The organism is Rathayibacter sp. AY1B5, assembly GCF_002932795.1.
Taxonomy (GTDB): Bacteria; Actinomycetota; Actinomycetes; order Actinomycetales; family Microbacteriaceae; genus Rathayibacter.
The window spans coordinates 1-42,857 of sequence record NZ_PSWM01000032.1 but is presented as its reverse complement, the minus strand read 5'-3'; the positions used below and the strand labels follow the sequence as shown (position 1 = coordinate 42,857).

The window sequence follows — 42,857 nt, the reverse complement described above, 5'->3', positions numbered from 1 at the left end:
ACGGCCTCGGCGTAGTCCCGGAAGCGCTCGGCGGTGTCGCGGATCGCCCGCGCCGACCGGCTCGCCGTCCGCGACTGGCCCGCCGGCTTCCTCTGGGGCTCCGCGACAGCCGCCGCACAGATCGAGGGCGCCGGCCACGAGGGCGGCAAGGAGGACAGCATCTGGGACGCGTTCTCCCGCGTCCCCGGAGCGGTCGCGAAGGGCGACACCCCCGAGGTCGCGGTGGACCACTACCACCGGATGCCCGCGGACGTGCGGCTGATGAAGGAGCTGGGGCTCGGCTCCTACCGCTTCTCGGTCAGCTGGGCGCGCGTCAAGCCGGGCGACCGCGCGGTGAACCCCGAGGGCCTCGACTTCTACTCCCGTCTGGTCGACGAGCTGCTCGGCGCCGGCGTGCTGCCGTGGCTCACGCTCTACCACTGGGACCTCCCGCAGGCCGTCGAGGAGACCGGCGGCTGGGCGAACCGCGACACCGCCGAGCGCTTCCGGGACTACGCCGAGGCCGTCTACGAGAGCCTCGGCGACCGGGTGCAGCACTGGACGACGTTCAACGAGCCGTTCTGCTCGACCCTGCTCTCCTACGGCGCGGGCGTGCACGCCCCCGGCGTGATCTCGCAGCAGAAGGCTCTCGCCGCCGTGCACCACACGCACCTCGCCCACGGGCTGGCCGTCTCGACGCTCCGGCAGCTCGGCGCGCAGAACCTGGGCATCACGCTCAACCTCTCGAACGCCGTCCCCGACGACCCCGAGGACGAGGCCGACCTCGACGCGGCACGCCGCTTCGACGCCCTCCAGAACCGGATCTTCCTCGACCCGCTGCTGCTCGGCGAGTACCCCGAGGACCTGCTCGAGGACGTCGCCGGGCTCGGCCTCGACGAGCTGATCGTCGACGGCGACCTCGACCTCATCTCGCTCCCGCTCGACTTCCTCGGCGTGAACCACTACCACGACGACAACGTCTCGGCCCACCCGCTGCCGGCCGGGGCGGACGACTTCGCCCAGGCGACCGACCGCGAGGTCGGCTCCCCCTGGGTCGGCTCCGAGTTCATCACCTTCCCGTCGCGCGGGCTGCCGCGCACCGCGATGGACTGGGAGGTGAACCCCGACGGGCTGCGCTACCTGCTGACCCGCCTGGGCCTCGAGTACGAGAACCTCCCTCCGCTCTACGTGACCGAGAACGGCGCCGCCTACGACGACGTCGTCGAGGACGGCCGCGTGCACGACGCGGACCGCACGCAGTACGTGCTCGACCACGTCGAGAAGGTCGCCGACGCGATCGACCAGGGCGCCGACGTCCGCGGCTACTTCGTCTGGTCCCTCCTCGACAACTACGAGTGGGCCTGGGGCTACGAGAAGCGCTTCGGCATCGTGCGCGTCGACTACGGCACGCAGGAGCGGATCGTGAAGGACTCGGGCCTGGTCTACTCCCGACTGCTCGGCGGCAGCGCCGCGGCGATCCTGGACTGACCCGTGAGCGAGCCGACGGGCGTCCGCGGCGGGGGCCGCTCCCCCACCCTCGAGATGGTCGCGGCGCGGGCCGGAGTCTCGCGCGCGACGGTCTCGCGGGTGGTCAACGGCGCCCCGCAGGTGGCCGCCGAGATCGTGGCCGCCGTGGAGAAGGCGATCGGCGAGCTCGACTACGTGCCCAACCACGCGGCGCGGATGCTCGCGTCGCGGCGCACGCAGTCGATCGCGCTGATCGTGCCGGAGTCGACCGCCCGCGTCTTCGCGGACCCGTTCTTCGCCTCGATCGTGCAGGGCGCCGCGATGCGCCTCGCCGACACCGACTACACGCTCTCGATGCTGATCGCGTCCGAGACCGACGGCGAGAAGACGCGGCGGTACCTGCTCGGCGGCAACGTGGACGGTGCACTCGTGGTCTCGCACCACTCCGGCGACCACTCCTACGCGGCGCTCTCGGGCACGCTGCCGATCGTCTTCGGCGGCCGGCCGCTCTCGCCGGACGAGCGCGGCTCCTACTTCGTGGACGTGGACAACACCGAGGGAGCGGCCGTCGCCACCGCGCACCTCATCGAGCGCGGACGACGCCGGATCGCGACCATCGCCGGCCCCGCCGACATGCCGCCCGGCGTCGACCGCCTGATCGGCTGGCGCGGCGCCCTGAGCGACGCGGGCCTCGCCGACGACCTGGTGGAGTGGGGCGACTTCTCGCCCGCCAGCGGCACCGAGGCGATGCGCCGGCTCCTGGCCCGCGACCCCGACCTGGACGGCGTCTTCGCCGCGAACGACCAGATGGCCGTCGGCGCCTACGCGGCCCTCCGCGAGGCCGGGCGCCGGATCCCCGAGGACGTGTCCGTCGTCGGCTTCGACGACGACCTCTTCGCCCGGAACGCCGTGCCCGCGCTGACCACGGTGCGCCAGCTCCCCGACGAGCTCGGAGCCCGCATGGTGGAGCTGCTGACCGCTCGCATCGAGGGGCTCCCCGTGGAGCACCGCACGCTGATGCCGACGTCGCTGGTCGTCCGCGCCAGCAGCTGACCCCGGCCCGCGAGTGTCCAGGAGTCGTCGCAGTCGAGGCCGAGTGCGACGACTTCCGGACAGTCGCGGGAGTTCGGGCGACCGTCGTGCGGGTCCCTCGCCGGGGGGCCTCACGGTCGCCAGCCGTGGGCCTCGAGAGCGGCACGGAGCTCGGCGATCGTCTGCGCCCGGCCACGGGTCAGACCTTCCGCGCGCACGACCACGACGATCCAGCCCGCGAGGTGAAGGGCCAGCAGCCGCTCACGGTCGCGTGAGAACTGCGCGTCGTCCGTCCGGTGCTGTCCGCCGTCGTACTCCGCCACCACCTTCCAGCGCTCGAAGACCAGGTCGCCGACCGCGAGCAGCCGACCGCCGAGCCTGATCTCGGCGTTCACCTCGGGCACCGGAAGTCCCGCTTCCTCGACGAGCGCACGGAGCCACGTCTCTCTCCGCGAGGCGGCTCCGGTCGATGCCAGCCGCAGCGCGGCGATCAGCGTGCGCCGGCCCCGGCCGTGGTGGGATGCCAGGCGCTCCTGAAGCTCCGGCAGTCGGACGTGCGGACGGGGATCGTCCCGGCGCGGATAGCGCGGCTCGAAGAGGAGGTGATCCGTCGCAGCGAGGAGATCGCGAGCGGACAGAAGCGGTGCGAGCGCGATCCAGGTCGACGCCGCTCCCGTGACCGGCAGCCCGTGCCGCAGGATCCTGTCGGTCTCCGTGAGAGTGTGACCGATCACTCCTCGCGTCCTCGGGGGCCGATGCGGGCTCGTGGCCGCCACGTGGATCGGATCATCGCCTTCCCGCCGCGCCGGCAGCGGCACCCCCCAGGCCTCGGCGGCGGTCAGATGGGAGAAGAGCTGCCAGGGCCGCAGCCGGGGCAGGTAGGCGGCGGCTCGCTCGAGGTGCGTGACCGGCATCACTCGCGTGCGCACTCCATGGAAGGGGCTGGCCAGAGCGGGACCGCGCAGCTGCGCGTCCGTCACTCCGGCGCGGACCGCCGCGCGGCGGGTGAATGCTCCGAGGTCGATGCTGGTCATGCCGCGATCCTGGCGGTCCGTGTTCCTCGTCCGACTCTCGCGGTCCGCATTCTGTGGACGAGCCGCCGATCCCGCCCCTGGGGAGGCGTGCCTCCCGCCGCGACTGTCCAGGAGTTGTCGCAGTCGGCGTCGAGTGCGACAACTCCTGGACATTCGGAGTGAGCGGCGTCGAGTGCGACGATTTCTGAACTGTGGAAGCGACCGACCTCGAGTGCGACAACTCCTGGACAGTCGGAGTCGCCGGGCAGACGCGGAAGCCGCCGGGGTCGCGAGCGACTACGGCGACGTCCGAGGAGCCGCGAGCCCCCGCGTCAGAGGAAGAGCGGCGCCGGGTCGAGGGCGGCGAAGCGGCGGCGCATCACGGCGACCGCGTCGGCGTGCTCGTCGACGAGGACGAAGCGGCGGCCCAGGGCGTGGGCGACCGCGCCGGTCGTTCCGGAGCCGGCGAAGAAGTCGAGCACGGCGTCGCCCTCGCGGCTGGACGCCTGCACGATGCGGCGGAGGATCCCCTCCGGCTTCTGCGTCGGGTACCCCGTCTTCTCGCGGCCGGTCGGCGAGACGATCGTGTGCCACCACACGTCGGTCGGCCGCTTGCCGCGCTCGGCCTTCTCCGGGGTCACCAGGCCCGGCGCCATGTACGGCTCGCGGTCCACGGCGGCGGAGTCGAAGTGGTAGCCGCGCGGGTCCTTCACGTAGACCAGGATCGTGTCGTGCTTCGTCGGCCAGCGGCGCGTGGCCTTCGCTCCGTAGTCGTACGCCCAGATGATCTCGTTGAGGAAGCACTCGCGGCCGAAGAGCGCGTCGAGCAGCACCTTCGCGTAGTGCGCCTCCCGGTAGTCGAGGTGGAGGTAGAGGGTCCCGTCGTCGGCGAGGAGCCGCCACGCCTCGGCCAGACGAGGCTCGAGGAACGACCAGTAGTCGTCGAAGCGGTCGTCGTAGCGGAGGAGGTCGCCGCGGATCCGCTCGTAGCTGCGCCCCTTGAAGCCGGCGATCGTGCCGGTGGTGGAGCGCACGGAGGTGGTCGAGGTCCGCACCTGCGCCCGGCCGGTGTTGAACGGCGGGTCGAGGTAGACGACGGTGAAGGCCCCGTCGGCCAGCTGCGGCAGGACCTCGAGGTTGTCGGCGTGGAACACCGCGCTCCGCGACTCCGGGACGCCGTCCGCGATCTGGATCGTCCTGGGCACCCGCCAATTGTGCCAGTGCGCGCGAGCCCGGCGACACGCTCCGCGCCTCGCGCCCGCGCTCGACGGGTGCCGGGGAGGCTCCGGCGTAGAGTGGCGCGATGATCTCCGAGGTGCGCCACGACGAGGACTCGTCCCGCTACACGCTCTGGCTCGACGGCGAGACCGTCGGAGTCGCGGACTACGCCGTCCGCGGCCGCGACGTGGTCTTCCTCCACACCGAGATCGCGCCGGAGCACCGCCACGAGGGGCTCGGCGAGACCCTCGTCGAGGCCGCCCTCGACGATGCGCACGAGCGCTTCGGCGGGCGCATCGTCCCGGCGTGCCCGTTCGTCGCCGAGTTCATCGCCGAGCACCCGGACTACCAGGAGCTCCTCGCGAGCTGAGGAGCTCCCGCCCGTCCGGCCCGCCGCCGCCCCGGGCGAGCCGGTCCGCGGACGCCCGGCCGGGACCCGCCGATCAGGGGACGCGCCGCAGCCACTCCGGAGTCGAGTACTTCGTCCGCACCAGCTCCTCCGCCGCCGCGTACTCCTCCTCGGTCAGCGTCCCCGCCTCGCCGCCGTGCAGCTGCACGAAGGTCGCCTTCATCCGCTCGATGATCTCCGCGCGGCTGAGCCCGGTCTGGCTGCGCAGAGGGTCGACGCGCTTCACGGCCGACGCGATGCCCTTGTCCGAGAGCTTCTCGCGGCCGATCCGCAGCACCTGCACCATCTTCTCGGCGTCGATGTCGTAGCTCATGGTCACGTGGTGGAGGACCGCGCCGGAGCCCAGGCGCTTCTGCGCGGCGCCGCCGATCTTGCCCGAGGGCGAGGTGATGTCGTTGAGCGGCTGGTAGACCGCGTCGATCCCCAGCGACTGCAGCGCGCTGACGGCCCACTCGTCGAGGAAGGCGTAGGAGTCGGCGAAGGTCAGCCCCTGGACGAGGTCGCCGGGGACGTAGAGGGAGTACGTGACGACGCTGCCCGCCTCCATGAACATCGCGCCGCCGCCGGAGATGCGGCGGACCACGTCGACGCCGTACTTCGCCGCGTTGTCGAGGTCGACCTCGTTGCGGAGCGACTGGAAGCTGCCGATCACGACGGCCGGCTGGTCCCACTCCCAGATCCGCAGCGTCGGCTCGCGGCGGCCCTCGCCGACCGCGGCGGTCAGCACCTCGTCGAGCGCCAGGTGGGTCGCGGGAGGGACGGCCCGATCGTGCACGATGCGCCAGTCGTAGTCGCGCCAGCTGGTCGCCTTCTGCAGGGAGCGGCGGATCGCGACCGCGACGGCCTCGGGCGTGAAGCCGAGCAGGACAGCATCGGCCGGGAGCGCCTGCCGGATGGCGGCGGCGATGGACTTCGCGTCGGTCTCGGCCGGCAGGCCCACGACCGCGCGGTCGATGTCGTCGAGCGCCGTGTCGGGCTCGAGGAAGAAGTCGCCCGCCAGGCGGAACCCGGCGAACCTCCCGTCGATTACGTCGAGGTCGACGACCACGAGCTTTCCGCCGGGGACCTTGTACTCGCCATGCATGACGCCAGCCTAGGCGCGAGCCGGGGCGGGGAAGCGCTCGTCCAGCCACTCCACGAGATCGGCCGTGACCTCGGCCCGGTTGAGCTCCTGGAACAGCTCGTGCCGCGCCTCCGGGTACACCCGCACCGAGACGTCCGTGTACCCGGCCCGCCGCCGGTAGGCCTGGGCGAGCGCGCGCACCGACCGCTCGCCGCCGAGGGTGTCGTCGGCGCCCACGACCAGCAGCAGCGGCAGCGGATGCGCGGACCCGCGCCGGGGGCGGCCGACCAGCCGCAGGGTCTCGACCAGTCCGATCCGCTTCGCGAGCGGCGTGGTGAAGGTCAGGGGGTCGTCGTGGAACCGCTGCCAGACCTCCGGGTCGCGCGAGAGCCACTCGAGGCCGAGGCCGCCGGCGACGCGGTGCCGCTTCGCCAGGTCGCCCGCGTTCATGTGCCCCGGGAGGCGGTAGGCCGTGCCGCTGAGCACGAGCGCGGCGTAGGCACCGGAGTGGTGGTCGACGATCCGCTGCGCCATGAGCGACCCCCAGGAGTGGCCGAGCAGCACGATCGGCACGCCGGGGCTCTCCTGCGCGAGCAGCTCCGTCAGCCGGAGGATCGCCGCCTCGGTCGCGCGCAGACCGCCCGGCCCCAGCAGTCCGAGCCGGGAGGAGTCGCCGCCGTGCTGCTCGAGGCCGGTCCGGCCGTGCCCGCGGTGGTCGTCGGCGGCGACCGCGTACCCGGCGGCCACCAGCGCCTCCGCCAGCTCGACGTAGCGCCCGGAGTGCTCCCCGACACCGTGGGCCAGCTGCACGATCGCGCGGGGCGAGGGGTGCGCCCACCAGCGGTAGTGGATGGTGACGCCGGAGGCGTCCTCGAAGGTCCTGTCGACAGCGGCGCCGGTCATGGTGACCAGTGTGGCGCTCCGGCCGCTGCGCGCGAGGGGCGCGCTGACAACTGAGAAGATACTCACGATCCATCGGCCGACACCCTGCTCGTCACGGTGCCTCGCTACCTTTTCCCTTGACGAGCGACCCCCGCGACCGTCCCCCGACCCCCTTCACGAGCGAGGCCAGCCCCTTCATGACCGTATCGCCCCTGATCTGGACCCTGACGATCGTCTTCATCGTCCTGCTCCTGCTCTTCGACTTCTTCTTCCACGTCCGGAAGGCCCACGAGCCCACGCTGAAGGAGTCGTCGATCTGGTCGGCGCTCTACGTCGGCATCGCCGTGCTCTTCGGGCTCGGCGTCCTGGTCTTCGGCGGAGCGACGCCCGGATCGGAGTACTTCGCCGGCTACATCACCGAGAAGGCCCTCTCGGTCGACAACCTGTTCGTCTTCCTCATCATCATGGCGAGCTTCAAGGTGCCCCGCGCCGACCAGCAGAAGGTGCTCCTCTTCGGCATCGTCTTCGCGCTGATCGCCCGCACCGGCTTCATCTTCCTCGGCGCCGCGCTGATCAACTCGTTCGCCTGGGTCTTCTACATCTTCGGCCTGATCCTGCTGCTGACCGCGTTCAACCTGGTCAAGCCGGGCGACGACCACTCCAGCGACAACGTGATGGTGCGCCTGGCCAAGCGGATCTTCAAGACGAGCGACCAGTACGACGGCGACAAGTTCTACACGCACATCGACGGCAAGAAGGTCCTCACGCCGATGATCCTCGTCATGGCGGCGATCGGCGGGACGGACATCCTGTTCGCCCTCGACAGCGTGCCGGCGATCTTCGGCCTCACCAGCGACGTGTACCTCGTCTTCACGGCGACCGCGTTCTCGCTGCTGGGCCTGCGCCAGCTGTACTTCCTCATCGACGGCCTGCTCGACCGCCTCGTGTACCTCAGCATCGGCCTCGCCGCGATCCTCGCCTTCATCGGCGTGAAGCTGATCCTGCACGCGCTCCACGAGAACAACCTGCCGTTCATCAACAACGGCGAGCACGTGGAGGTCTTCGAGATCGGGACCGGACTGTCGCTCTCGGTCATCATCGGCGTCCTGGTGATCACGGTGATCGCCTCCCTCGTCAGCCCCAAGGGCCGCCGCATGGCCGCCGAGGCCGCCGAGCGCCGCCGCGTGGCCGAGGCCGCGGGCGCGGACGTCGACGCCACGCACTGAGTCGTCTCGTGCGCCGCGAGGCGGCGCACCGCAGTCGGCTCCCCTAGGCGGTCGGTTTCCCGAGAGCGGGTCCCGACCGCCTAGAACGATCCGCTGACACGCGGATCGCTCGTTCGGCTCGACCGAACGCCGCGTGCCGGTGCGGAGCGGTCGGGCTACTGGCGGTCGAGTTCCCGAGAGCGGGTCCCGACCGCCTACGACGAGCCGCTGACACGCGGATCGCCTGTTCGACCGGCCGTTTCGTGCGCCGCGGGCTGCGCACCGCGGTCGGCTCCCACTGGCGGTTGGGCCCCTGAGAGCGGGTCCCGACCGCCGAGAACGTCCCGCCGGCTCGAGCGCGGACTCCGCTCGCGGAGGGTCAGCGGGCGCGGTACCGGTGCTCGGGGCGGCCGGTGGTGCCGTAGCTGAGCGTCATCTCGACGAGGCCGCGGCCGGCGAGGCCCGAGAGGTACCGCTGGGCGGTGGCGCGCGAGATGCCGGCCCGCTCGGCCACCTCGAGAGCCGAGAGCTCGGCGCCCGACTCGGCCAGGCGCGCGAGGACAAGCTGCTCGGTCGCCGAGCGCGAAGGCTGCGCGACGGTGGCGTCACCGGAGTGCAGGATGCGCAGGGCCCGCTCGACGGCCTCCTGATCCGCCGCGCGGTCCTCCCGCAGCACGTTCCGGAACCGCACGTACGCGTCCAGGCGCTCGCCGAGCAGGCGCGCCTCGAACGGCTTGATGAGGTACCCGAGCGCTCCCGCGTGCAGGGCGCGCCGCACCGTCGCCCCGTCGGAGGCGGCGCTCACCACGAACGCGTCGGTGTCGAGCTCGCGGAGCAGGGCGATCCCGCTCTGGTCCGGCAGGTGCACGTCGAGCAGCAGCAGATCGGGCGCGTGCTCGGCGACGGCCGCCCGTGCCGCCCGCGCCGTGTGCACCGGAGGAAGGGCCGTCAGCCCCTGCCGCGCCTCGACCAGGTCCGCGTGCAGCTGCGCGACCCGGAAGTCGTCGTCCACCACCAGCACCGTGCGCTCCCGCGCCGTGTCCGCGCTCATGACCCGTCCCCGTCCTGCTCCGGCGGCCGCACCGCTCCGGGGAGGCGCGCGCACAGCACGGCCCCCGACTCCGCTCCGCCGGCGTCCGCCAGCCAGACCTCGCCACCGCGTCGGGCTGCCACCTCGCGGCACAGCGGCAGTCCGAAGCCCCGGCCGTGCACGCGCCCGTCGTCCTCGACGGGGTCGCCCGCGCCGGCCCGGTCGAACAGCGAGTCCGGATCGAGCACCCCGTCGCCGGAGTCGGCGACCGTCACGAACAGCGCGTCGCCGTCGTCGAGCAGCTCGACCTCGACGAAGCGCACGTCGCGCCGCCCCTCGACCGCCGCGCGCACCGCGTTGTCCACGAGGTTCCCGACCACCGTGGCGACGTCCTCCGGCTCGACGACGGTGCCGCGCACCAGCGTCTCCTCGCCGAGCGTCAGCAGCACGCCGCGCTCGGCCGCCTCGATCCCCTTGGCCCCGACGAGAGCCTGCAGGTACGGCTCCTGCAGCCGGTCGGCGTGCTGCACCGGGTACTTGAGCGGGCCGCGGGTCAGGACCTCGTCGAGGTAGTCGCGCGCCGAGGCGGTCCGCCCCGCGTCCAGCAGGCCGGCGACCACGTGCAGGCGGTTGGCGAACTCGTGCCGCTGCACTCGTAGCGCGTTGGTCATCGCGCCGACCGCGTCGAGGCGCCGGCTCAGCGCGGCGAGGTCGGTGCGGTCGCGCAGCACCACCACCACGCCCAGGTCGCGGTCGCCGCGGGTCACCCGGCGGATGTCGACGTAGACGATGCGGGAGCGGACGACGAAGCCCTCCTCGCCGCCGGGGCGGGGCGGCTCGACGGAGTGCAGCGCGGCGCCGATCGCGTCGGCCAGCGGAACGGGCAGGTCGAGCTCCGCGAGCGGCCGCCCGTGCAGCGCCCGCCCGGTCGGGTCGTCGGAGCCGAGGATCGCGGCGGCCCGCGCGTTGCAGACGCCGACGCGCCCGTCGCGGTCGAGCGCGAGCACTCCCTCGTCGACCCCGTCGAGCACGGCGGCCTGGTCCTGCACGAGCGAGGTGAGCTCCTCCGGGGCGAGGCCGAGCGTCAGGCGCAGCAGGCGGCGGCGGATGAAGACGGAGGCGACGGCGGCGAGCACCAGCCCGGCGAGCGCCGCGGCCAGCACGCCGAGCAGCGCGGTCGGCAGGTCGGTGAAGACGCTGGAGCGCGCGAAGCCGATGCTGACCTCGCCGACGACCCGCTGCTCCCCCGCGGCGAAGACCGGGACCTTGGCGCGTGCCGACTCGCCCAGCGTGCCGGTGCCCCACGAGACGCTCTCGCGCCCGGCGAGCGCCTCGTCGGGGCTGGTCGAGACCCGCTCGCCGAGGCGGTCCTCGTCGGGGTGGGCGAGGCGGATGCCCTGGTCGTCGGTGATCACGACGAAGAGCGCGCCGGTGCGCTGCTCGACGGCGGCGGCGACGTCCTCGAGCGGTCCGCCGCGCAGCTCCGAGGCGGCGGGCGCGCCGGGCACGGCGGAGGACGCGGCGACCGCGTCGCGCACGTCGGGGTCCTCGGCGACGGTGCGGGCGATGGCGAGCGCCGTCCCCTCCGCCTCGCCGCGCAGCTGCTGGACGCTGAGCGCGGTGACGAGCCCGGCGCAGACCAGCACAGCGGCCGACACCGTGGCGAGCTGCAGGACCAGGACGTGGGTCGCGAAGCGCATCGGGGCCTCCTCGCCGTCGTCGTGCGCAGAATGCGCAGAAGCCACACTATGCGCAGATGTCGCCGTAATGAGCGATACCCCGGCGCCGGACGCGGGGCTGCCTAGGGTTTCCAGCATCTCCCGGCCGGCTCTCCCGCCGAGCGCGGGCGGAGGCACTGGACGAAGGAGTCAGCTGTGTTGGTAGTACTCGGTTTCACGATGATCCTGGCCTTCATGGCCCTGATCATGACCAAGCGGCTGACGCCGATGGTCGCCCTGATCGTCGTGCCGACGATCTTCGGCCTCTTCGCGGGCGCCGGCCTCGGCATCGGCGACATGGTCCTCGAGGCGATCGGCAGCCTCGCGCCCACGGCCGCGCTGCTGATGTTCGCGATCATGTACTTCGGGATCATGATCGACGTCGGGCTCTTCGACCCGCTGATCCGCTTCATCGTCCGCGCGCTCGGCGACGACCCGGCGAAGGTCGTGCTCGGCACGGCGCTGCTGGCCGGCGCGGTCTCGCTCGACGGCGACGGCTCGACCACGTTCATCGTCACCACCGCCGCGATGCTCCCGATCTACCTGCGCCTGGGGATGAACCCGGTCGTGCTGACCTGCGTCGCCGGCCTGGCCAACGGCACGCTCAACATCGTCCCCTGGGGCGGACCGACGGTGCGCGCCGCCGCGGCCCTCCAGGTCTCGCCGAGCGAGATCTTCGTGCCGATGCTCCCCTCGCTCGCGGTGGGCCTGGCCGTCACGCTCGTCTTCGCCTGGTTCCTCGGGCTCGGCGAGCGCCGCCGCCTCGGCTCGCTCGCGCTGGCCGAGCCGATGCTCGAGCAGGAGCTCGTCGGCGCCGGCCGCGGCTCCTCCTCCCGCTCGGGCGGCGCCCGCACCGGCGGCCTCGCGGCGCTGACCGGGGGCATCCGCACCGTCGCCCGGGAGCGCTTCTCCTTCCTCCGCGGCCCCCAGGCCCTGCGCGGAGCCCAGGTCGCCGTCGCCGCCCGCGTGCAGGCCGACGACGCCGACACCGCGATGGCCGACACGATGCTCGACCCCGAGCGCGAGACGCTGCGCCCGAAGCTGATCTGGGTGAACCTGGTCCTGACCCTCGCGGTGATGACGCTGCTGGTCGCCGACGTCCTGCCGCTGCCCTACGTGTTCATGGTCGGCTCCGCGGTCGCCCTCCTGATCAACTTCCCGAAGATGAAGGACCAGGCGGCCGAGATCGTCAAGCACGCGCCGAGCATCGTGGGCGTCGTGTCGATGGTGCTGGCGGCCGGCGTGCTGATCGGCGTCCTCAACGGCACGGGCATGGTCGACGCCATGGCGGAGTGGGTCGTCGCGGTGATCCCGCCCGCGCTAGGCCCGTTCCTCGCCGTGATCACCGGTGTGCTCAGCATCCCGATGACCTTCTTCATGTCGAACGACGCGTTCTACTACGGCATCCTCCCCGTGCTCTCGGAGAGCGCGGCGAACTACGGCATCTCGCCGGTCGAGATGGCCCGCGCCTCGATCACCGGGCAGCCGGTCCACCTCCAGAGCCCGCTGGTCCCGGCGATCCTCCTGCTCGTCTCCCTCGCCGCGGTGAACCTCGGCGACCACCACCGCAAGGTGCTGTGGCGCGCGGTGATCGTCTCGCTGGTCATGCTCGCCGTCGGCGTGCTGGTCGGCTCGATCCCCTTCGGTTGAGGCCGGAGGGGCGGAGCGCCGGAGCGCCGGATGATCGGAACGAGGACGGGACCTTCTGCTGCGGCAGGGGGTCCCGTCCTCGTTCCGCGGCTCGGTCCCGCAGCCCGCGCTAGCGCAGCAGCGGCGCCAGGTTCTCCGTCCAGACGTCGGAGCCGACCTTGAGGATCAGGGCGCCGACGACGACGAGGAACGCGACGCGGATGAAGCGGCTGCCTCGGGCGACGGCCATCCGCGAGCCGAGGTAGGCGCCCGCCACGTTCGCCACGCCCATCACGAGGCCGAGCAGCCCGATCACGTGGCCGCCCGGCACGAAGTAGAGCAGGGCGCCGAGGTTGGTCGCGACGTTGACGATCTTCGCCTTGGCGCTGGCGAGCAGGAAGTCGTAGCCCAGCGCGGTGATCAGGGCGATGATCAGGAAGGTCCCGGTGCCCGGTCCGATCAGGCCGTCGTAGAAGCCGACCAGGAGTCCCAGCACCGCGGCCGTGACGAGGTGGCGCCGGCCCGCGTGCTTGAGCGCCGTGACGCTGCCCAGCGCCGGGCGCGCGATCGTCACCACCGCGACCACGATCAGCGCGACGACGATGATCGGCTTGAACACCGCGGCCGGGAGGAGGCCGGCGAGCGTCGCGCCTCCGTAGCTGCCTGCGAGGGCGACCGCCGCCATCGGCAGCGCGGTGCGCAGATCGGGCTTCGCGCGCCGGTAGTAGGTGATCGCGCTGGTGGTCGTGCCGAAGATCGAGGCCAGCTTGTTGGTGGCGAGCGCCTGCACGGGCGAGATCCCGGGAACGAGGAGCAGTGCGGGGAGCTGGAGGAGTCCGCCGCCGCCTACGACCGCGTCGATCCAGCCGGCCGCGAAGGCGGCGAGGATCATCAGCGCGAGGACGGGGAGTCCGAGATCCTCTGTGAAGGTCAGCATCGGTCGGAAGCGTACGCGAGCACCGCGACCCCCTCGACCCGGGGCGCGGGCCGCTCGAGCGTCGGCGGCATGCGATTCGGACTCCTCCTCCCCCAGGGCCGGCGCCACGACCTCGTCGGCATCGACCCCGCCTTCAGGTGGCGCACCCTGCACGACCTCGCCCGGCGCGCCGACGACGGCGTCCTCTCCTTCCCCGAAGCCGCCTCCGACCGCAGCGGCATCGAGCTGTCCGAGCGCGACGTCCTGCCGGCTCTGGCATGAACGGGGGGGGCGGGCTCCTACGCCCCCCGCCCCCCGCCCGCAAGTCCTTGGGCCGCCCGGGCCCCGCGCCTACGGTCGGAGCATGGACGCACAGGACATCCGCTGGAACGACGAAGCCCGCGACAAGATCCTCGAGGACTCGGACAGGGTCCTCCGCGAGGCGGTGCTCGACCTCGCGACGAGCAAGAAGGGCGAGCCCTGGGAGGACGTGTTCGCCGAGCTGAACGCGCGCCTCAAGGACCGCTTCATCGATTTCGAGCCCGGCCCGGACCTCCGCAAGTACGCCGAGGCCGTCTCCGCCGGGGAGATCGAGACCGGCTCGTGAGCGAGCACGACCGCGACGCCGCACTCGAGGACGAGATCACCTCGATCCACGCCCTCGGCGAGGGCCGCGTCGGCGAGACGGCCGGCCCGGAGGACGAGGACCACGAGCTCTCGCCCGAGCAGGACGCCCGCATCGAGTCCGAGCTGAAGAGCCGGGGCAGCGAGAGCTGACCGCCCCCGGCACGCGGAAGGCCCGCTCCCCCTCGAGGGAGCGGGCCTTCCGCGTGAGTCGCGACTACGCCGAGAGGGGCTCGTAGTCGGTGTAGCCCTCGGCTCCTCCGCCGTAGACCGTCTCCTGGACGACCTCGTTCTCGGGGTGCCCGCCCTGCCAGCGCTCGACCAGGTCGGGGTTGGCGATCGCCGGGCGGCCGACGGCCACGGCGTCGGCGTGGCCCTCGGTGATCAGCTCGGTCGCCTCCTCGCGGCTTGTCGGCGAGCCGAAGCCGCTGTTGGCGATGAAGACGCCGTCGAAGCGCGATCGGAGGTCCTGGACCAGCTCGCCGGCCGGCTCGGCGTGCAGGACGCTGAGGTAGGCCAGGCCGAGCGGGGCGAGCCCGTCGACGACGGCCTCGTAAGTGGCGCGCACGTCGTCGGCGTCGGTCTCGACGACGTCCTGGATGTTGTGGGCCGGCGAGAGGCGGATGCCGACGCGGCCCGCTCCGACCTCGTCCACGATGGCGCGGGTGACCTCGAGCGGGAACGCGGCGCGCTCGGCCGGGGTTCCGCCGTACTGGTCGGTGCGCACGTTCGAGACGGGCGAGAGGAACTCGTGCAGCAGGTAGCCGTTGGCGCCGTGCACCTCGACTCCGTCGAAGCCGGCATCGATCGCGCGGCGGGCGGCGGCGACGAACTCGTCGCGGACGGTCCCCAGCTCCTCGGTGGTCAGCGCGTGCGGCACCGGGAAGGGCTTCTTGCCGGAGGGGGTGTGCACCTCTCCGTCGATCGCGACGGCGCTCGGGGCGACGATGCGGTCGGTGCCGGTGATCTCGGTGTGCGAGACGCGGCCCGCGTTCATCAGCTGCATGACGATGCGGCCGCCGGCGGCGTGCACGGCGTCGGCGACGGCGCGCCAGCCCGCGGCCTGCGCGTCGGTCTCGATGCCGGGCTGCCCGGCGTAGCCCTTGGACTCGGCGCTCGGGAAGACGCCCTCGCTGATCAGCAGGCCCATGCTCGCGCGCTGGGCGTAGTACTCGGCGACGATCGCGCCGGGGACGCCCTGCTCGTCGGAGCGCAGGCGCGTCATCGGTGCCAGGACGATGCGGTTGGGGAGGTCGAGGTCGCCGGCGGTGAGGGGGGAGAACGGATCCATGGGATCGCCTTTCTTCGGAGCTGTCTCAGGGGGCTGCCCTGAGGGGGAGGCACGTGCACCTGCGGCGCACTCCGGGCGGCAACCGCGCGCGGAGCAGGTCCATTCCACCTCCCGGCGTTCTCCCATCCTCCGCACCCCGGGCACGCGGTCGACGGCCTGCCGCCTCCCGACCCCTGCTCGGACGCCCGGGCTGTCTACACTCGGGAGGCGACGACGAAGGAGTGTGCGCGATGCCGGCGAGACCCCACCACCCCGTGAGCTCCCGGCGGCTGCCGGCGCTCGCGGCCCTCCTGATCGCCGCGGTCCTCGCGCTGGTCCCCGCGACCGCGGCGACGGCCGAGTCGCCCGTCTCCTTCTCCTCCTCCACCGTCCTCGACTCGGTCGGCGTGCTGAGCTCCGGAGAGACCACCGAGATCGAGCAGGCCTCGCGGGCCCTCTACGACCAGCACCGCGTGCAGCTGTTCGTCGCCTTCGTCGACTCCTTCTCGGATCCGTCCGACCGCGCCGCGTGGGCGGACGCGACCGCGACCCGCAACGGGCTGGGGACCGACGACGTCCTCCTGGCCGTCGCGGTCGACGCCCGCCAGTACCAGGTGTCGGTCGCGCAGGGCTTCGCCCTCGACGACGCGCAGATCTCCTCGCTCCAGTCCGACGACATCGAGCCGAGGCTCGCCGACGGCGACTGGGCCGGAGCCGCAGTGGCCGCCGCCGACGGGATCGGGCAGCGCCTCGACGCGCCCAGCGCCGGCGAGTCCCTCGGCTCGGGGCTGCTGATCGCCCTCGGCGTGCTCGCGGCCCTCGTCGTGATCGGCCTCGTGGTGCTGCTGCTCGTCCGCCGCGCGCGGAAGCGCCGCGCCCAGGAGGCGGTGGAGGCCTCGATCGACGAGCTCGCCACCCGCGCCGGGTCGGCCCTCGTCCACGCCGACGACGCCGTCCGCACCAGCGAGCAGGAGGTCGGCTTCGCGGAGGCGCAGTTCGGCGCCGACGCGACCGGCGCGTTCCGCGAGGCGCTGGTCACCGCGAAGCGCCTGCTCGGCGAGGCCTTCACCCTGCAGCAGCGCCTCGACGACGCCGAGCCGGAGACCGATCAGGAGCGCCGCGACGGCTACCAGCGCATCCTCCAGCTCTGCGCCGACGCCGAGCAGACGCTCGACGAGCGCGCGAGCGCCTTCGAGGAGCTGCGCGACCTCGAGAAGAACGCGCCGCAGGTCGCCGCCGCGCTCACCGCCCGCGCCGCCGAGGTCGGCGACCGCCTCCCCTCGGCGCGGGCCCGCCTCGCCGAGCTCGCCTCCCGCTACGCGCCGACCGCGATCGACGACGTGGGCGACGACGCCGACCAGGCGGAGGACCGTCTCCGCTTCACCCGCGACCAGCTCGCAGGTGCCCAGCAGGCGCTGCAGGCCGGCGACTCCGGCCGCGCCGCCGTGCTGCTGCGCGCGGGGCAGCAGGCAGCCGAGCAGGCCTCCGGCCTCGTCGACGCGGTGGCCACGCGGGGCGACGAGCTGCAGAAGGCGGAGGCGTCCCTCGCCGGCCGCATCGCCGAGATCCGCGCTGACGTGGCACAGGGACGAGCGCTCGCCGCCTCCCAGGACGCGGAGTCCGCCGCGCAGGCGCAGAACGTCGCCGCGGCGGTCGCCACGACCGAGGCCGCCCTCGACGACGTGGAGCGCGCCGCCGCCGTGCGTCCGAACGACCCGCTCGCCCTGCTCGAGGCGCTCACCGCCGCCGACGCCACGATCGACGCCGCCGTCGGCGGGTTCCGCGACGCGCAGGCCCAGCGCGAGCGCGAGCGGGCCGCCCTCGGCGCCGAGCTCACCTCCGCCCGCAGCCGCGTCTCGGCGGCCGAGGACTTCATCGCGGCCCGCCGCGGAGCGGTCGGCTCGGAGGCGCGCACCCGCGTCGCCGAGGCCGCCCGCTCGGCCGAGTACGCCGAGCGCATCGCCGCCACCGACCCCCGCGAGGCTCTCGCCTCCGCCCAGCGCGCCTCGCAGCTCGCCCAGCAGGCGCTCGAGCGGGCACGGGCCGACGCGGGCTCCTACTCCGCCCCGAACGCCGTCGGCAGCCCCTACGGAGGAGACACGACCGGTGCGTTCCTCGGCGGGATCCTGGTCGAGTCGCTCCTCGGAGGCGGACGCCGCAGCGGCTACCGCTCGGGCGGCTTCGGCGGCGGAGGCTTCAGCGGGGGCTTCGGCGGCGGAGGCTCGTCCCGGCGCTCCGGCGGCGGCGGCTTCGGCGGCGGGCGCAGCAGCGGCGGAGGAGGACGCCGCGGCGGAGGCGGGCGCTTCTGAGCGCCCCTCGGGCATCCGCGCACGACCACTTCCACCACGACTCCGGCACCACCTCCGACATCCGGCACCACCCACGACGCAAGGAGAGACACCCATGGCTCAGAGACAGTCGATCTTCGGCCGCATCGCGCAGCTCGCGAAGGCCAACATCAACGCGCTCCTCGACCAGGCCGAGGATCCGCAGAAGGTGCTCGACCAGATGGTCCGCGACTACACCGACAGCATCCGCGACGCGGAGGCGGCGATCGCCACCACGATCGGCAACCTGCGGCTGCTCGAGGACGACTACCGCGAGGACGTGCAGAACGCCCAGGAGTGGGGCGGCAAGGCCCTCGCCGCGAGCCGCAAGGCCGACGAGCTGCGCACCGGCGGCAGCGCCGGCGACGCCGACAAGTTCGACGCGCTGGCCAAGGTCGCTCTGCAGCGCCAGATCCAGTCGGAGAAGGAGGCGAAGGACGCCGAGCCGACCATCGCCTCGCAGACCGAGGTCGTCGACAAGCTCAAGTCGGGCCTGAACCAGATGCGCGAGAAGCTGCAGCAGCTCTCGAGCAAGCGCGACGAGCTGATCGCCCGCTCGAAGACCGTCGAGGCGCAGAGCCAGGTCCAGGACGCCGTGAAGAGCATCGACCTGATGGACCCGACGAGCGAGGTGAGCCGCTTCGAGCAGAAGATCCGCCGCGAGGAGGCCCGCGTCCGAGGCGCGGAGGAGCTCGCCTCCTCGAGCCTGGACGCGCAGTTCGAGTCGCTCGAGGACCTCGGCGAGATGACCGAGGTGGAGGCGCGCCTCGCCGCGCTCAAGTCCGGCCGCCCCCAGGACTCGATCGGCTCCTGAGCCCGTGCGCCTCCGGCGGCGGTCCCGCCGGAGGCGCACCCCCTTCCCGACACGCGCGGAACGAAGGCTGGCAATCGCCATGGTGCGGAGCCGCCGCCGTCCCCGTAGTGTTCACACCAGGTTGCCCTTGACCCCGGTCGCCCTGCTGCCGCGTCCGGCCCCTACCGACGCGGTGAACCATGAGCGGACCGCCCCCGTCGGGATCGCTCGCCGAGAGACCGTCGACGCCGACGGTCACCACGAAGAGCGAGGCGCCGATGAGCACCCCCACCACCACGTCCGTCACCGGAGGCGCCCCCCGCGTCGTCCGCACCCGCCCCCGCGCCGACGGCCGCGTCAACCCGACGACCGAGTACTCCGGTCTCCTCAGCACGGTCCGCGACGCGGGGCTCCTCCGCCGCCGCACCGGCTTCTACTACACGATGTTCGGCGCGCTGGTCCTCGCGCTCGGCGGCATCGTCACCGGCTTCGTCCTGCTGGGCGACTCCTGGTTCCAGCTCCTGCTCGCCGCCGCCCTCGGCATCGTGCTGACGCAGTTCGCCTTCCTCGCGCACGAGGCCTCGCACCGCCAGGTGTTCGAGTCCGGCAAGGCCAACGACGTCGCGGGGCGCACCCTCGCGAACCTCTTCGTCGGCATCAGCTACTCCTGGTGGATGACCAAGCACAGCCGCCACCACGCGAACCCGAACGTGCTGGGCAAGGACCCGGACATCGAGCGCGACGTCGTCTCCTTCACCGCCGAGGACGCGGCCCGCTCGCGCGGCCTCTACGCCTGGCTCACCCGCCGCCAGGGCTACGCGTTCTTCCCGTTGCTGCTGCTCGAGGGCCTCAACCTGCACCTGCACGGCTTCCGCACCGTGTTCGGCAAGGGCAAGGTCGACAAGCGCTGGGTCGAGATCACCATGCTCGTCACCCGCGTCGGCCTCTACCTCGCCGTCGTCTTCTGGGCCCTCCCCCTCGGCATGGCGTTCGCCTTCGTCGGCGTGCAGCTGGGCGTCTTCGGCCTCTACATGGGCGCCTCGTTCGCGCCGAACCACAAGGGCATGCCGCTGCTGCCGAAGGAGGCGCGCGTCGACTTCCTCCGCCGCCAGGTCCTCACCTCGCGCAGCATCCGCAGCACCTGGTTCACCGACCTCTACATGGGCGGCCTCAACTACCAGGTGGAGCACCACCTCTTCCCGAACATGCCCCGCCCGGCGCTGCGCCGCGCGCAGGTCATCGCCAAGGAGTACTGCACCACCCACCAGATCCCCTACACCGAGACCTCGCTGATGGAGTCGTACGCGATCGTCGTCCGCTACCTCAACAAGGTCGGCCTGTCTGCCGGCGGCGACCCGTTCGACTGCCCCGCCGCCTCCGCCTACGGACGCTGAGCACTCCCCCTTCCGAGGCCCCTCGCACCTTCCCGGTGCGGGGGGCCTCCGTCGTTCGCGGGAGCGCAAGGGGGTGCCCCCGCGGGCGGTGGAGTCGTAGCGTCGGGACATGAGCAGCTCCGACTACGACATCGAGCCCACCCCCACCGACACGACCGACGGCGCGCGCACGCCCGACCCCGCCACCGAGACCGGCACCTCCGCGGGCCTCGACGAGGTCGGCGGCGCGGCCTCCCCCCTGGCCGACGGCGTCGGCGCCGACGGCGAGGAGCAGAACCCCCCGCTGCCCGACTGGGGCCCCACCGACGGCGTCCACGGCACCGATGCCGAGACCGGCGCCTCGGGCACCGAGCAGCACTGACACGGCTCCGCGAGGGACCTCCCCGGCCGGTCGGCGAACGTTCCGACCGCGTTCCGAGGAGGTCCCTCCGTGTTCGCCGGAGGGTCGGCCGGCGCTCGGGCGGTGCGCCCTACACTGGCGAAATGCAGCCGACCGAACGCGCCCTCCGCGTGATCTCCTACAACCTCCGGGAGCACCGAGCGCACGCCGAGATCGCCCCCCTTGCCGCCCGCCACGACATCGACGTCCTGTGCCTGCAGGAGTGCGACACCACGAAGCTGCCGCAGGAGGTGGGCTCGCTCCGGCTCGCGTCCGTCACGGCCCGCAACCGCCTGGGCCTGGCCGTCTACTACTCGCAGGACCGTTTCGAGCTCTCCGGCAGCGCCGCGTTCGAGCTCAGCAAGTCCATGCACGACCGAGTGATGTCCCCCGCTCACGAGCGCCTGCTGGCCGTCCGCCTCGACGACCGCGACGGCGGCTCGATCGCCGTGTCCTCCTTCCACGCCGCTCCGCTGTCCGCCGGCAACGCCCTGCGCCGCAAGCAGATCGACGAGGCGCTCAACCGGCTGCGCGAGTACGCGCCGGACACCCCCTCCCTGATGGTCGGCGACTACAACTACCCGTGGTTCTTCCGCGGACTCGACCGCCGGATGACCCGGAACGGCTACCTGGTCTCGCGGAGCGACTCCCCGACCTACGCGCGCTACCGCTATTTCAGCGGCCACTTCGACTTCGCCATCAGCGACTCGGTGCGGATCGAGCGGGTCTCCACGCTGCCCCAGGGCGTCTCGGACCACCTCCCGGTGATGGTCGACGCGCACTACGGCGTCCCCGCCGCCTGAGCGCGGGGCCCGCAGGCCCGCACGGTCGGTAGGCTCAGGGGGTGACGACCCTGATCCTCGCCCGGCACGGAGAGACTGTCTGGCACTCCGAGAACCGCTTCGCGGGCTCCTCCGACATCGCGCTGACCCCCCGGGGCCAGGACCAGGCGGCGACTCTGGCCGCCTGGGCCGTCGACGCCGACCTCGAGGCGGTGTACTCCTCCACCCTGGTCCGGGCCGTGCGCACCGCCGTGCCCGCCGCGCGGGCCGCCCACCTCGAGCTGCAGCCCGACCCGGCGCTGGTCGAGGTCGACTTCGGCCGCGGCGAGGGGCTGACCACCGACGAGATGGAGAAGCGCTTCCCGGACGAGTACCACGCGTGGGTCGCCGCACCGGCCATCCAGCCGATGCCCGGCGGCGAGTCCGGCCTCGACGCCGTCGCCCGCGCGAACACCTCGCTCGCCCGCATCCACCGCGAGCACCCCGACGGCCGCGTGCTCGTCGTCGCGCACGGCACGCTCATCCGCCTCCTGCTGTGCGCCTACCTCGGCATCAACCCCGAGACCTACCGGCACACCTTCCCCGTGGTGGACAACGTCTCGCTGACCACGCTGCGCTGGGACGCGACCGGCGTCGGCCTGCTCGGCTACAACGTCCCGCCCGTGCAGACGCAGCGGCGCTCCAGCTGAGCGGAGCAGCCGCCCCCGAGCGGCGCCCGGCGAGCGCGGGCTCGATCGGCCTGGTGCTCGGGTCGGTCGCCAGCGTGCAGCTCGGCGCCTCCTTCGCCGTGCTGCTCTTCCCCGCCGCGGGGCCGATCGGCACCGTGACGCTCCGGCTGGTGTTCTCGGCCGCCGTGCTGCTCCTGGTGTGCCGGCCGCGGCTGCGCGGTCACAGCCGCGGTGACTGGCTCACCGTCGCCGCCTACGGCCTCGCGCTGGGCGGGATGAACGCCTGCTACTACGAGGCCATCGCCCGGATCCCGCAGGGGGCCGCCGTCACCCTCGAGGTGCTCGGGCCGCTGACGCTCTCGGTGATCGCCGGGAGGAGCGTGCTGAGCCTGGTCTGGGCGGTGCTCGCGCTGGCCGGAGTGGTGACCCTGTCGCAGGGCGGGTTCTCGGCGCTGGACCCGGTGGGCGTCGGCTTCGCGCTGGGGGCCGCGGTGCTCTGGGCCGCGTACATCGTCTTCGCCGGCCGCACCGGCGGGCGGTTCCAGGGGATCGACGGGCTCGCGCTGGCTCTCGCGGCCGGCGCGATCGTCTCGCTCCCGTTCGGCCTCGCCTCCGCCGGACCCGCCCTGGTGGTGCCGCCGGTCCTGCTCCTCGGGCTCGCCGTGGCGGTGCTCTCCTCCGCGGTGCCCTACGCGCTGGAGCTGCTGGCGCTGCGGCGCCTGCGCTCCTCCACGTTCTCGATCCTGATGTCGCTCTCCCCCGGGGCGGCCGCGCTCTCGGGCTTCCTCGTGCTCGGCCAGCGCCTCAGCGCCGTCGAGGCGGTCGGGATCGCGCTCGTGGTCGCCGCGAGCATCGGGGCGGTGCGGACCGCGCGGACCTCCGCCTGAGCGCCAGTTCTTTTGTTAGGCTAACTATGTGCCGCAGACCGAGACCCCGCAGACCAGGACCGCGCAGACCGACCTTCCGCTGACCTCCCTCGCGGGCGAGGTGCGGGCAGCGGTCGGCCGGCTGGGGCGGCGGCTCCGGCAGGAGAAGGCCCAGCACGAGCTCAGCGATCCGCAGTTCAGCGTGCTCGCGCTCCTGCATCGCGAGGGCGCGAAGACCCTCGGCGAGCTGGCGGAGGCGGAGCGGGTCCGCCCGCCGTCCATGACCCGCACGGTCGGCTGCCTGGTCGACGAGGGGCTCGTGGAGCGCCTCGCCGACCCCGCCGACGGCCGCGTCACCCGCATCCGCCCCACCGGAGCCGGCACCGCCCTGGTGCTCGACGTGCGCCGCAGCCGCGACGCCTGGCTCGTCGCGCGCCTGCAGGAGCTCCCCCCCGAGGACCTGCGCCTGCTCCACGACGCGGCGGCGGTCCTGCGCGCGGTGGCCGACCGATGAGCGCGATGTTCCGCTCCCTCGCCGTGCCGAACTACCGCATCTGGTTCGCGGGCGCGATGGTCTCGAACATCGGCACCTGGATGCAGCGCACGGCCCAGGACTGGATCGTGATCAACGACCTGACCGACCACGACGCGACGGCGCTCGGCGTGACCATGGCGCTGCAGTTCGGACCGCAGCTCGTGATGGTCCCCTTCTCCGGCTTCATCGCCGACCGCTTCGACCGGCGCAAGCTCCTGATGGCCACCCAGGGCGCGATGGGCGCGCTCGGGCTCGGCCTGGGGCTCATCGTCGTGACCGGGGTCGTCCAGCTCTGGATGGTCTACCTCTTCGCCCTGCTGCTGGGCTTCGCCGCCGCCATCGACGCGCCTGTGCGTCAGACCTTCGTCTCGGCGCTGGTCGAGGAGCGCGACCTCACCAACGCCGTCTCGCTGAACTCCGCCTCCTTCAACTCGGCGCGGATGATCGGACCGGCCCTCGCGGGCGTGCTCATCGCCGCCGTCGGCTCCGGCTGGGTCTTCCTCCTCAACGCCGCGAGCTTCCTCGCCGTGCTGCTCTCGCTGCGGGCGCTGCACCGCGACCAGCTCCGCAGCGCACCCCGCGCCACCCGGGGCCCGGGCGCCCTGCTCGAGGGGTTCCGCTACGTGTCGAAGCGGCCGGACATCCTCGTGGTGCTCGCGATCGTGTTCCTGATCGGAACGTTCGGCCTCAACTTCCCGATCTTCGCCTCGACGATGGCGACGGTCGAGTTCGACATGGGGGCGAGCGAGTTCGGCCTGCTCTCCTCCGCCATCGCCGTCGGCTCGGTGCTGGGGGCGCTCCTCTCGGCCCGCCGCGACCGCCCGCGGCTCCGGCTCATCGTCGGCGCCTCCGCCGCCTTCGGCGTCGCGCTCGCGCTGGCCGGCGTCATGCCGACCGTCTGGGCGTTCGCGATCCTGCTCCCCTTCGTCGGCATCGCGGCGCAGACGCTGATGACCTCGGCCAACGGCTACGTGCAGCTCTCGACCGCCCCCGAGATGCGCGGCCGGGTGATGGCGCTCTACATGGCGATCTTCGTCGGCGGCACCCCGATCGGGGCCCCGCTGATCGGCTGGGTCGCGAACGCCTACGGCCCGCGCCAGGCGATGCTGGTCGGCGCCGCCTCCGGGATCGCAGCGGCCGCCATCGGCCTCGCCTTCCACCTCCGCCTGCGCCGCAGAGCCCGGCTCGCGGCGCCCGAGCAGGAGGCCGCGCCCGCCACCGGCGGAGTCGGTCTGCTGCGCCCGCGGGCCTGAGCTCCCTCAGCCGGTCCGCGCACCGGGGCGGATCCGCGGACGAGTCCACTCGACGCGTCGTCCCCGACGCGGGGCGCGGAGGCCGAGCCCCTCAGGCCTCGCGCGTGATCTCGACGCGGACGAAGAGCTTCGACGAGCGCGGGCCCGCGAACACCCCGCGCAGCGGCGCGATGTCGTTGTAGTCGCGGCCCCGGCCGACGATGACGTGGCGGTCGCCGATGTCGATCAGGTTGGTCGGGTCGTAGCCGCGCCACGCGCCTCCGCAGAACCACTCGACCCAGGCGTGCGACTCCCCCACCACGGTCTCGCCGATCTCGGCGTGCGGCTTGGGGTGCAGGTAGCCCGAGACGTAGCGCGCCGGGATGCCCACCGAGCGCAGCGCCCCGAGGACGATGTGGGTGATGTCCTGGCAGACGCCCTCGCGCGCGGTCCACGACTCGGTCGCCGTGGAGTGCACCCCCGTGACGCCCTGGCGGTAGGTCATCGCCCGGCCGATGGTCTCGGCGATCGTCAGCGCGGCCTCGCACGGCCCGGCGGCCTCGTCGGCCAGAGAGCGGGCCAGCGCCGAGAGGTCCTCCGGCGGCGCGGTGCGGTGGGTCTGCTTCGACTGCTCCACGTACTCGGTGCGCGTCTCGACCTGGTCGGACAGCTGCTCCCAGCCGGTGGGGTGGTCCGGGTGCTGCTTCGGCCGGATCTCGACGAGCGAGGTCGCCGTCAGCGAGAGCTCGCGGTGCGCGTCGAGCACGTCGAAGGACGAGACGCGGGTGCCCCAGTAGTCGGTGTAGGCGTGCACCGAGGTCACCGGTCGGATGTCGAGGTTCGAGAACAGCACCAGCTGCCCGTCGGAGGAGGCGGGGAGCATCCGCGCCTCGTTGTAGGACGCGACCACGTCTCCCGCGTAGGTGAAGCCCGTGGTGTGCCTGATGCGCAGCCTGCTCACAGCGCCTCCCCGATCCAGCTCGGCATGACGTTGGTGGGGAAGTACCGCTGGCGGATCGCCTCGGAGGCGGCCGAGGTCGCCTCCTGCACGCTGTCCATGTGCCGCGGAAGGTCCTCGAGGATGTCGGTGATCGGCCGGAACTCCAGCTCGCTGCGGATCCGCCCGAGCACGCGCTGCGCGTCGCCGGAGTGGCCGATGCGGCCGGTGCGCGGCTCGATGTCGCGCATGCACATCTCCGCCCGCGAGACCGAGAAGAGGATCGAGCGCGGGAAGAGCCGGTCCAGGAGGAGGAACTCGGCCGCGTTCCGCGCGCTCGGCACGCCCCGGTAGGTGCGCAGGTAGGCCTCGTAGGCGCCGCAGGAGCGGAGGATCGTGGTCCAGGAGGGGCCGCTCGCCTCGGTCAGCGAGCGGGTGGCGAGCAGACGGGCGGTCATGTCGGCGCGCTCGATCGAGCGGCCGAGCGTGAAGAACTGCCAGGCCTCGTCGCGCGAGGTCGCCGACTCGATGATGCCCACGGCGAGGGCGGAGCGCTCGCGCACCCAGCTGAAGAACTCCGAGACCCGCTCGCCCGAGACACGGCGCGGCATCCGGGTGCGCGTGGTGTTGAGGCACTCCCAGAGCTCGGTCGAGACGATCTCGCGAGCCCGGCGTGCGTTCTCGCGGGCCGCGCCGAGCGAGTAGGCGATCGAGGCGGGGTTCGTGCGGTCGATCGCGAGGATCGCCAGCACGTCGGCGCGGGTGATCTCGCGCATGTCGTCGGGCGGGGTCGAGCCCATCACCGACAGGAGCGAGCGGCAGGCCGTGTCCTCGTCGATCCACGGGTCCTCGAGCAGGAGCTGGAGGTGGACGTCGAGGATGCGGGCGGTGCCGTCGGACCGCTCGATGTAGCGGCCGATCCAGAACAGCGACTCGGCGATCCGGGAGAGCATCAGTCGTCCTCCCCCGCCGCGAGCGTCTGCTGCTGCTGCTGCTGGTCCTGGTCGGTGTTCGGCGCGTCCTGCGGCGAGTGGTCGGGCGTGTGGTTGAGCGGGTAGACGATCGGGATGGAGCTGGTGACCGCGGCCTGCTCGGCGACCAGCGCCTGGATGTCGCGCGCCTCGGGCTCGGCGCTGCGCGCCTCCTCGAGGCCGACCACCCAGGTGTCCTTCGATCCGCCGCCCTGCGACGAGTTGACGACGAGCTGCCCCTCCGGGAGCGCGACGCGGGTCAGCCCGCCGGGCAGCACCCAGACGTCGGTGCCGTCGTTCACGGCGAAGGGCCGCAGGTCGGCGTGCCGGGGGCGCATCCCGTCGTCGACGAGGGTGGGGATGGTGGAGAGCTGCACGACCGGCTGCGCGATCCACCCGCGCGGGTCCGCCTGGAGGCGGGAGCGCAGCTCCGCGAGCTCCTTCGCCGAGGCGGCCGGCCCCACGACCAGGCCCTTGCCGCCGGAGCCGTCGACCGGCTTCACGACGAGCTCGTCGAGGCGGTCGAGCACCTCCTCGAGGGCTCCCGGGTCCTCCAGGCGCCACGTGTCGACGTTCTTGATCACCGGCTCCTCCGAGAGGTAGTAGCGGATGAGGTCGGGGAGGTAGGTGTAGACGAGCTTGTCGTCGGCGACGCCGTTGCCGACCGCGTTGGCGATCGTCACGTTCCCGAGGCGGGCCGCGAGCATCAGCCCGGGCGAGCCGAGCATCGAGTCGGCGCGGAACTGCAGCGGATCGAGGAACTCGTCGTCCACACGGCGGTAGATCACGTCGACCCGGGTCGGGCCGGAGGTGGTGCGCATGAACACCTTCCCGCCCGTGCAGAACAGGTCGCGGCCCTCGACCAGCTCGACGCCCATGAGACGGGCCAGGAGGGTGTGCTCGAAGTAGGCGGAGTTGTAGACGCCCGGGGTGAGCACGACCACGGTCGGATCGTCGACGCCCTCGGGGGCGGAGGCGCGGAGGGCCTGCAGCAGCTTGTTCGGGTAGTCGCCGACCGGGCGCACCCGCATCGAGACGAACAGCTCGGGCAGCGTCTGCGCCATCACCCGGCGGTTCGAGATGACGTAGGAGACGCCGGAGGGCACGCGGACGTTGTCCTCGAGGACCCGCCAGCCGCCCTTCTCGTCGCGGATCAGGTCGATCCCGGACACCTGGATCCGCACGCCGTTGGCGGGGACGATGCCCGCCGCCTGCCGGTGGAAGTGGCTGGAGCTCGAGATCAGCCCGGCGGGGATCACGCCGTCGGCCACGGCGTTCTGCGGGCCGTAGACGTCGGCGAGGAAGGCCTCGAGAGCACGGACCCGCTGCTTGATACCGGTCTGCACCTCGTTCCACTCGGCGCGCTCGATGACCCGGGGGACGGCGTCGAGGGGGAACGGCCGCTCCTCCCCCGCGAAGTCGAACGTGACGCCCTGCGCGAGGTAGGAGGAGGCGAGCGCGTCGGTGCGGCCGCGCAGCTCCTCCTGGGTCATCCGCGCGAGCGAGGAGTAGATGTCGCGGTAGGCGCCGCGGACCCCGTCGGGGCCTCCGGTCGACGCCACGTCGGCGAACATCTCGTCCCAGGGGGCGGCGCCCGTGTCGGGCCGCTCGACCTTCTGGGACCCGTATCCGTCGAAGAGGTCACCCATGGCACGACTCTAGTGCGGGGCGTATTGCGGGGATGTTTCGGGCGGCGAGGGAACCCCGCACCGTCGAGGGATCCTGCTGCTGCGGGCTCTCTCGACGGTCAGGGGTTCCCTCGACGGCGGTCGGGAATACGGTGGGCCGGGCGTGGTTGAATGAGGATGTACATGCAAACGCATGGACCAGGCCCCACCGGGCCGGAGGACAGAAGGAGCGCCTGATGCAGTTCGGCATCTTCACGGTCAGCGACATCACGACCGACCCCACGACCGGACGGACCCCGTCCGAGTCCGAGAAGATCCAGGCGACCCTCGCGATCGCGCTGAAGGCGGAGGAGATCGGCCTCGACGTCTTCGCCCTGGGCGAGCACCACAACCCGCCGTTCTGGTCCTCCTCCCCCACCACCACGCTCGGCTACCTCGCGGCGAAGACGGAGCGGATCACGCTCTCCACCGCGATGGCCCTCATCACCACGAACGACCCGGTGAAGCTCGCCGAGGACTACGCGATGCTCCAGCACCTCGCCGGCGGCCGCGTCGACCTGATGCTCGGCCGCGGCAACACCGGCCCCGTCTACCCGTGGTTCGGCAAGGACATCCGCCGCGGCATCGAGCTGACGATCGAGAACTACGACCTGCTGCACCGCCTGTGGACGGAGGACTTCGTCGACTGGGAGGGCCAGTTCCGCACTCCCCTCCAGGGCTTCCAGTCGACTCCGCGCCCCCTCGACGGCGTCGCGCCGTTCGTGTGGCACGGATCGATCCGCTCCCCGCAGATCGCCGAGCAGGCCGCCTACTACGGCGACGGCTTCTTCGCGAACCACATCTTCTGGCCCGCCTCGCACACCCAGAAGATGGTGCAGCTCTACCGCCAGCGCTTCGAGCACTACGGCCACGGGACCGCCGACCAGGCGATCGTGGGCCTCGGCGGGCAGATCTTCCTGGCGAAGAACTCGCAGGACGCCGTCTCGCAGTTCCGCCCCTACTTCGACAACGCCCCCGTCTACGGCCACGGCCCCTCGCTCGAGGACTTCACGGAGCAGACCCCGCTCACGGTCGGCTCCCCGCAGCAGATCATCGACCGCACCCTCGGCTTCCGCGAGTACGTCGGCGACTACCAGCGCCAGCTCTTCCTGATGGACCACGCGGGACTCCCGCTGAAGACCGTCCTGGAGCAGATGGACATGCTCGGCGAGATCCTCCCCGCCCTGCGCGCCGGGTTCGCCGAGGGCCGCCCCTCGCACGTGCCCGACGCCCCCACCCACTCCTCCCTCGTGGCCGCGCGCGACGCGCAGCCCGCGGCCGAGCCCGTCACCGTCTAGTCAGGAGCTCTTCATGGACACCCGCAGGATCACCGTCCTCTCGGCCGGCCTCAGCCAGCCGTCCTCGACCCGGCTGCTCGCCGACCGCCTGGCCGACGCCGCCGAGTCCTCTCTCGCCGAGCAGGGCTTCGCCGTCGAGCGGAGCGTCGTGGAGCTGCGCGACCTCGCGCACGACGTCACGAACAACCTCCTCACCGGCTTCGCGAGCCCCGCTCTGCAGACCGCGCTCGACGCGGTCGCCGGCGCCGACGGACTGATCGCCGTCACGCCGATCTTCACGACCAGCTACAGCGGGCTCTTCAAGTCGTTCGTCGACGTGCTCGACACGGAGGCGCTGCGCGGCCTGCCCGTGCTGCTGGCGGCCACGGGCGGCTCCCCCCGCCACTCCCTGGCCGTCGACTACGCGATGCGGCCGCTCTTCACCTACCTGCACGCGGCGCCCCTCTCGACCACCGTGTTCGCCGCGACGGACGACTGGGGCGGCGCGACCGAGGACGGACGGGCGCTGCCCTCGCGGATCGAGCGCGCCGGACGCGAGCTGGCCGACGAGGCCGCCCGCTCCTCCCGCTCGGGCTCCGCGCCCGACCCGTGGGCGCTGGACGGCTCGTTCGAGGGGATGCTCGGCCGCCGCAGCTGAGCGACCATCGGGCGGAGCGGCCGCTCTTCTCATGGATCGGCCGATCCGTCCAGCCGAGATTCCCACCGCCGCTCCGGAATAGCCTGCCCCCGGGAGCCTGCCGCTGGCCCCCGGAAGGAGGCCTACATGGGCCCGACCAGCAAGGGGCTCCCCTCGGGGGCCCTCGACCTCTCGCAGCTCGGACGCGCGGTCCTCGACCGCCGCCGCTTCCTCGGAGCTCTCGGCGTCGCCGCCTCCGTCCCGGTCCTCTCCGGCTGCGGCTTCGCCCCGGCGGGCCCCGCGGCGAGCGCCGGCAGCGACACCCTCACCTTCACCACCTGGGGCACCGACGCCGAGCTGGCCGGCTTCCAGCGCGCGATCGACGCCTTCCAGTCGGCGAACGCGGGCGCGACCGTCACCCTCAACGCGGTGCCGTACGAGCAGATGTTCACGAACATCGACGCGCAGCTGCAGGCGGGCAACCCGCCGGACGTCTTCCGAGTGCCGTACTACACCTTCGGCAGCTACGCCGGGCGCGACCAGCTGCTGGACCTCTCGTCCTACCTCGACTCCGACGTCGCCGACCGGTTCACCGACCCGGCGTGGGCCGCCGTCCAGAGCGGAGGGAGCCCGTTCGGCGTCCCGCACCACACCGACACCTCGCTGATCCTGTACAACACGCAGGTGCTCGCCGACGCGGGCGTCACCTCGTTCCCCACCTCGCCCGAGGAGGCGTGGACCTGGGAGGAGTTCACCGAGGTCGGGCAGAAGCTGCGCGCCTCGCTCCCCGCCGAGCGCTACCCCTTCGCCTACAACTGGCAGGGCAACGGAGTCACGCGCTGGCTCAGCCTGCTCTTCCAGGCCGACGGCCGCTTCCTCACCGAGGACCTGTCCGGGCCTGCGATCGACTCCGCCGCCGGCCGTGCCGCGATCGACTTCAGCCGCAGCTTCTTCACCGACGGCCTCGTGCCGCCGAGCAGCTCGGTGCAGGCGACCACCTACGCCAGCGACCTCTGGTACTCGCAGACCACCGCGATGACCTTCGCCGGCGCGTTCCTCATCCCCGACGCCGACTCCACCCTCGACTTCGAGTGGGGTGCCACCTACTCGCCGCGCGACGTCCGCGGAGGCGGCGACTTCGGCGGCAACGCCCTCGTCGCGACCAAGGCCGCGAAGAACCCGGAGCTGGCCGCGTCCTTCCTCGCATTCGTGACGGAGGAGGAGGCGATGCGCGACTTCTGCGCCGGAGCCTCCCTCCTCCCCACGCGCCGCGACCTCACGGAGTCGGGCATCGAGTTCGCCGTGCGCCCCGAGCTCGCCGAGGTGTTCCTCGGGCAGGCGGGCACCGTCCAGGCGTCCGACTCGGCGCAGGTCGCCTCGCCCGACATGGCCGCGATCATCACGGTGCTCAAGGAGCAGCTGGAGCAGGCCTTCGTCGGCGGGCGCAGCACCGAGGACACCATCGCCGGCCTCACCTCCGGCATCGCTGCCGCGACGCAGTGAGCCGGTCGGTCCTCGCGCCGGAGGCGGTGACCGCCCGCCCCCGGCGCACCTCTCGCGCCCCCGCCCGCGAGACGGCGGCCGCCTACGCGTTCCTCGCGCCGAACCTGCTGATGCTCGGCCTGTTCGTGTTCGTCCCCCTGGGCGGTGCGTTCCTGATCGGCTTCCAGCGGACCAACGGCTTCGGCGACGGCGTCTTCGTCGGGCTCGACAACTACGCGCGCCTGCTCGGCGACGGCCTCTTCTGGCGCTCGACGCTGAACACGGCGCTGTTCACCCTGATCGTGACCCCGCTCTCGATGGCGCTGGGCCTCGGCGCGGCGGTGCTGATGAACTCCGTGCTGCCCGCGCGGCCGGTGTTCCGCAGCATCCTCATCCTGCCGATGGCGGTCTCCGGCGTGGCGACGGCGCTGATGGGCGTGCTGATCTTCGACGAGAACAGCGGCGTGCTCGACGGCATGCTGCAGACCATCGGCCTCCCCCGCATCGCCTGGCAGTCGGGCGGAGCGGCGGCCTTCGCCTCCGTGGTGCTGGTCACCCTGTGGTGGCGCACCGGCTTCAACATGCTGATCTACCTGGCGGGGCTGCAGGGGGTGAACCCGGCGCTCTACGAGGCGGCCCGGCTCGACGGAGCGAACGCGTGGCAGCAGTTCCGACACGTGACACTGCCGCTGGTCGGCCCGTCGTCGTTCTTCCTGCTCATCCTCAACGTCATCTACTCGTTCCAGGTGTTCGACATCGTCTTCGTGCTCACCGGCGGCGGGCCGCAGAACGCGACCTCGGTGCTCGTGACCTACGCCTACGACACCGGGTTCGTCACCCGCGACCAGGGCTACGCCGCGGCCATCGGCATCGTGCTGCTGATCCTGACCATGGTCTTCACCGCGGTGCAGTGGCGCACCAACCGCTCGAGGGACCTCGTCGAATGATCCGCACCTCGCGCACGGCGCGCCTGCTCCGCCTCGCCCTCGCCCTCGGCGTCTCGGTCGTCATCGTCTTCCCGCTGTACTGGATGGTCGTCGTCGCGTTGTCCTCGCGGTCCGAGCTGCTCGGCGGCACCCTCCGCCTCTGGCCGCGCGAGCTGACGCTGGTGAACTTCGAGCGCGTGTTCTCGTCGTTCCCGGTGGCGACCTGGTTCGGCAACTCCCTCGCGATCAGCCTCGTCACCGCGCTGATCACCGTGACGATCAACCTGCTCGGCGGCTACGCCTTCGCGCAGCTGCGGTTCCGCGGATCCGGCGTGCTCTTCCTCCTGGCCCTGTCGACACTCACTCTGCCCGTGCAGGTGATCATGGTGGCGCTGTTCCGACTCGTCACCGACCTCGGGCTCTACGGGAGCTACTGGGCGGTGATCCTGCCGACGGCGGCCTCGGCGTTCGGGCTGTTCCTGGCGCGGCAGTTCATCCTCGCGATCCCGCGGGACCTCATCGAGGCGGCCCGGATCGACGGCGCCGGCCACTTCCGCGTGTTCACGGCCATCGTGCTCCCCCTCTCGAAGCCGCTGATCGCCGTGCTCTTCTTCATGTCGCTGCTCGGCTCCTGGAACGACTTCGCCTGGCCGCTCATCGCCCTGAAGGAGAACGCGCTCTTCACGCTCCCGATCGGCCTGCTCTTCCTCCAGGGGCAGTTCGGCAGCGACTACGGAGCGACCATGGCGTTCGCCCTGGTGAACGTCGTGCCGATGGTGGTGCTGTTCCTGGTGTTCCAGCGCTACTTCGTGCAGGGCTTCGCGCGCAGCGGCCTCCGCTGACTCCGCGGCGGGGGGTGCGGATCGGTGCGCTGAGCGGCCATTCGTCCCCCCGTCCGGGGCCCGGAGTGTCAATCCCCCCGTTCCGCCGACCCGGCCGGCGCCGCCCAGGGGTACGGTCGTCCCAGGCGCCCATCTCGTGCGCTCCTGAGGGCACCGTTCGAGCGGAAGGCGGGATCGCCATGAGTACCGTCGCCGCGAACGCCGCCCAGCAGAAGGTGGCCGGCCGCTACTACCTGATCGAGCGGATCGGCTCCGGCGGGATGGGCTCGGTCTACCGGGCCCGCGACGAGACCGTCCAGCGCGAGGTCGCCGTGAAGGTCTTCCGCGCGGAGGCCTCGAACCCCGAGGACGTGGCCCGCCAGGAGCGCGAGGTGCGGATGCTGAGCTCCTTCGCCCACCCCGGCATCGTCAACCTCTTCGACGCGGGGCTGCACAACTTCGGCGGCGAGGTCCGCCGCTACGTCGTGATGGAGCTCGTCGCCGACCCCACGATGGAGGCGCGGCTCGAGGCCGGCCCCCTCCCGGCGGCGGAGGTCGCGGCGATCGGCACGCAGCTCGCGGAGGCCCTGGCCTACCTGCACGAGCGCGGTGTCGTGCACCGCGACGTGAAGCCCGCGAACATCCTGGTCAGCGAGGTCGCCTCCAGCGGCTACGCCCGCACCGCCAAGCTCACCGACTTCGGCGTGGCCCACTTCATGGACGGCTCCCGCCTCACCAGCGACGGCGTGGTGATCGGCACCGCGAGCTTCGTCAGCCCGGAGCAGGTCGCGGGCGAGCCGATCAGCGGGGCGAGCGACGTCTTCTCCCTCGGCCTGGTCCTCCTCGAGGCGATCACCGGCCACCGCGAGTACTCGGGCACCGTCCTCGAGGCGGCGATCGCGCGGCTCCACCGCAGCCCCTCCGTGCCCGACTCCCTGCCGGCGGAGTGGCGGGCGCTGCTGACCTCGATGACGCAGCGGGACCCGGAGAAGCGGCCGACCGCCGACGAGGCCGCGCACCGCCTCCGGGGCGGGATGGCCGCGGGCTCGGCTGCAGCCGTGCCGATCGCGCCGGACTCGCGCGCGGCACGGATCCGGCGCTCCGTGATCATCGGCTCGAGCGTGGTCGGCGTCGGCGCGATCGCGGCGCTGTCGTGGATGCTCGGAGCGCTCGCCGGTCGCTGACCGACCGGGCGCGGGGCCCTAGGCCTCGCCGGGGAACGCGGGACGGAGCACGATCCGGGTCCAGGCGCCCACGTAGATCCGGTCGCCCTCCTCGACCTCACGGCGCTGACCGGCGGCGATCGGCGACTGCGGGAGCGGCGCCCCGGCCGGTGCGAGATACGTGCCGTTCGCCGACTGCAGATCCTCGACCCACCAGCGGTACCCGTCGGTGCTCAGCTGGCAGTGGCGACGCGAGACTCCGGAGTCGGAGCCGCAGTCGACCTGCGGCGCGATGCCGCGGGAGACGGACGGGCGGCCGACGAGCAGGGTGCGCTCGCGGAGGACGACGGTCGCGGGCGGGCCCGGCGAGGGCATCGGGTCGTCGGCGCGCTGCTCGGCGTACCACTCCGGGTCGACCCAGAGCTCGGCGATCCACGGGCGGTCCGGGTCCGCGGAGGCGGCGGCGGGCCGGGCGGAGCCGGTGGCCGGTGAGGACGCGGCCTCCTCCTCCGGTGCTGAGGCGCCGGGGGCCGCTCCGGGCGCTGCGGCCTCCGGTGCTGCCGCCTCCGGGATCACCTCGGTCACCGGAGCAGCGGGCGGCGCGGTCGCGACGGGGGTGTCGAAGCCGGCCTCCTGCTCCGGGACCAGCTCGGTCGGAGCCGCGGGATCGGCCTGCGGCGCGGGCGCCTCGCCCAGGTGCTGGGCCGGGTCCCCCGACGGCGTCGCGGAGCCGCCGACCTCACCCGGAGCGCGCACGGTGCCGGAGGAGGTGAACGGATCCGCCTCGGGGAGGGAGCCGGTCGTGAAGTCGTAGCCGCAGTTCTCGCAGAACAGGGCGCCGGCCTCGTTCGGGAACGAGCAGTGCGGGCAGACCGAGGGGCCGGTCGGGATCGCCGTGGTCGGCGCGGCAGGAGCGGGCGACGGGGCCGCGGCGGCACCGATGGGCGCCCCGCAGACGTCGCAGTAGTCACCGGACCGGGAGGTGTGCCCCTCGGGGCAGCGGAAGCTCACTTGCGCACCCGCGTGGTCTTGGTCGATGCGGTGTCCAGCGCCATCTCGTCGAGGCGGTCGACGCCGCGCTTGAGCCGCACAGTGCCCTCGTTCGGGTTGTCGATCTCGACGACCTTCCGCAGCTTCGCGGTCGCCTCGTCGTTCCCGGTGACGGAGGCGAGCTGCACCGCCCGCCCGAGCTTGACCGTGGCGGTCGCCTCGTCCCCCCGGGCCTTGGCCGCGAGCCCGTCCTGGATCGCCGAGGCGAGCTCGGTCTGACCCGTGTAGTGGGCGACGGCCGGATCGATGCGGGCGGTCAGGGCGGAGTCGTCCGTCCAGCGCGCCTTCACCAGGGCGGAGGCGACCACCTCGTCGCGCACGCTGAGCTGCACCCTCGCGGCGAGCTGCTCCGAGCCGACCGGCTTCGAGGCGACCCGGACCGCCACGTGGTACTCCCGCGACTCGTCGCCCCAGGCGCCGGTCGGGTAGGCGCCGGTGAGCGGGTTCACGGCGTTCCGCCGGGAGCTGAGGTCCTCGAGGTTCGGCGCGACCTGGCGGACGAAGAGCAGCTGCGCGCCCTGCGGAGTCCAGACGCGGAGCTCGCCGTTCGCGACTCCCCGGCCCATCGACGCCCGCATCAGCGACTCGAAGTCGGCGGCCATGTCGGCCGGGTTCGCGATCAGGCCCACGGTGCCCAGCAGGGCGCTCGCGATGGTGCGCGCCTCCTCGACGATCCAGCGGGAGCCGACGCCGCGCACGTCGCACTGGAAGTCGCCCGACGCCGCGCGGATCGCCGCGTCCAGCTGCATCCGCGACTCGTGCTCGTTCTTGCCGTCGGTGAGGAGGATCGCGTGCCGCTGCGTCGCCTCCGGCACGGTGGCGAACAGCTGGCGGGCGAGGGTCAGCCAGGTGCCCATCGCGGTGCCGCCGTCGGCCTGGAGGTAGCCGATCGCCTCCTTCGCCGCGGCGCGCGCGCCCGGCTCCATCCGCACCATCGAGACGGTGGCGTTGGGGTACGGGAAGGCGCGGTCGGCGCGCTCGGATCCGGCCACGACGGCGAAGAAGGTGCCGTCGAGGATCTGGTCGACGGCCACGGCGGCGGCGCGCTTGGCGGCCGTCATGTTCTCACCGGTCATCGATCCGGAGCAGTCCACGATGATGATCTCGGCCGCGGCTCCATCGGACCCGGCGACCCCCGTGCCGGACGCGGTCACCGTGACGATGGCGTGCACGTCGGTGGCGCCGTCCGAGAGGAACTCGTTCTGGAAAACACTCGCGCTGAACTCCGCCATTCCGGCAGTTTACGGGGACGCCCGGCCCGAGCGGCCCTCCATCGCCGAGGATCGGCCGGGCATCGCGGCCGGACGCCTGCGCGACAGCTGTCGGGACGAGCGGAGGCGGATCGACCGCCGCCGGAGCGCCCCCGTCAAGCCCGCCGCCGCCGGACGCCGCCGGTGCCAGGGTGGAGCCGTGCCTCCCTGGATCCTCGCCCTCGCCAGCGGCGCCATCGGCGGCGCCACCCTCCTGATCGGCGCCGCGCTCGCCTGGTTCGTGCGCGTGCCCCCGAAGCTCACCGCCGCGATCTCGGCGTTCGGAGCAGGGGTGCTGATCTCGGCGCTCGCCTACGAGCTCGTGCAGGAGGCGGCGGACGACGGCGGACTGCTCCCGACGATTCTGGGGACGCTCGCGGGAGCCGTCGTCTTCGTCGGGGCCGACGCGCTGCTCACCCGCGCCGGCGCGGGGAACCGCAAGAGCGCGAAGGGGTCGGGCGGAGGAGGCGGCGCGGCGATCGCGGCGGGAGCGCTCATCGACGGCGTCCCCGAATCGATCGTGCTCGGCCTCTCGGTCGCCCAGGGCGGTGCGGGAGCGGCGATCAGCGTGCCCATCGTCGCCGCGGTCGCGATCTCGAACCTCCCCGAGGGTCTGTCCTCCACGGTCGGGATGAAGGCCGACGGCCGCTCCGCCCGCTACGTCTTCACCGTCTGGGGCGGGATCGCCGCGATCTCGGCCGCCGCGGCGCTGGTCGGCTTCCTGGTCTTCGCCACCGCACCGGGCGCGGTCGTGGCCTTCGTGACGACCGTCGCCGCCGGCGCGATCCTCGCCATGATCTCCAACACGATGATCCCCGAGGCGTTCGACCGCGACGACGTGCTCACCGGGCTGTACGCCGTGCTGGGATTCGTGACGGCGTTCGCGCTGCATGCGGCGTCGTCGTGAGCGCCACTCCCCGCGCGGACGAACGGGGGGATGTGCGATGTGCAGGGGATCCGGAGGCATCTCGGCCCCTCCGGCGGAGGAGAGCGCTCCCGGGTGAGGATCCCCTGCAGATCGCACACCCGGGTGATCGAGCAGGGCGGAGTCAGCCGCTGAAGGCGGTGAGAGCGTCGTCGAGGATGCCGAGGCCGCGGGCGACCTCGGCAGGGGTGATGACGGCCGGCGGGACCACGTGGATCCGGTTGTCGGCGGTGAAGGGCAGGAGGCCGCGGGACAGCAGGTCGGCCTTGAGGCGGGCGACGGAGGCCGCAGGCAGCGGGGTGCGTGCGGCCCGGTCGGTCACGAGCTCGAGCGCCCAGAACACTCCGGAGCCGCGGACCTCGCCGATCAGGTCGTGCTTCGCCTCGAGCGCCGCCAGGCCCGGGGCCAGGTGCTCCGAGCCGATGGTGCGCGCGTTGTCGACGATCCCCTCCTCCTCCATCGCCTCGAGCGTCGCGACGACGCTGGCCGCGGCGAGCGGATGGCCGGAGTAGGTGAGACCGCCGGGAAAGACGCGCTCGTCGAAGTGGTGGGCGATCGGGTCCGAGATGACGACGCCGCCGATCGGGACGTAGCCGGAGTTGACGCCCTTGGCGAAGGTGATCAGGTCGGGACGCACGTCGAAGGCGTCGAAGGCGAACCACTCCCCCGTGCGGCCGAAGCCCGCCATGACCTCGTCGAGGATCAGCTGGATGCCGTAGCGGTCGGCGATCTCGCGCACCCCCGCGAGGTAGCCGGGCGGCGGGGTGAGCACACCGGCGGTGCCGGGGATGGTCTCGAGGAGGAACGCGGCGATCGACTCCGGCCCCTCCGCCTGGACGACGCGCTCGAGGTGGTGGAGGGCGCGCTCGCACTCCTGCTCGAGCGTCTCGGCCCAGAACTCGCTGCGGTACAGGTACGGCCCGAAGGCGTGCACGTGCCCGCGGGAGTACTCGTTGGGGATGCGGCGCCAGTCGCCCGTCGAGACGATCGCCGCTCCCGTGTTGCCGTGGTACGAGCGGTACAGCGAGACGACCTTGTCGCGGCCGGTGAACAGCCGCGCCATGCGGATCGCGTTCTCGTTCGCGTCCGCGCCGCCGTTGGTGAAGAACACCTTCTCCATGCCCTCGGGCGCCCGCTCGGTGATCAGGCGGGCCGCCTCGGCGCGGGTCTCGTTCGCGTAGGCGGGACCGACGGTGGTGAGGACGCCCGCCTGCTCCTGGATCGCGGCGACGACCTTCGGGTGCTGGTAGCCGATGGTGACGTTCACGAGCTGGCTCGAGAAGTCGAGGTAGCGGGTGCCGTCGACGTCCCAGACCTCGGCGCCGAGGCCGCCCGCGATCGGCAGCGGGTTCAGCGCACCCTGCGCCGACCAGGAGTGGAACACGCGGGACCGGTCGGCGGCGGTGACCGAGGCGTTGTCGCGGACGGTGGGGGCGGTCGAGGACGTCATGCTCCCCATCGTGCCGCGCCCGCCTCAGGAGTGGGCGTGCGGATCCGTCGATCCGCGGACCCTACGATGGACGGAACGTCGAAGGGAGCCGCGCATGCCCGCGACCGTCCGCGATCTGCTGGCCGAACCGGCCTTCCGCCTCCGCGTGCTCGCCGGTGTCCACGACGAGGCCGACCTCGACGCCCCTCTGGTCTGGGCGCACTCCTCGGACCTCGTCGATCCGACGCCCTGGCTCGAGTCGGGGCAGCTGCTGCTGACCGACGGCGTCCACTTCACCGGGCACGACACCGCCGAGTTCTCGGAGGAGTACGTCGCCCGGCTGCGCGGCCGCGGCATCCGCGCGCTCGGCTTCGCCACCCGCATCGTGCACGACGAGGTGCCTGCCGCTCTCGTCGCGGCGTGCGAGCGCCAGGGCCTGCCGCTGCTGGAGGTGGCCGAGCTCACCCCGTTCATGGGGATCATCCGCTTCGTCGCCGACGTCATCTCGCGGGAGCAGCGCGAGCGGCTCGAGTGGTCGCTCGAGGCGCAGCGGCGGGTCGCCCGCGCGGCGCTGCGGCCGGACGGGCTCGCGGCGATCCTCACCGAGCTGGAGCGGCAGCTGGACTGCTGGGTCGCCCTCTACGACGCGGCCGGGCAGAGGGTGCATCTGCCCACCCGGCTCGACGTGCCGGCGGAGGAGGCGGTGGCCGCGGCCGCGAGGCACGCGCTGACCCGCGGCAGCCGAGCGGGGCTCCGGCTCGACGACGGCGGCGGAGTGACGCTGCAGACGATCGGGCGCCGCGACCACCTGCGCGGGGTGCTCGCCGTGGGCACGGGCACGCCGCTGGACCCGGCGGGCAGCGACCTGGTGGCGAGCGTCATCGCCCTGGCCAGCATCGCGCTGGAGCAGCGGCGGGCGCTCGACTCCTCCCGTCGCCAGCTGCGCTCCGGACTGCTCGAGCTGCTGGCCGCAGGAGCCTTCGACGTCGCCGAGAGCACCGCACGGCGCCTGGGGAGCCCGCTGCCCGCCGAGCCCGTGCGGGTGGTCGTGCTGAGCGCGCCCGTGCACGGCGACTCGCTCCTCGACGAGCTGGAGGTGATCGCGGAGGAGGACGGCGCGCGCCTGTTCTTCGCCGAGAGGGACGGCTCGCTCGTCGCCGTGGCCGCCGCCGACGGACTCGAGCCGCTGACCGCCGTGCTGAAGCGGCACGGCGCGAGCGCCGGCGCCTCCGCCCCGATCGGCTGGTCCGACCTGGACCGGGGCCTCGAGGAGGCGCGGCGCGCCGCCGAGCGGACGGGAGACGGGACGGTGGTCCGCTTCGAGGACGTCGCCGCAGAGGGGATGATCGGGCTCCTCGCCGCCGCCGGAGCCGCACCGCTCGCCCGCCGGATGCTCGCACCGCTGCTGACCCCGGAGGGAGCCGTGCTGCTGGAGAGCGCTCGCGTCTGGCTCCGCCGCAACGGCGCCTGGGAGCCCGCCGCCCGCGACCTCGGCGTGCACCGGCACACCCTCCGCAACCGCATCACCGCCGTCGAGCGCGCCCTCGGCCTCGACCTCGACGACGTCTCCGCCCGCACCGAGCTCTGGACGGCGCTGCGGCTCCACTCATAGCCGCTCTCCTCCTGCGTCGTCGATCGGCCGCAGTCGGCTCGGGCAGGTGGCCGCGCCGGGAGGAGCGGGTCGCGTCCCGCGCACGACGATCCGCTCCCACGCGGATCGCCGGTTGCGCTATGCGCCGCTGAGCCTCTCTCCTCCTGGCGTCGTCGATCGGCCGCGGTCGGCCGGAGAGGGTGGCCGCGCTGGGAAGGGCGGGTCGCGTCCCGCGCACGACGATCCGCTCCCACGCGGATCGCCGTGCGCGGAACGTTCGACGCTCTCGAGAACGGAACCACCCTCCCACGCCGACCGCGGGCGATCGACGACGAAGGAGGAGAGAGCCGCACCAGCACCGCGGAGCGCAACCGGCGATCCGCGTTCCAGCGGATCGCCGTGCGCGGAACGTTCGACGCTCTCGAGAACGGAACCACCCTCCCACGCCGACTGCGGGCGATCGACGACGAAGGAGGAGAGAGCCGCACCAGCACCGCGACCGCGGGCGATCGACGACGAAGGAGGAGAGAGCCGCACCAGCACCGCGGAGCGCAACCGGCGATCCGCGTTCCAGCGGATCGTCGTGCGCGGAACGTTCGACGCTCTCGAGAACGGAACCACCCTCCCCAGCCGACCGCGGGCGATCGACGACGTCAGGAGGAGAGAGCCTATGAATGCTGCGGGAACCCCAGGTTGATGCCGCCGTGGGAGGGGTCGAGCCAGCGGCTGGTGATGGCCTTCTGCTGGGTGAAGAAGCGGACTCCCTCGGCGCCGTGGGCCTTGGTGTCGCCGAACAGGGACGCCTTCCAGCCGCCGAACGAGAACGTGGCGACGGGGACGGGGATGGGGACGTTGATGCCGATCATCCCGACCTCGACCTCGTTCTGGAAGCGGCGGGCCGCTCCTCCGTCGTTGGTGAAGATGGCGGTGCCGTTGCCGAAGGCGCCGTTGTTGATCAGCGCGACGCCCTCCTCGTAGGAGGCGACGCGGACGATGGAGAGCACCGGTCCGAAGATCTCCTCCGTGTACGCGCGGGAGGTCGTGGGGACCTTGTCGAGCAGGGTCGGGCCGAGCCAGAACCCGTTCGCGTCCCCGTCGACCTCGATGCCGCGGCCGTCGATGACGACCTCCGCGCCGTCCTCCTCCGCGATCGCGATGTAGGAGGCGACCTTGTCGCGGTGCGCCTCGGTGATCAGCGGGCCCATGTCGCAGCCGCGACGCCCGTCGCCGGTGCGCAGGGTCGCGGCGCGCTCCTGGATCTTCGCGATCAGCTCGTCGGCGACGGGCTCGACCGCGACGACGACCGAGATCGCCATGCACCGCTCGCCCGCCGAGCCGAAGCCCGCGTTGATCGCGGAGTCGGCGACGAGGTCGAGATCCGCGTCGGGGAGGACGAGCATGTGGTTCTTCGCGCCTCCCAGCGCCTGCACCCGCTTGCCGTGCCTGGTGCCGGTCTCGTAGACGTACTGCGCGATCGGCGTGGAGCCGACGAAGGAGATCGAGCGCACGTCGGGGTGCTCGAGCAGCCCGTCGACGGCCTGCTTGTCGCCGTTGAGCACCGTGAAGACGCCGTCGGGAAGGCCTGCCTCCTTCCAGAGGGCGCCGAGCCAGATCGCCGGGGACGGGTCCTTCTCGGAGGGCTTCACCACGACGGTGTTGCCGGCGGCGATGGCGATGGGGAAGAACCACATCGGCACCATCGCGGGGAAGTTGAAGGGGCTGATGATGCCCACGACCCCCAACGGCTGCTTGGTCGAGTAGACGTCGACGCCGGTCGAGACCTGCTCGGAGTACTCGCCCTTGAGGTGGTGCGCGAGCCCGGTCGCGAACTCGACGACCTCCTGGCCGCGCGTGATCTCGCCGAGCGCGTCCGAGACGACCTTGCCGTGCTCCGACGTGATCAGCTCGGCGAGCTCCTGCTTCTTCGACTCGAGCAGCTCGCGGAAGCGGAAGACGATCTGCTGCCGCTTCGCGAGCGACGTGTCGCGCCAGGCGGGGAAGGCGGCCTTCGCGGAGGCGACGGCGGCGTCCACCTCGGCGGAGTCGGCGAGCGCGACCTCCTTGGTCGCGACTCCCAGCGCCGGGTCGTACACGGGAGCAGTGCGGCCGGACGAAGAGGCCGAGGGGGCCCCGTCGATCCAGTGGCCGACGACGGACAGGGCGGTGGCGGGCTCGGCGATGCTCATGGCGACGACTGTAGGGGCGGGACCACGGCCGCGGGGGTGCCGATCCGTCCAGCGGCGGAGGGCTGCTCTGGACGGATCGGCACCCCCGCGGCCGTGGTCCCGCCCCTACAGTCG

Annotated in this window: 40 protein-coding genes; 25 read left to right on the top strand and 15 right to left on the bottom strand. The window is 72.7% G+C overall.

Annotation, left to right across the window (positions count from 1 at the left end):
- Window positions 1–33: 33 nt before the first annotated feature.
- Both C5D44_RS16105 and C5D44_RS16100 read left to right on the top strand, forming a co-directional pair.
- Window positions 34–1,467 carry a GH1 family beta-glucosidase gene (locus tag C5D44_RS16105; protein WP_104282248.1) on the top strand — a complete coding sequence of 478 codons (1,434 nt, stop codon included), beginning with the start codon at window positions 34–36 and terminating at the stop codon, window positions 1,465–1,467.
- A 54-nt stretch (window positions 1,468–1,521) separates the two neighbouring features.
- A complete protein-coding gene (locus C5D44_RS16100; protein WP_104282250.1) occupies window positions 1,522–2,499 on the top strand; it encodes a LacI family DNA-binding transcriptional regulator in 978 nt (325 codons plus the stop codon).
- 110 nt (window positions 2,500–2,609) lie between these two features.
- On the opposite strand, the gene C5D44_RS16095 is transcribed toward C5D44_RS16100, so the two are convergent.
- Together C5D44_RS16095 and C5D44_RS16090 are read right to left on the bottom strand one after the other, a co-directional pair.
- Window positions 2,610–3,512, bottom strand: coding sequence for a hypothetical protein (locus tag C5D44_RS16095; protein WP_104276903.1), 903 nt, complete (start codon window positions 3,510–3,512; stop codon window positions 2,610–2,612).
- A 311-nt stretch (window positions 3,513–3,823) separates the two neighbouring features.
- Window positions 3,824–4,696 carry a site-specific DNA-methyltransferase gene (locus C5D44_RS16090; RefSeq protein WP_104225160.1) on the bottom strand — a complete coding sequence of 291 codons (873 nt, stop codon included), beginning with the start codon at window positions 4,694–4,696 and terminating at the stop codon, window positions 3,824–3,826.
- A gap of 98 nt (window positions 4,697–4,794) precedes the next feature.
- Here C5D44_RS16090 and C5D44_RS16085 point away from each other — a divergent pair, with 98 nt between their 5' ends.
- Window positions 4,795–5,079, top strand: coding sequence for a GNAT family N-acetyltransferase (locus C5D44_RS16085; protein WP_104233160.1), 285 nt, complete (start codon window positions 4,795–4,797; stop codon window positions 5,077–5,079).
- A gap of 73 nt (window positions 5,080–5,152) precedes the next feature.
- Here the strand turns inward: C5D44_RS16085 and C5D44_RS16080 are convergent, their stop codons facing one another.
- Window positions 5,153–6,202 carry a biotin/lipoate A/B protein ligase family protein gene (locus tag C5D44_RS16080; RefSeq protein ID WP_104276902.1) on the bottom strand — a complete coding sequence of 350 codons (1,050 nt, stop codon included), beginning with the start codon at window positions 6,200–6,202 and terminating at the stop codon, window positions 5,153–5,155.
- A gap of 9 nt (window positions 6,203–6,211) precedes the next feature.
- Entirely contained in the window at window positions 6,212–7,084 is an 873-nt protein-coding gene (locus tag C5D44_RS16075; RefSeq protein ID WP_104282247.1) for an alpha/beta fold hydrolase, read from the bottom strand.
- 176 nt (window positions 7,085–7,260) lie between these two features.
- Between C5D44_RS16075 and C5D44_RS16070 the strand changes: the two genes are divergently transcribed.
- Window positions 7,261–8,289, top strand: coding sequence for a TerC family protein (locus C5D44_RS16070; RefSeq protein ID WP_104223866.1), 1,029 nt, complete (start codon window positions 7,261–7,263; stop codon window positions 8,287–8,289).
- 358 nt (window positions 8,290–8,647) lie between these two features.
- Here C5D44_RS16070 and C5D44_RS16065 read toward each other — a convergent pair whose 3' ends face one another.
- A complete protein-coding gene (locus tag C5D44_RS16065) occupies window positions 8,648–9,319 on the bottom strand; it encodes a response regulator (protein ID WP_104276900.1) in 672 nt (223 codons plus the stop codon).
- Window positions 9,316–10,998: a sensor histidine kinase gene (locus C5D44_RS16060; protein WP_104282246.1), complete on the bottom strand. Its 1,683-nt coding sequence runs from the start codon at window positions 10,996–10,998 to the stop codon at window positions 9,316–9,318. Before C5D44_RS16060 ends, C5D44_RS16065 begins: the two co-directional genes overlap by 4 nt.
- A 198-nt stretch (window positions 10,999–11,196) precedes the next feature.
- Here C5D44_RS16060 and C5D44_RS16055 point away from each other — a divergent pair, with 198 nt between their 5' ends.
- Window positions 11,197–12,666, top strand: a complete 1,470-nt coding sequence (locus C5D44_RS16055; RefSeq protein ID WP_104276898.1) for a CitMHS family transporter — start codon at window positions 11,197–11,199, stop codon at window positions 12,664–12,666.
- A 109-nt stretch (window positions 12,667–12,775) separates the two neighbouring features.
- On the opposite strand, the gene C5D44_RS16050 is transcribed toward C5D44_RS16055, so the two are convergent.
- Window positions 12,776–13,582, bottom strand: a complete 807-nt coding sequence (locus C5D44_RS16050) for a TSUP family transporter (protein ID WP_104276897.1) — start codon at window positions 13,580–13,582, stop codon at window positions 12,776–12,778.
- Between the two features lie 69 nt (window positions 13,583–13,651).
- Here C5D44_RS16050 and C5D44_RS16045 point away from each other — a divergent pair, with 69 nt between their 5' ends.
- From C5D44_RS16045 to C5D44_RS18185, 3 genes are all read left to right on the top strand, one after another.
- The gene (locus C5D44_RS16045) at window positions 13,652–13,843 is read left to right on the top strand and encodes a hypothetical protein (protein ID WP_104282245.1); all 192 of its coding nucleotides are present in this window, start codon (window positions 13,652–13,654) and stop codon (window positions 13,841–13,843) included.
- 82 nt (window positions 13,844–13,925) lie between these two features.
- Window positions 13,926–14,168, top strand: coding sequence for a hypothetical protein (locus C5D44_RS16040; protein WP_068251275.1), 243 nt, complete (start codon window positions 13,926–13,928; stop codon window positions 14,166–14,168).
- The gene (locus tag C5D44_RS18185; RefSeq protein WP_160035225.1) at window positions 14,165–14,338 is read left to right on the top strand and encodes a hypothetical protein; all 174 of its coding nucleotides are present in this window, start codon (window positions 14,165–14,167) and stop codon (window positions 14,336–14,338) included. Before C5D44_RS16040 ends, C5D44_RS18185 begins: the two co-directional genes overlap by 4 nt.
- A 64-nt stretch (window positions 14,339–14,402) precedes the next feature.
- On the opposite strand, the gene C5D44_RS16035 is transcribed toward C5D44_RS18185, so the two are convergent.
- Window positions 14,403–15,476 (bottom strand): alkene reductase, encoded by a 1,074-nt coding sequence (locus C5D44_RS16035; protein WP_104276896.1) that lies wholly within the window; start codon window positions 15,474–15,476, stop codon window positions 14,403–14,405.
- Between the two features lie 230 nt (window positions 15,477–15,706).
- Here C5D44_RS16035 and C5D44_RS16030 point away from each other — a divergent pair, with 230 nt between their 5' ends.
- The 9 genes from C5D44_RS16030 to C5D44_RS15990 all read left to right on the top strand — a co-directional run bounded on the left by C5D44_RS16030 (window position 15,707) and on the right by C5D44_RS15990 (window position 24,452).
- On the top strand, window positions 15,707–17,764 hold the full coding sequence (locus C5D44_RS16030; protein WP_104282244.1) for a TPM domain-containing protein: 2,058 nt from the start codon (window positions 15,707–15,709) through the stop codon (window positions 17,762–17,764).
- Window positions 17,765–17,858: 94 nt separating this feature from the next.
- A complete protein-coding gene (locus C5D44_RS16025; RefSeq protein ID WP_104282243.1) occupies window positions 17,859–18,596 on the top strand; it encodes a PspA/IM30 family protein in 738 nt (245 codons plus the stop codon).
- Window positions 18,597–18,853: 257 nt separating this feature from the next.
- Window positions 18,854–19,969 carry an acyl-CoA desaturase gene (locus tag C5D44_RS16020; protein ID WP_104226226.1) on the top strand — a complete coding sequence of 372 codons (1,116 nt, stop codon included), beginning with the start codon at window positions 18,854–18,856 and terminating at the stop codon, window positions 19,967–19,969.
- 109 nt (window positions 19,970–20,078) lie between these two features.
- A complete protein-coding gene (locus C5D44_RS16015; protein ID WP_104276894.1) occupies window positions 20,079–20,330 on the top strand; it encodes a hypothetical protein in 252 nt (83 codons plus the stop codon).
- 122 nt (window positions 20,331–20,452) lie between these two features.
- Entirely contained in the window at window positions 20,453–21,151 is a 699-nt protein-coding gene (locus tag C5D44_RS16010; protein WP_104223855.1) for an endonuclease/exonuclease/phosphatase family protein, read from the top strand.
- Window positions 21,152–21,192: 41 nt separating this feature from the next.
- Complete coding sequence (locus tag C5D44_RS16005; protein WP_104223854.1) at window positions 21,193–21,819, top strand: histidine phosphatase family protein; 627 nt, start codon at window positions 21,193–21,195, stop codon at window positions 21,817–21,819.
- A 53-nt stretch (window positions 21,820–21,872) separates the two neighbouring features.
- On the top strand, window positions 21,873–22,685 hold the full coding sequence (locus tag C5D44_RS16000) for a DMT family transporter (protein WP_258065236.1): 813 nt from the start codon (window positions 21,873–21,875) through the stop codon (window positions 22,683–22,685).
- 28 nt (window positions 22,686–22,713) lie between these two features.
- On the top strand, window positions 22,714–23,178 hold the full coding sequence (locus C5D44_RS15995) for a MarR family winged helix-turn-helix transcriptional regulator (RefSeq protein WP_258068016.1): 465 nt from the start codon (window positions 22,714–22,716) through the stop codon (window positions 23,176–23,178).
- The gene (locus tag C5D44_RS15990) at window positions 23,175–24,452 is read left to right on the top strand and encodes an MFS transporter (protein WP_104282241.1); all 1,278 of its coding nucleotides are present in this window, start codon (window positions 23,175–23,177) and stop codon (window positions 24,450–24,452) included. The genes C5D44_RS15995 and C5D44_RS15990 overlap by 4 nt, the downstream gene beginning before the upstream one ends.
- 91 nt (window positions 24,453–24,543) lie before the next feature.
- On the opposite strand, the gene C5D44_RS15985 is transcribed toward C5D44_RS15990, so the two are convergent.
- Genes C5D44_RS15985 through C5D44_RS15975 form a run of 3 tightly spaced genes read right to left on the bottom strand, consistent with a single transcriptional unit; the run spans window position 24,544 to window position 27,988 of the window.
- A complete protein-coding gene (locus C5D44_RS15985) occupies window positions 24,544–25,392 on the bottom strand; it encodes a transglutaminase family protein (RefSeq protein ID WP_104282240.1) in 849 nt (282 codons plus the stop codon).
- Window positions 25,389–26,321, bottom strand: coding sequence for an alpha-E domain-containing protein (locus tag C5D44_RS15980; protein ID WP_104276890.1), 933 nt, complete (start codon window positions 26,319–26,321; stop codon window positions 25,389–25,391). The genes C5D44_RS15985 and C5D44_RS15980 overlap by 4 nt, the downstream gene beginning before the upstream one ends.
- On the bottom strand, window positions 26,321–27,988 hold the full coding sequence (locus tag C5D44_RS15975) for a circularly permuted type 2 ATP-grasp protein (protein WP_104282239.1): 1,668 nt from the start codon (window positions 27,986–27,988) through the stop codon (window positions 26,321–26,323). The genes C5D44_RS15980 and C5D44_RS15975 overlap by 1 nt, the downstream gene beginning before the upstream one ends.
- Before the next feature lie 215 nt (window positions 27,989–28,203).
- Between C5D44_RS15975 and C5D44_RS15970 the strand changes: the two genes are divergently transcribed.
- The 6 genes from C5D44_RS15970 (at window position 28,204) to C5D44_RS15945 (ending at window position 34,333) form a co-directional block, all read left to right on the top strand.
- Window positions 28,204–29,304, top strand: coding sequence for an LLM class flavin-dependent oxidoreductase (locus C5D44_RS15970; protein WP_104276888.1), 1,101 nt, complete (start codon window positions 28,204–28,206; stop codon window positions 29,302–29,304).
- 13 nt (window positions 29,305–29,317) lie between these two features.
- Window positions 29,318–29,941 carry an FMN reductase gene (locus C5D44_RS15965; protein WP_104276887.1) on the top strand — a complete coding sequence of 208 codons (624 nt, stop codon included), beginning with the start codon at window positions 29,318–29,320 and terminating at the stop codon, window positions 29,939–29,941.
- Window positions 29,942–30,067: 126 nt separating this feature from the next.
- Window positions 30,068–31,423 (top strand): sugar ABC transporter substrate-binding protein, encoded by a 1,356-nt coding sequence (locus tag C5D44_RS15960; protein ID WP_104282238.1) that lies wholly within the window; start codon window positions 30,068–30,070, stop codon window positions 31,421–31,423.
- 26 nt (window positions 31,424–31,449) lie between these two features.
- A complete protein-coding gene (locus tag C5D44_RS15955; RefSeq protein ID WP_258065239.1) occupies window positions 31,450–32,349 on the top strand; it encodes a carbohydrate ABC transporter permease in 900 nt (299 codons plus the stop codon).
- Window positions 32,346–33,170: a carbohydrate ABC transporter permease gene (locus C5D44_RS15950; protein WP_104282237.1), complete on the top strand. Its 825-nt coding sequence runs from the start codon at window positions 32,346–32,348 to the stop codon at window positions 33,168–33,170. The genes C5D44_RS15955 and C5D44_RS15950 overlap by 4 nt, the downstream gene beginning before the upstream one ends.
- A gap of 179 nt (window positions 33,171–33,349) precedes the next feature.
- Window positions 33,350–34,333 carry a serine/threonine-protein kinase gene (locus tag C5D44_RS15945; RefSeq protein ID WP_104282236.1) on the top strand — a complete coding sequence of 328 codons (984 nt, stop codon included), beginning with the start codon at window positions 33,350–33,352 and terminating at the stop codon, window positions 34,331–34,333.
- Between the two features lie 18 nt (window positions 34,334–34,351).
- Here C5D44_RS15945 and C5D44_RS15940 read toward each other — a convergent pair whose 3' ends face one another.
- The gene (locus C5D44_RS15940; RefSeq protein WP_104282235.1) at window positions 34,352–35,323 is read right to left on the bottom strand and encodes an FHA domain-containing protein; all 972 of its coding nucleotides are present in this window, start codon (window positions 35,321–35,323) and stop codon (window positions 34,352–34,354) included.
- Window positions 35,320–36,594, bottom strand: a complete 1,275-nt coding sequence (locus tag C5D44_RS15935; RefSeq protein ID WP_104238603.1) for a VWA domain-containing protein — start codon at window positions 36,592–36,594, stop codon at window positions 35,320–35,322. The genes C5D44_RS15940 and C5D44_RS15935 overlap by 4 nt, the downstream gene beginning before the upstream one ends.
- A 178-nt stretch (window positions 36,595–36,772) precedes the next feature.
- Here C5D44_RS15935 and C5D44_RS15930 point away from each other — a divergent pair, with 178 nt between their 5' ends.
- Window positions 36,773–37,519, top strand: coding sequence for a ZIP family metal transporter (locus C5D44_RS15930; protein WP_104282234.1), 747 nt, complete (start codon window positions 36,773–36,775; stop codon window positions 37,517–37,519).
- A gap of 142 nt (window positions 37,520–37,661) precedes the next feature.
- On the opposite strand, the gene C5D44_RS15925 is transcribed toward C5D44_RS15930, so the two are convergent.
- On the bottom strand, window positions 37,662–38,987 hold the full coding sequence (locus tag C5D44_RS15925; protein ID WP_104282233.1) for an aspartate aminotransferase family protein: 1,326 nt from the start codon (window positions 38,985–38,987) through the stop codon (window positions 37,662–37,664).
- Window positions 38,988–39,081: 94 nt separating this feature from the next.
- On the opposite strand from C5D44_RS15925, the gene C5D44_RS15920 reads away from it, so the two are divergent.
- Window positions 39,082–40,578 carry a PucR family transcriptional regulator gene (locus C5D44_RS15920; protein ID WP_181118538.1) on the top strand — a complete coding sequence of 499 codons (1,497 nt, stop codon included), beginning with the start codon at window positions 39,082–39,084 and terminating at the stop codon, window positions 40,576–40,578.
- Between the two features lie 647 nt (window positions 40,579–41,225).
- Here the strand turns inward: C5D44_RS15920 and C5D44_RS15915 are convergent.
- A complete protein-coding gene (locus C5D44_RS15915) occupies window positions 41,226–42,743 on the bottom strand; it encodes a CoA-acylating methylmalonate-semialdehyde dehydrogenase (RefSeq protein ID WP_104282231.1) in 1,518 nt (505 codons plus the stop codon).
- Window positions 42,744–42,857 lie beyond the last annotated feature (114 nt).

Bases quoted from the DNA above. Each gene is read 5' to 3' on its own strand.
- C5D44_RS16100 (WP_104282250.1), top strand. From the start codon at position 1,522: ATGGTCGCGGCGCGGGCCGGAGTCTCGCGCGCGACGGTCTCGCGGGTG.
- C5D44_RS16095 (WP_104276903.1), bottom strand. From the start codon at position 3,512: ATGACCAGCATCGACCTCGGAGCATTCACCCGCCGCGCGGCGGTCCGC.
- C5D44_RS16085 (WP_104233160.1), top strand. From the start codon at position 4,795: ATGATCTCCGAGGTGCGCCACGACGAGGACTCGTCCCGCTACACGCTC.
- C5D44_RS16080 (WP_104276902.1), bottom strand. From the start codon at position 6,202: ATGCATGGCGAGTACAAGGTCCCCGGCGGAAAGCTCGTGGTCGTCGAC.
- C5D44_RS16075 (WP_104282247.1), bottom strand. From the start codon at position 7,084: ATGACCGGCGCCGCTGTCGACAGGACCTTCGAGGACGCCTCCGGCGTC.
- C5D44_RS16070 (WP_104223866.1), top strand. From the start codon at position 7,261: ATGACCGTATCGCCCCTGATCTGGACCCTGACGATCGTCTTCATCGTC.
- C5D44_RS16065 (WP_104276900.1), bottom strand. From the start codon at position 9,319: ATGAGCGCGGACACGGCGCGGGAGCGCACGGTGCTGGTGGTGGACGAC.
- C5D44_RS16060 (WP_104282246.1), bottom strand. From the start codon at position 10,998: ATGCGCTTCGCGACCCACGTCCTGGTCCTGCAGCTCGCCACGGTGTCG.
- C5D44_RS16055 (WP_104276898.1), top strand. From the start codon at position 11,197: ATGATCCTGGCCTTCATGGCCCTGATCATGACCAAGCGGCTGACGCCG.
- C5D44_RS16050 (WP_104276897.1), bottom strand. From the start codon at position 13,582: ATGCTGACCTTCACAGAGGATCTCGGACTCCCCGTCCTCGCGCTGATG.
- C5D44_RS16045 (WP_104282245.1), top strand. From the start codon at position 13,652: ATGCGATTCGGACTCCTCCTCCCCCAGGGCCGGCGCCACGACCTCGTC.
- C5D44_RS16040 (WP_068251275.1), top strand. From the start codon at position 13,926: ATGGACGCACAGGACATCCGCTGGAACGACGAAGCCCGCGACAAGATC.
- C5D44_RS16035 (WP_104276896.1), bottom strand. From the start codon at position 15,476: ATGGATCCGTTCTCCCCCCTCACCGCCGGCGACCTCGACCTCCCCAAC.
- C5D44_RS16030 (WP_104282244.1), top strand. From the start codon at position 15,707: ATGCCGGCGAGACCCCACCACCCCGTGAGCTCCCGGCGGCTGCCGGCG.
- C5D44_RS16025 (WP_104282243.1), top strand. From the start codon at position 17,859: ATGGCTCAGAGACAGTCGATCTTCGGCCGCATCGCGCAGCTCGCGAAG.
- C5D44_RS16020 (WP_104226226.1), top strand. From the start codon at position 18,854: ATGAGCACCCCCACCACCACGTCCGTCACCGGAGGCGCCCCCCGCGTC.
- C5D44_RS16015 (WP_104276894.1), top strand. From the start codon at position 20,079: ATGAGCAGCTCCGACTACGACATCGAGCCCACCCCCACCGACACGACC.
- C5D44_RS16010 (WP_104223855.1), top strand. From the start codon at position 20,453: ATGCAGCCGACCGAACGCGCCCTCCGCGTGATCTCCTACAACCTCCGG.
- C5D44_RS15990 (WP_104282241.1), top strand. From the start codon at position 23,175: ATGAGCGCGATGTTCCGCTCCCTCGCCGTGCCGAACTACCGCATCTGG.
- C5D44_RS15980 (WP_104276890.1), bottom strand. From the start codon at position 26,321: ATGCTCTCCCGGATCGCCGAGTCGCTGTTCTGGATCGGCCGCTACATC.
- C5D44_RS15975 (WP_104282239.1), bottom strand. From the start codon at position 27,988: ATGGGTGACCTCTTCGACGGATACGGGTCCCAGAAGGTCGAGCGGCCC.
- C5D44_RS15970 (WP_104276888.1), top strand. From the start codon at position 28,204: ATGCAGTTCGGCATCTTCACGGTCAGCGACATCACGACCGACCCCACG.
- C5D44_RS15965 (WP_104276887.1), top strand. From the start codon at position 29,318: ATGGACACCCGCAGGATCACCGTCCTCTCGGCCGGCCTCAGCCAGCCG.
- C5D44_RS15960 (WP_104282238.1), top strand. From the start codon at position 30,068: ATGGGCCCGACCAGCAAGGGGCTCCCCTCGGGGGCCCTCGACCTCTCG.
- C5D44_RS15950 (WP_104282237.1), top strand. From the start codon at position 32,346: ATGATCCGCACCTCGCGCACGGCGCGCCTGCTCCGCCTCGCCCTCGCC.
- C5D44_RS15945 (WP_104282236.1), top strand. From the start codon at position 33,350: ATGAGTACCGTCGCCGCGAACGCCGCCCAGCAGAAGGTGGCCGGCCGC.
- C5D44_RS15935 (WP_104238603.1), bottom strand. From the start codon at position 36,594: ATGGCGGAGTTCAGCGCGAGTGTTTTCCAGAACGAGTTCCTCTCGGAC.
- C5D44_RS15925 (WP_104282233.1), bottom strand. From the start codon at position 38,987: ATGACGTCCTCGACCGCCCCCACCGTCCGCGACAACGCCTCGGTCACC.
- C5D44_RS15920 (WP_181118538.1), top strand. From the start codon at position 39,082: ATGCCCGCGACCGTCCGCGATCTGCTGGCCGAACCGGCCTTCCGCCTC.
- C5D44_RS15915 (WP_104282231.1), bottom strand. From the start codon at position 42,743: ATGAGCATCGCCGAGCCCGCCACCGCCCTGTCCGTCGTCGGCCACTGG.